General features: G+C 71.0%; 57 protein-coding genes and 2 tRNA genes (2 of these 59 only partly in view). 43 read left to right on the top strand and 16 right to left on the bottom strand.

The window, feature by feature from the left end; translation table 11 throughout:
• Nucleotides 1–1,125, bottom strand: the 5' portion of a protein-coding gene (locus tag BLT99_RS06450; RefSeq protein ID WP_229724825.1) for a sensor histidine kinase. Its footprint begins 102 nt before the window's first position; only the first 1,125 of its 1,227 coding nucleotides appear in the window; the start codon lies at nt 1,123–1,125; its stop codon lies beyond the left edge, outside the window.
• Between the two features lie 79 nt (nt 1,126–1,204).
• Here BLT99_RS06450 and lepA point away from each other — a divergent pair, with 79 nt between their 5' ends.
• From lepA to hemW, 3 genes are read left to right on the top strand one after another with little or no spacing between them, the layout of a single operon-like run.
• Nucleotides 1,205–3,061 carry a translation elongation factor 4 gene (gene lepA, locus BLT99_RS06445; RefSeq protein ID WP_092670284.1) on the top strand — a complete coding sequence of 619 codons (1,857 nt, stop codon included), beginning with the start codon at nt 1,205–1,207 and terminating at the stop codon, nt 3,059–3,061.
• Between the two features lie 40 nt (nt 3,062–3,101).
• The gene (locus BLT99_RS06440) at nt 3,102–3,749 is read left to right on the top strand and encodes a DUF1990 family protein (RefSeq protein WP_092670282.1); all 648 of its coding nucleotides are present in this window, start codon (nt 3,102–3,104) and stop codon (nt 3,747–3,749) included.
• Between the two features lie 2 nt (nt 3,750–3,751).
• Nucleotides 3,752–4,981 carry a radical SAM family heme chaperone HemW gene (hemW, locus tag BLT99_RS06435; protein WP_092670280.1) on the top strand — a complete coding sequence of 410 codons (1,230 nt, stop codon included), beginning with the start codon at nt 3,752–3,754 and terminating at the stop codon, nt 4,979–4,981.
• Here the strand turns inward: hemW and BLT99_RS17980 are convergent.
• Together BLT99_RS17980 and BLT99_RS06420 are read right to left on the bottom strand one after the other, a co-directional pair.
• The gene (locus BLT99_RS17980) at nt 4,974–5,477 is read right to left on the bottom strand and encodes a DUF4870 domain-containing protein (RefSeq protein WP_229724824.1); all 504 of its coding nucleotides are present in this window, start codon (nt 5,475–5,477) and stop codon (nt 4,974–4,976) included. The two genes, hemW and BLT99_RS17980, sit on opposite strands and share 8 nt — an antisense overlap.
• A 119-nt stretch (nt 5,478–5,596) precedes the next feature.
• The gene (locus BLT99_RS06420) at nt 5,597–6,022 is read right to left on the bottom strand and encodes a DUF4870 domain-containing protein (RefSeq protein WP_092670274.1); all 426 of its coding nucleotides are present in this window, start codon (nt 6,020–6,022) and stop codon (nt 5,597–5,599) included.
• Between the two features lie 206 nt (nt 6,023–6,228).
• On the opposite strand from BLT99_RS06420, the gene hrcA reads away from it, so the two are divergent.
• The 13 genes from hrcA to leuA all read left to right on the top strand — a co-directional run bounded on the left by hrcA (nt 6,229) and on the right by leuA (nt 19,553).
• Complete coding sequence (hrcA, locus tag BLT99_RS06415) at nt 6,229–7,248, top strand: heat-inducible transcriptional repressor HrcA (protein ID WP_092670272.1); 1,020 nt, start codon at nt 6,229–6,231, stop codon at nt 7,246–7,248.
• Between the two features lie 62 nt (nt 7,249–7,310).
• Nucleotides 7,311–8,411, top strand: a complete 1,101-nt coding sequence (dnaJ, locus tag BLT99_RS06410; RefSeq protein ID WP_092670270.1) for a molecular chaperone DnaJ — start codon at nt 7,311–7,313, stop codon at nt 8,409–8,411.
• A 25-nt stretch (nt 8,412–8,436) separates the two neighbouring features.
• Nucleotides 8,437–9,171, top strand: coding sequence for a 16S rRNA (uracil(1498)-N(3))-methyltransferase (locus BLT99_RS06405; RefSeq protein WP_092670269.1), 735 nt, complete (start codon nt 8,437–8,439; stop codon nt 9,169–9,171).
• Nucleotides 9,172–9,195: 24 nt separating this feature from the next.
• On the top strand, nt 9,196–9,552 hold the full coding sequence (locus BLT99_RS06400; protein ID WP_092670267.1) for a histidine triad nucleotide-binding protein: 357 nt from the start codon (nt 9,196–9,198) through the stop codon (nt 9,550–9,552).
• Between the two features lie 76 nt (nt 9,553–9,628).
• Nucleotides 9,629–10,663: a PhoH family protein gene (locus tag BLT99_RS06395; protein WP_092675734.1), complete on the top strand. Its 1,035-nt coding sequence runs from the start codon at nt 9,629–9,631 to the stop codon at nt 10,661–10,663.
• A gap of 11 nt (nt 10,664–10,674) precedes the next feature.
• Nucleotides 10,675–11,136 carry an rRNA maturation RNase YbeY gene (gene ybeY, locus BLT99_RS06390; protein WP_092670265.1) on the top strand — a complete coding sequence of 154 codons (462 nt, stop codon included), beginning with the start codon at nt 10,675–10,677 and terminating at the stop codon, nt 11,134–11,136.
• A gap of 2 nt (nt 11,137–11,138) precedes the next feature.
• On the top strand, nt 11,139–12,455 hold the full coding sequence (locus tag BLT99_RS06385) for a hemolysin family protein (RefSeq protein ID WP_092670263.1): 1,317 nt from the start codon (nt 11,139–11,141) through the stop codon (nt 12,453–12,455).
• On the top strand, nt 12,452–13,345 hold the full coding sequence (gene era, locus BLT99_RS06380; protein ID WP_092670261.1) for a GTPase Era: 894 nt from the start codon (nt 12,452–12,454) through the stop codon (nt 13,343–13,345). Before BLT99_RS06385 ends, era begins: the two co-directional genes overlap by 4 nt.
• Before the next feature lie 79 nt (nt 13,346–13,424).
• A complete protein-coding gene (locus BLT99_RS06375) occupies nt 13,425–14,615 on the top strand; it encodes a sensor histidine kinase (RefSeq protein ID WP_092670259.1) in 1,191 nt (396 codons plus the stop codon).
• On the top strand, nt 14,612–15,280 hold the full coding sequence (locus BLT99_RS06370; protein WP_092670257.1) for a response regulator: 669 nt from the start codon (nt 14,612–14,614) through the stop codon (nt 15,278–15,280). The genes BLT99_RS06375 and BLT99_RS06370 overlap by 4 nt, the downstream gene beginning before the upstream one ends.
• Before the next feature lie 91 nt (nt 15,281–15,371).
• Nucleotides 15,372–16,133 (top strand): ABC transporter ATP-binding protein, encoded by a 762-nt coding sequence (locus BLT99_RS06365; protein WP_092675728.1) that lies wholly within the window; start codon nt 15,372–15,374, stop codon nt 16,131–16,133.
• Nucleotides 16,130–17,530: an ABC transporter permease gene (locus BLT99_RS06360; RefSeq protein ID WP_229724823.1), complete on the top strand. Its 1,401-nt coding sequence runs from the start codon at nt 16,130–16,132 to the stop codon at nt 17,528–17,530. The genes BLT99_RS06365 and BLT99_RS06360 overlap by 4 nt, the downstream gene beginning before the upstream one ends.
• Nucleotides 17,531–17,777: 247 nt before the next feature.
• Nucleotides 17,778–19,553, top strand: coding sequence for a 2-isopropylmalate synthase (gene leuA, locus BLT99_RS06355; RefSeq protein ID WP_092670255.1), 1,776 nt, complete (start codon nt 17,778–17,780; stop codon nt 19,551–19,553).
• 57 nt (nt 19,554–19,610) lie between these two features.
• On the opposite strand, the gene BLT99_RS06350 is transcribed toward leuA, so the two are convergent.
• Entirely contained in the window at nt 19,611–20,279 is a 669-nt protein-coding gene (locus BLT99_RS06350; RefSeq protein ID WP_092670253.1) for a trimeric intracellular cation channel family protein, read from the bottom strand.
• Nucleotides 20,276–21,067 carry an SDR family oxidoreductase gene (locus BLT99_RS06345; protein ID WP_092670251.1) on the bottom strand — a complete coding sequence of 264 codons (792 nt, stop codon included), beginning with the start codon at nt 21,065–21,067 and terminating at the stop codon, nt 20,276–20,278. Before BLT99_RS06345 ends, BLT99_RS06350 begins: the two co-directional genes overlap by 4 nt.
• Nucleotides 21,068–21,147: 80 nt before the next feature.
• Here BLT99_RS06345 and recO point away from each other — a divergent pair, with 80 nt between their 5' ends.
• The 3 genes from recO (at nt 21,148) to BLT99_RS06330 (ending at nt 23,575) form a co-directional block, all read left to right on the top strand.
• Nucleotides 21,148–21,885: a DNA repair protein RecO gene (recO, locus tag BLT99_RS06340; RefSeq protein WP_092670249.1), complete on the top strand. Its 738-nt coding sequence runs from the start codon at nt 21,148–21,150 to the stop codon at nt 21,883–21,885.
• Complete coding sequence (locus BLT99_RS06335; RefSeq protein WP_092670247.1) at nt 21,882–22,685, top strand: isoprenyl transferase; 804 nt, start codon at nt 21,882–21,884, stop codon at nt 22,683–22,685. The genes recO and BLT99_RS06335 overlap by 4 nt, the downstream gene beginning before the upstream one ends.
• A 224-nt stretch (nt 22,686–22,909) precedes the next feature.
• The gene (locus BLT99_RS06330; protein WP_092670245.1) at nt 22,910–23,575 is read left to right on the top strand and encodes a DsbA family oxidoreductase; all 666 of its coding nucleotides are present in this window, start codon (nt 22,910–22,912) and stop codon (nt 23,573–23,575) included.
• 98 nt (nt 23,576–23,673) lie between these two features.
• Here BLT99_RS06330 and BLT99_RS06325 read toward each other — a convergent pair whose 3' ends face one another.
• A complete protein-coding gene (locus BLT99_RS06325; protein WP_092675725.1) occupies nt 23,674–24,159 on the bottom strand; it encodes an aminoacyl-tRNA deacylase in 486 nt (161 codons plus the stop codon).
• A 93-nt stretch (nt 24,160–24,252) separates the two neighbouring features.
• On the opposite strand from BLT99_RS06325, the gene dusB reads away from it, so the two are divergent.
• The 12 genes from dusB (at nt 24,253) to BLT99_RS06265 (ending at nt 37,581) form a co-directional block, all read left to right on the top strand.
• Nucleotides 24,253–25,407 (top strand): tRNA dihydrouridine synthase DusB, encoded by a 1,155-nt coding sequence (dusB, locus tag BLT99_RS17840; RefSeq protein ID WP_092670243.1) that lies wholly within the window; start codon nt 24,253–24,255, stop codon nt 25,405–25,407.
• Between the two features lie 4 nt (nt 25,408–25,411).
• A complete protein-coding gene (locus BLT99_RS06315) occupies nt 25,412–26,668 on the top strand; it encodes a deoxyguanosinetriphosphate triphosphohydrolase (RefSeq protein ID WP_188434435.1) in 1,257 nt (418 codons plus the stop codon).
• A 21-nt stretch (nt 26,669–26,689) separates the two neighbouring features.
• The gene (gene dnaG, locus BLT99_RS06310; protein WP_092670241.1) at nt 26,690–28,624 is read left to right on the top strand and encodes a DNA primase; all 1,935 of its coding nucleotides are present in this window, start codon (nt 26,690–26,692) and stop codon (nt 28,622–28,624) included.
• 188 nt (nt 28,625–28,812) lie between these two features.
• The gene (locus tag BLT99_RS06305) at nt 28,813–30,447 is read left to right on the top strand and encodes an ABC transporter substrate-binding protein (protein ID WP_092670239.1); all 1,635 of its coding nucleotides are present in this window, start codon (nt 28,813–28,815) and stop codon (nt 30,445–30,447) included.
• Nucleotides 30,448–30,532: 85 nt separating this feature from the next.
• Nucleotides 30,533–31,627: an ABC transporter permease gene (locus BLT99_RS06300; RefSeq protein WP_092670237.1), complete on the top strand. Its 1,095-nt coding sequence runs from the start codon at nt 30,533–30,535 to the stop codon at nt 31,625–31,627.
• Nucleotide 31,628: 1 nt separating this feature from the next.
• Nucleotides 31,629–32,702: an ABC transporter permease gene (locus tag BLT99_RS06295; RefSeq protein WP_092670235.1), complete on the top strand. Its 1,074-nt coding sequence runs from the start codon at nt 31,629–31,631 to the stop codon at nt 32,700–32,702.
• A complete protein-coding gene (locus BLT99_RS06290; RefSeq protein ID WP_092670233.1) occupies nt 32,699–34,390 on the top strand; it encodes an ABC transporter ATP-binding protein in 1,692 nt (563 codons plus the stop codon). The genes BLT99_RS06295 and BLT99_RS06290 overlap by 4 nt, the downstream gene beginning before the upstream one ends.
• Nucleotides 34,387–35,253: an ATP-binding cassette domain-containing protein gene (locus BLT99_RS06285; protein ID WP_092670231.1), complete on the top strand. Its 867-nt coding sequence runs from the start codon at nt 34,387–34,389 to the stop codon at nt 35,251–35,253. Before BLT99_RS06290 ends, BLT99_RS06285 begins: the two co-directional genes overlap by 4 nt.
• A complete protein-coding gene (locus BLT99_RS06280) occupies nt 35,250–36,287 on the top strand; it encodes a D-isomer specific 2-hydroxyacid dehydrogenase family protein (protein WP_229724822.1) in 1,038 nt (345 codons plus the stop codon). Before BLT99_RS06285 ends, BLT99_RS06280 begins: the two co-directional genes overlap by 4 nt.
• An 89-nt stretch (nt 36,288–36,376) precedes the next feature.
• Nucleotides 36,377–36,449: transfer RNA gene (locus tag BLT99_RS06275), tRNA-Asn, on the top strand.
• A 74-nt stretch (nt 36,450–36,523) separates the two neighbouring features.
• Nucleotides 36,524–37,279, top strand: coding sequence for an AzlC family ABC transporter permease (locus BLT99_RS06270; RefSeq protein WP_371874265.1), 756 nt, complete (start codon nt 36,524–36,526; stop codon nt 37,277–37,279).
• On the top strand, nt 37,276–37,581 hold the full coding sequence (locus tag BLT99_RS06265; RefSeq protein WP_092670227.1) for an AzlD domain-containing protein: 306 nt from the start codon (nt 37,276–37,278) through the stop codon (nt 37,579–37,581). The genes BLT99_RS06270 and BLT99_RS06265 overlap by 4 nt, the downstream gene beginning before the upstream one ends.
• Before the next feature lie 18 nt (nt 37,582–37,599).
• On the opposite strand, the gene def is transcribed toward BLT99_RS06265, so the two are convergent.
• A complete protein-coding gene (gene def / locus BLT99_RS06260; protein WP_092670225.1) occupies nt 37,600–38,166 on the bottom strand; it encodes a peptide deformylase in 567 nt (188 codons plus the stop codon).
• A 41-nt stretch (nt 38,167–38,207) separates the two neighbouring features.
• On the opposite strand from def, the gene BLT99_RS06255 reads away from it, so the two are divergent.
• The 7 genes from BLT99_RS06255 (at nt 38,208) to BLT99_RS06225 (ending at nt 44,864) form a co-directional block, all read left to right on the top strand.
• Nucleotides 38,208–39,125: a DMT family transporter gene (locus BLT99_RS06255; protein WP_092675718.1), complete on the top strand. Its 918-nt coding sequence runs from the start codon at nt 38,208–38,210 to the stop codon at nt 39,123–39,125.
• A 159-nt stretch (nt 39,126–39,284) separates the two neighbouring features.
• A complete protein-coding gene (locus BLT99_RS06250) occupies nt 39,285–40,520 on the top strand; it encodes a glycosyltransferase (RefSeq protein WP_229724821.1) in 1,236 nt (411 codons plus the stop codon).
• Nucleotides 40,521–40,530: 10 nt separating this feature from the next.
• Nucleotides 40,531–40,604, top strand: a tRNA-Ile gene (locus BLT99_RS06245).
• 132 nt (nt 40,605–40,736) lie between these two features.
• Entirely contained in the window at nt 40,737–41,597 is an 861-nt protein-coding gene (locus BLT99_RS06240; protein WP_092670223.1) for an NmrA/HSCARG family protein, read from the top strand.
• A gap of 246 nt (nt 41,598–41,843) precedes the next feature.
• Nucleotides 41,844–42,668, top strand: coding sequence for a hypothetical protein (locus BLT99_RS06235; RefSeq protein WP_092670221.1), 825 nt, complete (start codon nt 41,844–41,846; stop codon nt 42,666–42,668).
• Between the two features lie 51 nt (nt 42,669–42,719).
• The gene (locus BLT99_RS06230; protein WP_157674949.1) at nt 42,720–43,889 is read left to right on the top strand and encodes a hypothetical protein; all 1,170 of its coding nucleotides are present in this window, start codon (nt 42,720–42,722) and stop codon (nt 43,887–43,889) included.
• Between the two features lie 3 nt (nt 43,890–43,892).
• Nucleotides 43,893–44,864, top strand: coding sequence for a hypothetical protein (locus BLT99_RS06225; RefSeq protein WP_092670217.1), 972 nt, complete (start codon nt 43,893–43,895; stop codon nt 44,862–44,864).
• Between the two features lie 17 nt (nt 44,865–44,881).
• Here the strand turns inward: BLT99_RS06225 and BLT99_RS06220 are convergent, their stop codons facing one another.
• A complete protein-coding gene (locus BLT99_RS06220; protein ID WP_092670215.1) occupies nt 44,882–45,472 on the bottom strand; it encodes a DnaJ family domain-containing protein in 591 nt (196 codons plus the stop codon).
• Nucleotides 45,473–45,581: 109 nt separating this feature from the next.
• On the bottom strand, nt 45,582–46,187 hold the full coding sequence (locus tag BLT99_RS06215; RefSeq protein WP_092670213.1) for a dihydrofolate reductase family protein: 606 nt from the start codon (nt 46,185–46,187) through the stop codon (nt 45,582–45,584).
• On the opposite strand from BLT99_RS06215, the gene BLT99_RS17555 reads away from it, so the two are divergent.
• The 3 genes from BLT99_RS17555 (at nt 46,165) to BLT99_RS06205 (ending at nt 47,659) form a co-directional block, all read left to right on the top strand.
• Nucleotides 46,165–46,401 (top strand): hypothetical protein, encoded by a 237-nt coding sequence (locus tag BLT99_RS17555; protein ID WP_157674948.1) that lies wholly within the window; start codon nt 46,165–46,167, stop codon nt 46,399–46,401. The genes BLT99_RS06215 and BLT99_RS17555 overlap by 23 nt on opposite strands.
• Before the next feature lie 127 nt (nt 46,402–46,528).
• Nucleotides 46,529–47,335: an alpha/beta fold hydrolase gene (locus BLT99_RS06210; RefSeq protein ID WP_157674947.1), complete on the top strand. Its 807-nt coding sequence runs from the start codon at nt 46,529–46,531 to the stop codon at nt 47,333–47,335.
• A 54-nt stretch (nt 47,336–47,389) separates the two neighbouring features.
• Nucleotides 47,390–47,659: a hypothetical protein gene (locus tag BLT99_RS06205; protein ID WP_092670209.1), complete on the top strand. Its 270-nt coding sequence runs from the start codon at nt 47,390–47,392 to the stop codon at nt 47,657–47,659.
• 51 nt (nt 47,660–47,710) lie between these two features.
• On the opposite strand, the gene BLT99_RS06200 is transcribed toward BLT99_RS06205, so the two are convergent.
• From BLT99_RS06200 to BLT99_RS06190, 3 genes are all read right to left on the bottom strand, one after another.
• Entirely contained in the window at nt 47,711–49,183 is a 1,473-nt protein-coding gene (locus BLT99_RS06200; protein WP_092670207.1) for an SPFH domain-containing protein, read from the bottom strand.
• A gap of 40 nt (nt 49,184–49,223) precedes the next feature.
• The gene (locus tag BLT99_RS06195; RefSeq protein ID WP_092675714.1) at nt 49,224–49,700 is read right to left on the bottom strand and encodes a hypothetical protein; all 477 of its coding nucleotides are present in this window, start codon (nt 49,698–49,700) and stop codon (nt 49,224–49,226) included.
• 136 nt (nt 49,701–49,836) lie between these two features.
• The gene (locus BLT99_RS06190; RefSeq protein WP_092670205.1) at nt 49,837–50,601 is read right to left on the bottom strand and encodes a hypothetical protein; all 765 of its coding nucleotides are present in this window, start codon (nt 50,599–50,601) and stop codon (nt 49,837–49,839) included.
• 79 nt (nt 50,602–50,680) lie between these two features.
• On the opposite strand from BLT99_RS06190, the gene BLT99_RS06185 reads away from it, so the two are divergent.
• The gene (locus BLT99_RS06185) at nt 50,681–52,444 is read left to right on the top strand and encodes a bifunctional 3'-5' exonuclease/DNA polymerase (RefSeq protein WP_229724820.1); all 1,764 of its coding nucleotides are present in this window, start codon (nt 50,681–50,683) and stop codon (nt 52,442–52,444) included.
• Between the two features lie 3 nt (nt 52,445–52,447).
• Here the strand turns inward: BLT99_RS06185 and BLT99_RS06180 are convergent, their stop codons facing one another.
• Nucleotides 52,448–53,023 carry a PadR family transcriptional regulator gene (locus BLT99_RS06180; protein WP_157674946.1) on the bottom strand — a complete coding sequence of 192 codons (576 nt, stop codon included), beginning with the start codon at nt 53,021–53,023 and terminating at the stop codon, nt 52,448–52,450.
• Nucleotides 53,024–53,258: 235 nt separating this feature from the next.
• On the opposite strand from BLT99_RS06180, the gene BLT99_RS06175 reads away from it, so the two are divergent.
• Nucleotides 53,259–53,738, top strand: coding sequence for a DUF3145 domain-containing protein (locus BLT99_RS06175; RefSeq protein WP_092675712.1), 480 nt, complete (start codon nt 53,259–53,261; stop codon nt 53,736–53,738).
• Between the two features lie 160 nt (nt 53,739–53,898).
• On the opposite strand, the gene BLT99_RS06170 is transcribed toward BLT99_RS06175, so the two are convergent.
• From BLT99_RS06170 to BLT99_RS06160, 3 genes are all read right to left on the bottom strand, one after another.
• On the bottom strand, nt 53,899–55,134 hold the full coding sequence (locus BLT99_RS06170) for a beta-ketoacyl-[acyl-carrier-protein] synthase family protein (RefSeq protein ID WP_092670199.1): 1,236 nt from the start codon (nt 55,132–55,134) through the stop codon (nt 53,899–53,901).
• Nucleotides 55,135–55,199: 65 nt separating this feature from the next.
• Nucleotides 55,200–55,448: an acyl carrier protein gene (locus BLT99_RS06165; protein WP_092670197.1), complete on the bottom strand. Its 249-nt coding sequence runs from the start codon at nt 55,446–55,448 to the stop codon at nt 55,200–55,202.
• Between the two features lie 72 nt (nt 55,449–55,520).
• Nucleotides 55,521–55,761, bottom strand: the final stretch of a protein-coding gene (locus BLT99_RS06160; protein ID WP_092670195.1) for a beta-ketoacyl-ACP synthase III. Its footprint extends 764 nt past the window's final position; 241 of the gene's 1,005 nt are visible here — the last part of the coding sequence; its start codon lies off the right edge, out of view; the stop codon is at nt 55,521–55,523.

Genomic DNA, 55,761 nt, shown 5'->3' with positions numbered 1-55,761 from the left:
CGCCCGGAGGCCGAACGACGGCTCGCCCGCGCGCTCGCCCTCCAACAGGACGGGGTCGAAGCCCACGCCGTCGTCGACGACGTCGAGCGCGACCTCGTCGCCGAGGTAGCTGAGCGTCAGCTCGGCGCGCGCCGCATCGGCGTGCTTGACGACGTTCGAGAGCGAGCCCTGCGCGATCCGCAGCAGCGTCGCCTCGATCGACATGGGAAGGGCGACCGGCTCGCCGCTCATCGAGAACGACACGCGAGTACGCGAGCCCGCCTGCGCCGACTGCTCGTTCGTGGCGTCGGCGAGGCGACGGAGCGCGGCGGGCAGGGTGCGTTCGTCGAGCGCGGGCGGCGTGAGCTCCCGGATGAACCGGCGGGTCTCCTGGAGGTTGTCGGCCGCGGTCTCGCGGGCGAGTCTCAGCTTGTCCCGCGTGCCCTCGTCGGCGACGTCGCGTTCGGCCGCGTGCAGCAGCATCTGGATCGACGAGAGCCCCTGCGCGACGGTGTCGTGGATCTCGCGTGCGATGCGCTCGCGTTCGGCGAGCGTGCCCGCCTCGCGGCTCGCCGCGGCGAGCTCCTCGCGCGTGGCGAGCAGGTCGAGGATGAGCGCCTGGCGCTCGCGCGACTCCACGGCCATGGCCCGGTAGCCCAGGCCGATGATGACGGCCACACCGGCGGAGATCAGGGGGCCGACCACGCTGCCGACCTCGAATCCGAGGTGCGACGTCGAACCCCACACGCTCAGCACGAACGTCACCGCCACGAGCGGCACGCTCCAGCGCGCCGGGAGGACGTGCAGCTCGATGAAGAACAGCGGGAAGGCGAGGAACGCGGCATCGGGCGTCAGAGCCGCGAGCCCGAGCCAGAGGCCGAGCAGCATCACGAGCCATCCGGCGCGCATCCACGGCGTGATCACCTGGTGGGCGGTGACGATGCCGACCGCGTAGGTGCCGAGGAACGCGATCGACAGGATGACGATCGCGACGAGGTCCTCGCTGCCGACGACCGCCGCCCGGGCGGCCACGAAGATCGTGAGGCCGACGACGAGAACGTGGAGGCCGACGCGCAGCGAGGTGAACACGGGCCGCAGCGCCGATGGCTGCACCCGTCCGACGAGGGGGGCATCGAGCACGGTCATGGTGCGATTCAGCCTAGTGACCGCCCCCTTCCGCGGCATCCGTCGAAAGTGCGATCTGCCGCATGGGAGAATCGTCGGGATGTCTCCGAGAGCCGCTCACCCCCCGGTGCCCGCCGCCACCGATCCCGCGCTGATCCGCAACTTCTGCATCATCGCGCACATCGACCACGGCAAGTCGACGCTCGCCGACCGCATGCTCCAGATCACCGGCGTCGTGGCCGACCGCGACATGCGGGCGCAGTACCTCGATCGCATGGACATCGAGCGCGAGCGCGGCATCACGATCAAGAGCCAGGCCGTGCGCATGCCCTGGCAGCACGGCGAGACGTCGTACGCCCTGAACATGATCGACACGCCCGGCCACGTCGACTTCAGCTACGAGGTCTCGCGCTCGCTCGCGGCGTGCGAGGGCGCCATCCTGCTCGTCGACGCGGCGCAGGGCATCGAGGCGCAGACGCTCGCCAACCTCTACCTCGCGCTCGAGAACGACCTCGAGATCATCCCCGTGCTCAACAAGATCGACCTGCCGGCCGCCGAGCCCGAGAAGTACGCGAAGGAGCTCGCCGACCTGATCGGCGGGTCGCCCGACGACGTGCTGCGCGTCTCCGGCAAGACCGGCATGGGCGTCGAGGACCTGCTCGACCGCGTCGTCGAGCGCATCCCGGCGCCCGTCGGCAACGCCGATGCCCCGGCGCGCGCCATGATCTTCGACTCCGTCTACGACAGCTACCGCGGCGTCGTCACCTACGTGCGCATGGTCGACGGCCAGCTCAACCCGCGCGAGCGCATCCAGATGATGTCGACCAAGGCGACGCACGAGATCCTCGAGATCGGCGTGAGCGCACCCGAGCCCACGCCCACCAAGGGACTCGGCGTCGGCGAGGTCGGATACCTCATCACGGGCGTGAAGGACGTGCGCCAGTCGAAGGTCGGCGACACGGTGACCACGGCGGTCAAGTCCGCGAGCGAGCCGCTCGCCGGGTACACCGAGCCGCTGCCCATGGTGTTCTCGGGCCTGTACCCGATCGACGGCAGCGACTATCCCGAGCTGCGCGAGGCGCTCGACAAGCTCAAGCTGTCGGATGCCGCGCTCGTCTACGAGCCCGAGACCTCGGTCGCCCTCGGCTTCGGCTTCCGCGCCGGGTTCCTCGGCCTCCTGCACCTCGAGATCGTGACCGAGCGCCTGCGTCGCGAGTTCGGTCTCGACATCATCAACACGGCGCCGTCGGTGGTCTACGAGGTCACGACGGAGGACAAGAAGACCGTCACCGTGACGAACCCGAGCGAGTTCCCGACCGGCGGCAAGATCGCCGAGGTCCGCGAGCCCATGGTCAAGGCGGCCATCCTCGCGCCCAAGGACTACGTCGGCACCATCATGGAGCTCTGCCAGTCGCGCCGCGGCAACCTGCTCGGCATGGAGTACCTCGGCGAGGACCGGGTCGAGATCCGCTACAACATGCCCCTCGGCGAGATCGTGTTCGACTTCTTCGACCAGCTGAAGTCGAAGACGGCCGGCTACGCGAGCCTCGACTACGAGCCCTCGGGCGAGCAGGCCGCCGACCTCGTGAAGGTCGACATCCTGCTGCAGGGCGAGCAGGTCGACGCGTTCAGCGCCATCGTGCACCGCGACAAGGCCTACGCCTACGGCGTGCTCATGACCGGCCGCCTGCGCGAGCTCATCCCGCGGCAGCAGTTCGAGGTGCCGATCCAGGCCGCGATCGGCGCGCGCATCATCGCCCGCGAGTCCATCCGGGCGATGCGCAAGGACGTGCTGGCGAAGTGCTACGGCGGCGACATCACCCGCAAGCGCAAGCTCCTCGAGAAGCAGAAGGAGGGCAAGAAGCGCATGAAGATGGTCGGCCGCGTCGAGGTCCCCCAGGAGGCGTTCATCGCCGCGCTCTCGGGCGAGACCGAGAAGAAGGACGCCAAGAAGTAGGCGTTCCGACGCGGTCAGGGCCGTTCCGTAGAATCGACGGATGACTCGCCGGAGCACCTTCACCGACCAGTCCGTCACGTACGGCGCCATCGGCGCCACCCTCGACCCCGACCTGCTGCGCTATCCGCCCGCCGGGTTCCGGCCCGCGGAGGACTCCGTGAAGCTCGGATCGGGCAGGGACCGCTTCGATCGGGCTGCCGAGGAGCTGATGACGTGGGGTGTTCAAAAGGGCGCCGGGTTCGAGGTCGTCGACGTGGCGCCGGGCACGGGCGCGCAGTACACCGGCATCACGTACGGTCCCGACGGGGCGCCGCTCGCCGATCAGCCGTCCGCCCGCGTCGAGCAACGGTACGGGCCCGACGGCACGCCGTATGTCGGCGCCGGCATGACGGCGACGCTCAAGCCGCGCGGGCGGCGCCGCGCACGCGGCATCCCGATGCTCGTGGTCTACGTGATCGACGAGCCCGAGCGCGTCGGCTTCGCGTACGGCACGACCGGTGACGCACCCGAGAGCGGCGAGGAGTCGTTCATCCTCGAGCACCGCGACGACGACACGGTGTGGCTGACGATCCGGTCGGTGCTCGAGCCACGCGGCGGCATCCGGCGGATCTTCGCACCGGCGATCCGCCGTCGCCGGCGCGAGTTGACCACGCGCGAGCTGCGGGCGCTGCATCCCGCATACGCCTGACGATGGCGGGCGCACTTCCCCTCGCCGACCCGGCGCCCGCCGACGGCCTGCTTCCCGCCGTCGCGACGACCGCTGCCATGGGCCGCGCATTCGGCGTCTACGTGCACGTGCCGTTCTGCCGTGTCCGGTGCGGGTACTGCGACTTCAACACCTACACCGCGGGCGAGCTGCGCGGCACCTCGCAGGCGCGGTACGCCGACCAGGCGATCGCCGAGCTGCGCTTCGCGCGGGGCGTGCTCGCGGCATCCGGCGCCCCCGACCGCCAGGCCGACACGGTGTTCTTCGGCGGCGGCACGCCGACGCTGCTGCCGGCCGCCGACCTCGTCCGCATGCTCGATGCGATCCGCGACGAGTTCGGGATCGCGGATGGCGCCGAGGTGACCACCGAGGCCAACCCCGACTCGGTCGACGCCGACGACCTGAGACGGCTGGCCGACGGCGGGTTCACGCGCGTCTCCTTCGGCATGCAGTCGGCCGTGCCCCACGTGCTCGCGGCGCTCGACCGGACGCACGACCCCGCGCGCGTCCCCATGGTGGTGCGCTGGGCCCGCGAGGCCGGGCTCGACGTCAGCCTGGACCTCATCTACGGCACGCCGGGGGAGTCGCTCGACGACTGGCGCCGGAGCCTCGAGGCCGTCATCGCGGAGCGGCCCGACCACGTCAGCGCCTACGCGCTCATCGTCGAGGACGGCACGAAGCTCGCGCGGCAGATCCGGCGCGGCGAGCTCGCGGCGCCCGACGACGACCTCTCGGCCGACATGTACGAGCTGGCCGACGACCTGCTCGCCGCGGCGGGCTACGGATGGTACGAGGTGTCGAACTGGGCGACGGATGCCGCGCATCGCTCTCGCCACAACCTCGGCTACTGGCGCGGCGACGACTGGTGGGGCGTCGGCCCGGGTGCGCACAGCCATGTCGGCGGCGTGCGGTGGTGGAACGCGAAGCACCCGTCCGCATACGCGGACCGCCTGGCCGCGGGCGTGTCGCCGGCGGTCGGCCGCGAGACCCTCGACGGCGCCGCCCGGGAGACCGAGCGCGTGCTGCTCGCGACCCGCATCCGCGACGGCATCGAGGTCGGCTCGCTCCACGCGGGCGGCCGGCACGCCGTCGCCGGGCTCATCGCCGACGGCCTCGTGGACGCGCGAACCGCCCTCGCCGGTCGGCTGACGCTGACGCGACGAGGGCGGTTGCTCGCGGATGCCGTCGTGCGACGGCTGCTCGCTGCTAGCTGACGAACTTGATCGACAGCGGGTAGGTGTACGGCTGACCCTGGTTGGCCTTCACGGCCGCGATGATGCTGAACACGATCGTGACGACCCAGATCGCGATCGACAGGAAGATGCCGATGATGAGCACCCACAGGATGCCGGCGACGATGTTCGCGATGAGCATCGTGATCTGGAAGTTCAGCGCGGTCGCCGAGTGCTCGCGCACGAAGTTGCCGCGGTCCTTGAGGACCAGGTAGCCGACCAGCGCCGGGACGAACGAGAAGAAGATGCCGCCGACGTGGATGAGCGTCGCCCACAGACGCTGGTCCTGGGGGCTCATGGCGACGTTCTGCTGCCCGGGCTGCTGGTAGCCGGGCTGCGCCTGGTAGCCCGGGTCGCCCGCGGGCGGAGGGGGCGTCGGACCGCCCGGCGGCGGAGGCGTCGTGCCGCCGGGCGGCGGCGGAGGCGTGGTTCCCCCGGGCGGCGGGGTGGGAGGCGTGGGAGGTGGTGCGTCGGACATGATGCTGGCTCCTTGGAAGGTCGCGCCCGGATCGCGGGTCGTTGTGATCATGCTGGCACAGCGCGACGCGCCGGTCGAGGCATGCCCGACCGGCGCGTCGCGGGCCGCCAAGCGGCGGATTACTTGATGAGGCGGATGGCGAAGGGGTAGCGGTAGTGCTGGCCCTCCTTGGCCTTGAGGAAGCCGAGGACGGAGAAGACTACCACGGCCGCCCACAGCGCGAGGTAGAGCAGGCTCGCCACGAACCCGAAGAGGCCGAACGTCACGGCCGTGAGGATCGACGAGACGATGAACAGCGCGACCCAGCCGATCAGCGCGGTGATCTGGAAGTTCAGCGCCTCTTTCGACTCGGTCGCCGTGAAGCGGCCGCGGTCCTTGAAGACGAGCCAGATGATCAGCGACGGCAGGATGCCGAGGATGCCGCCGAGGTGCGCGAACGATCCCCACTGGACGTCCTGCTCCTGCGAGAGGGGGGCGCCAGCCTCGGCGGCGGCCGGCTGCGGAGCGGCGTTCGGGTCGTGCGGGGGGACGCTGGGGTCGGTCATGGTGACTGCCTTTCGGATCGGGAAGCGCGCGCCTGCCGCGGAAGGGGGATGCGGGCATGGTGCTGCGGGACGATGCACACGCTACTGCCGCGCCGATCGGGGCGGCAACGGTGCCGTCCCTGAATGTCGCGATATGATTAGCAGTCACGTGAGCCGAGTGCTAAAGCTCGGCGCGCCCCGTACGACGGTCGAGGGAAGCGAGGGCCATGGTCTCCGAACGCAGTCTCGCCGTGCTCCGCGCGATCGTGCAGGACTACGTCGCCTCCCGCGAGCCCGTCGGCTCGAAGACGATCGTCGAGCGGCACGCGTTCGGCGTGTCGGCCGCGACCATCCGCAACGACATGGCCGTCCTCGAAGAGGAGGAGCTGATCGCCGCTCCGCACACCTCGTCGGGCCGCATCCCGACCGACAAGGGCTACCGCGTGTTCGTCGACCAGCTCGCCGACGTCCGCCCGCTCACCAGTGCACAGCGGCAGGCGATCGAGACCTTCCTCGGCGAGTCGACCGATCTCGACGAGCTCCTCGCGCGCACCGTGCGGCTGGTCTCCCAGCTCACGAAGCAGCTCGCGGTCGTGCAGTACCCGAGCTTCCAGCGGGCTCGCGTACGCCACGTCGAGCTCGTCTCGCTCGCGCCCACGCGCGTGCTGTGCATCCTGATCTCCGACACCGGGCAGGTCGAGCAGCGCCTCGCCGAGCTCGACCACCCCGCCGACGACGAGACGCTCGGACGGCTGCGCAACCGCCTCAACGAGGTGGCCGCCGGCCTGACGATGACGGATGCCGCGACCGCGCTCTCGGCCGAGACCGCGAGCGCCGACCGGGCGCACGCCGAGGTCCTCCGCACGCTCGCGGCGACGCTCGCCGACCAGGCGGCGTTCACGCGGAGCGACCGGCTCGTCGTGGCCGGCGCCGCGAACCTCGTGCGGACCGAGCAGGACTTCTCGGGGAACATCCTCGGGGTCATCGAGGCGATCGAGGAGCAGGTCGTCATCCTCAAGCTGTTCGGCGAGCTGGCCTCGGAAGACGGCATCACCGTCCGGATCGGCCGCGAGAACGCCGCGTACGGTCTCGGCGACACGTCCGTCGTGTCGAGCTCGTTCGAGATCCCGGGCCGCGACGTGTCACGGCTCGGCATCGTCGGCCCCACCCGCATGGACTACTCGCAGAGCATGGCCGCGGTGCGCGCCGTCGCTCGCTACCTCTCCCGCACGCTCGGCGAGCGCTGAACCGCGCGGAGCCGCCTGACGCGGCATCCGCTACCGGCAAATTCGAAAGGAACCCGCCTGCAGTGGCCGACCACTACGAGGTCCTCGGCGTCTCTCGCGACGCCACCCCCGACGAGATCAAGAAGGCCTACCGCCGACTCGCGCGCGAACTGCACCCCGACGTGAACCCCGGCGCCGAGGCGTCCGAGCGGTTCAAGCAGGTCACGCACGCGTACGACGTGCTCTCCGATCCCAAGCAGCGCCAGCAGTACGACCTCGGCGGCGACCAGGGCGGGTTCTCGGGCGCCGGCTTCGGCGGGTTCGGCGACATCTTCGAGACGTTCTTCGGCGCCGGCCAGGCGAGTCGTGGCCCGCGGTCGCGCCGCGAGCGCGGCCAGGACGCGCTCATCCGGCTCGAGGTGAGCCTCGACGAGGTGATCTTCGGCACCCACCGCGACCTCGAGGTCGACACCGCGGTCACATGCGAGACCTGTCACGGCTCGTGCTGCCAGCCGGGCACCTCGCCCGTCACGTGCGACATCTGCGGCGGCAGCGGCCACATCCAGCGCTCGGTGCGGTCGCTGCTCGGCAACGTGATGACCTCGAGCCCGTGCGGTTCGTGCCGCGGATACGGCACGATCATCGCGACGCCGTGCGTGACGTGCCAGGGCCAGGGGCGCGTGCGTGCGCGCCGCACGGTGCCGGTCGACGTGCCCGCCGGCGTCGACACCGGAGTTCGGCTGCAGATGCCGGGCTCGGGCGAGGCGGGACCCGCCGGCGGCCCGAACGGCGACCTCTACCTCGAGGTCAAGGTGCGCAACCACGACGTCTTCAGCCGCAACGGCGACGACCTGCTCTGCACGCTCGAGGTGCAGATGACCGACGCCGTGCTCGGCACGACCGCGAAGGTCGAGGCGCTCGACGGCGACGTCGACCTCGAGCTCAAGGCGGGCGTCCAGAGCGGCGAGATCCTCACCGTCAAGGACCGCGGGATCACGCACCTCCGCGGCGGCGGCCGCGGCGACCTCAAGGTCGCGGTGCATGTCGTCACGCCCACCAAGCTCAGCCACAAGGAGCGCGAGCTCGTGCAGCAGCTCGCCAAGGTGCGCAAGGCGCAGCCGCCGCAGCTGGGGCACTTCCAGCAGGGGCTGTTCGCGCGGCTGCGCGACCGGTTCCTCGGCTGACGGCGGCGATCGGGCGGATGGCGCGATGAGCAGCCTCTACCTCGACGAGTCGCTCGACCTCGCCGCGGTCGGGCGCGGCGACGCGGTGACCCTCCTCGGCGACGAGGCGCGCCATGCGGTCACGGTCGCGCGCGTGCGCGCGGGCGAACGCGTCTCCGTCGGCGACGGACGCGGGCGCGTGGTGACCGGCGTCGTCGCGACCGCCGAGGGGCGTCGGCTCGAGCTGGCCGTCGACGAGGTCTGCGACGAGGCCGAGCCCTCCCCGCGGCTCACGCTCGTCCAGGCGCTCGCGAAGGGCGACCGCGACGAGCTGTCCGTGCAGGCCGCGACCGAGCTCGGCGTCGATCGCATCGTGCCCTGGTCGGCGGGCCGGTCGGTCTCGCGCTGGGACGGGCCGAAGGCCGAGAAGGGTCGCGCGCGCTGGTCGAGCATCGTGCGCGAGGCGGTCAAGCAGTCCATCCGTGCGTGGATCCCCCCGGTCGAGCCCGTCGCCTCCACGCGCGAACTTCCCGCGCGACTTGCCGGCGAGCGGATGCTGCTGCTCGTGCCCGGCGCGGCGACGCCGTTGTCCGCCATCCGCCCCGATGGCCGGGACCTCGCGCTCGTCGTCGGGCCCGAGGGCGGAATGGACCCCGCCGAGATCGAGCGCCTGCGCGAGGCCGGTGGCGAACCGGTTCGCCTCGGGGCGGGCGTGCTGCGCACCTCGACCGCAGGGCCCGCCGCGATCGCGGTGCTCTCCGTCGCGCTCGGGCGGTGGTGACCCATCGCTCGCTACGATGGGGGGATGAGCGGAACGGGTGAGCCCACGATCTTCGAGCGCATCGCCGCGGGCGAGATCCCGGCCCGGATGGTGCTCGAGACCGACCGCGTGATCGCGTTCCACGACATCTCGCCGCAGGCGCCCGTCCACGTCATCGTGACGCCCCGCGAGGGTCGTCACCGCGACGTGGTCGAACTCGCCGCGGCCGACCCCGAACTGCTCGCCGAACTGGTCGCGACCGCCAAGCGCATCGCCGACGAGCTGACCGACGGCGAGTTCCGGCTCATCTTCAACACCGGCCCCGCCGCGGGGCAGACCGTGTTCCACGTGCACGCGCACCTCCTCGGCGGAGGGCTCAAGGAGGGATCGCTTGCCGGCTGACGACCTGGGCGACACGCCGCTGCCCGCATCCGAGCTCCGAGCCGACGAGGAGCGGCTGCACATTGACGGCATCGCCATGGTGCGGCTCCTCGGCCCGCAGGATCGCCTGCTCACGAGCATCGAGCACGAGTACCCCGGCGTCGACGTGCACGTGCGCGGCAACGAGATCGCCATCCGCGGCGAGCCCGGCGACCGAGCCCGGGTGCGCCGCCTGATCGAGGAACTCCTCGAGCTCGTCCGCGGCGGCGAGGACCCGACGCCCATCGAAGTGAGGAGCTCAGCCCGCATGCTCGACGCCGATCCGTCATCCCGTCCGTCCGACACGCTCGGCCAGGTGATCGTCTCCAGCCGGGGCAAGTCGATCCGGCCGAAGACCGAGGGCCAGCGCGCCTACGTCGACGCGATCGACGAGTTCACCATCGTGTTCGGGATCGGGCCCGCGGGCACGGGCAAGACCTACCTGGCCATGGCGAAGGCCGTTCAGGCGCTGCAGCGCAAGGAGGTCAACCGCATCATCCTCACGCGGCCGGCCGTCGAGGCCGGGGAGCGGCTCGGGTTCCTGCCGGGCACGCTGACCGACAAGATCGACCCGTACCTGCGCCCGCTGTACGACGCGCTCAACGAGATGATGGACCCCGAGCTCGTGCCGAAGCTGCTCGCCTCGGGCACGGTCGAGGTGGCGCCGCTGGCGTACATGCGCGGCCGCACCCTCAACGACTCGTTCGTCGTGCTCGACGAAGCCCAGAACACCACGCCCGAGCAGATGAAGATGTTCCTCACCCGGCTGGGATTCGGGTCGAAGATGGTGGTCACCGGCGACATCACGCAGGTCGACCTCCCAGGCGGTGCGTCGGGCCTGCGGCTGGTCACCCGCATCCTCGACCACGTCGATGACATCCACTTCGCGCGGCTCACGAGCGACGACGTCGTGCGGCACTCGCTGGTCGGGCGCATCGTCGACGCCTACACCGAGTACGACCAACGCCAGCAGGCGGCCCGGTTCGAGCGCGAGCAGGCGCGCGAGTTCGCCAACCGCGCCGAGCGGCGCAGCGCCGACCGGCGCACGCCGCAGGGTCCGCGCGACCACCTGCCCCGCAAGAGACCGTCCTGAACAGGAGCCCCGTGAGCATCGAGATCAACAACGAGTCGGCCATCGAGGTCGACGAGGCGGCGCTGCAGCGGCTGGCGGTGTACGCACTCGATGCCATGCACGTGCATCCCGACGCCGAGCTCGCGATCGTGCTCGTCGACGAGGGGGCGATGGAGCAGCTCCACGTGCAGTGGATGGATGAGCCCGGTCCGACCGACGTGCTGAGCTTCCCGATGGACGAGCTGCGCCCGGGCACCGAGGACCAGCCCTCGCCCCCCGGACTGCTCGGCGACGTGGTGCTGTGCCCGCAGGTGGCGGAGTCCCAGGCCCGGACGGCCGGTCACGCGCTGCTCGACGAGCTGCTCCTGCTGACCACCCACGGCATCCTGCACCTGCTGGGCTTCGACCACGCCGAGCCCGATGAGGAGAAGGAGATGTTCGGGATCCAGCGCGACATCCTCGTCGGATTCTCGATGCAGGAGCGCCGTCGCTGACCATGCTGCCCTGGCTCTTCCTCGCGGCGGCGTTCGTGCTCGTCGCCTTCGGCGGCCTGATGGCCGCGGTCGACTCCGCGATCGGCGTGGTCTCGCGGGCCGACATCGTCGACCTCTCGATCGACGCGCGTGCCGGGCGCTCCCTGCGCGCGATCGCCGACGACCCCGGCGCACACGTGAACGCCGTCAACTTCATGCGCATCCTCGCCGAGACGACGGCGGCCGTACTCGTCACGCTCGCGTTCACCTTCTTCCTCGACGACGTGTGGCTCGTGCTGCTCGTGTCGGCGCTCGTCATGACCGCGGTCTCGTTCGTGCTCGTGGGCGCGAGCCCGCGCAGCGTGGGCCGGGCTCATCCCGACGCGGTGCTGCGCCTGTCGGCTCCGCTGGTCCGGTTCGTGCGCGTGCTGCTCGGCCCGCTGGCCAACGCGCTCGTCTCGCTCGGCAACCGCGTCACGCCCGGTCGCATCCGCTTCGCGGGCGTCTCGAGCGAGGAGCAGCTGCTGAGCATGGTCGACGAGGCGACCGAGCTCGAGGTCCTCGAGCAGGGAGACCGCGAGCTCATCCACTCGATCTTCGAGTTCAGCGACACGCTCGTGCGCGAGGTCATGGTGCCGCGCACCGACATGGTCACCATCGAGACCACCGCGCACCTTCCGCAGGCGATGGCCCTGTTCCTCAAGGAGGGCTACTCGCGCATCCCCGTCATCGACCGCGAGGTCGACGACGTGATCGGCATCCTGTACCTGCGCGACCTCGCGCGGCTCGGATTCGAGCGGCCGCTCGATGCCGAGACGCTGACGGTCGGCGACCTCGCGCGACCGGCGTCGTTCGTCCCCGAGTCGATGCGGGCCGATGCGCTGCTGCGTCAGATGCAACTCGAGTCCAACCACCTGGCGATGGTCGTCGACGAGTACGGCGGCATCGCCGGCCTCGTGACCCTGGAGGACCTCATCGAGGAGCTCGTCGGCGACATCTCCGACGAGTACGACCGCGAGGCCGCGCAGGTGGAAGAGCTGGGCGACGGGCGATACCGCGTGAACGCCCGGCTGCCCGTCGACGAGCTCGGCGAGCTCTTCGGGCTCGACCTCGAGGACGAGGACGTCGACTCCGCCGGCGGCCTGCTCGCCAAGGAGCTCGGCCACCTGCCGCAGCGCGGCGATCGGGCGTCCGTCAGCGGGCTGCTGCTCGAGGCCGAGCGCACCGAGGGGCGACGCAAGCGCATCGCGACGATCCTCGTCGAGGCCGACCAGGCGCTCATCGACGTGCGCACCGCGTTCGCGGGCGACGCCACCGCAGACCAGGGGGATCGACCATGACCGACTACCGCGCCGGATTCGTCTCGTTCGTCGGGCGCCCCAACGTCGGCAAGTCGACGCTCACCAACGCGCTCGTCGGCGAGAAGGTCGCGATCACGAGCTCGAAGCCGCAGACCACGCGTCGCGCCATCCGGGGCATCGTGCACCGCCCGTACGGCCAGCTCATCGTGGTCGACACGCCGGGTCTCCACCGGCCGCGCACGCTCCTCGGCGAGCGGCTCAACACGCTCGTGCAGACCACGCTCGGCGACGTCGACGTCATCGGGTTCTGCGTGCCGGCGAACGAGGCCATCGGCCCGGGCGACCGGTTCATCAACGAGCAGCTCGACCAGTACCCGCGCGCGAAGAAGGTCGCGATCGTGACCAAGACGGATGCCACGGGCAGGGCGAAGGTCGCCGAGCAGCTGCTCGCGGTGTCGCAGCTGCGCGAGTGGGACGCCATCATCCCGGTCTCGGCGCCCAAGGGCGAGCAGCTCGACGTGCTCGTGGACGAGCTGCTCGAGCTCATGCCGCAGTCGGAGCATCCGCTCTACCCGGCCGAGACGACCACCGACGAGGAGACGGCGGAGCGCATCGCGGAGTTCGTGCGCGAGGCGGCGCTCGAGGGCGTGTCCGACGAGCTCCCGCACTCGATCGCGGTCACGGTCGACGACATGGTCGAGCGCGACGACAAGGACCTGCTCGAGGTGTACGCCAACCTCTTCGTCGAGCGCGACAGCCAGAAGGGCATCATCATCGGCAAGGGCGGCGCACGGCTGCGCGAGGTGGGCGAGCGGGCGCGTCGCGAGATCGAGGCGCTCCTCGGCCGCAAGGTGTACCTCGCGCTGCACGTGAAGGTCGCGAAGGACTGGCAGCGCGATCCGAAGCAGCTCGGCCGGCTCGGATTCTGAGTCGGTGCGACATCCGCCCCGAGGATGATTCCCGGGCGGATCGGCCCGTGACCGGCGTGCAAGGACGTAGCGTGGATCGGTGAGCTCCTCGTCCCAACGCGCCGTCCTCGTCGTCGACGGGATCCTCGCGGCCCTGTTCTTCGGCGTGTGCTCGCTCTACGCCCTCGTGGGCGGCCCGCTCGACCTCATCGTCGTCGCGCTGTTCTCGGCCGCGCTCGTGCTGCGTCGCGCGGCGCCGGGTGCCGCGCTCGTGGTGGCGTGGGTGGCGGCGTGCGCGCAGATGCTCATGCTGCGCGACCTGCAGCCGGCGGATGCCGCGGTGTTCGTGATCGTCTACTCGACCTCGGCGCACGGCTCGCGCGTCGTCCGGTGGTGGGGGCTCGGGTCCGCGGGCGCGGGCGCACTGCTCGCCACGATCTACCTCGGCGTCGTCGTGCCGATCGTGGACGGCGTCGGGCCGTCGGTCCAGGGCGACCTTGCCGGGCGGATCATCTGGACCGCCATCCTCTTCGGCGCCGCGCTGGCGGGCCTGGTGCTCGCGTGGACGATCGGCCTGCTGACGCGCACCGTGCGCGATGCCCGCGAGCAGCGGCGTCGTGCCGAGTTCGACCGCCGCGAGCGCGAGCACGCCGAGTACCGGTACGTCGTCGAGCAGGAGCGGACCCGGATCGCGCGCGACATGCACGACGTGGTGGCGCACTCGCTGGCCGTCGTGATCGCGCAGGCCGACGGGGCACGGTTCGCGGCCCGCAGCCGGCCCGAGGCCGCGGTCGACGCGCTCGGCACGATCGCGGGGGTCGCCCGGGGCGCGCTCGGCGACGTGCGCCTGCTGCTCGGCGAGCTGCGCCACCGCGAGGGCGCGTCGCCGCAGCCCGAACTCGACGACCTGGACGACCTCGTGGAGCAGGTGCGCGGCGCCGGGCTCGACGTGCGACGCAGCGACCGCGGCGATCGCGTGCCGCTCGGGGCGGGTCACCAGATCGCGGTGTACCGCATCGTGCAGGAGGGCCTCACCAACGCGCTCCGCCACGGCGACACGTCGCAGCCGGTCGAGCTCGAGCTCGATTGGGACGCCGATGGCGTGGGCGTCCGGCTCGAGAACGCGGTGCCGCCGGATGCCGCGACGAACGAGGCGGGCTCGGGGCCGCGGCACGGCATCCCGGGCATGCGCGAGCGCGCCGAGCTCGCGGGTGGTGCGTTCGCGGCCGAGGCGACGGAGGACGGACGATTCCGCGTCACCGCGCGCATCCCGGCGCGGAGTGCCGCATGAGCGCCATCCGCGTCGCCCTCGTCGACGACCAGGCACTGTTCCGGGCGGGCATCCGCATGCTCGTCGAGTCGCAGGACGACCTCGTGTTCGCGGGCGATGCGGCGGACGGGCGGGCGGCCGTCGCCCTCGCCGAGCGCAGCCGACCCGACGTGATGCTCATGGACGTGCGGATGCCGCAGCTCGACGGGATCGGTGCGACCGAGCGGATCCTCGCCGATGCCGAACGCGATGGCCGCGAGCCGCCGCGCATCCTCGTGCTGACGACGTTCGACCTCGACGAGAATGCGGCTCGCGCCATCCGCGCCGGTGCCAGCGGCTTCGTGCTCAAGGATGCGGATCCCGAGTTCCTGCTCGCCGCGATCCGCACGGTGCACCGCGGCAACGCGGTGATCGCCGCGAATGCGACGCGCGAGCTCATCGCGAGCGGCGCGCGCGGAGGCGGGCGCCGCCCGGCGCCACCGGCGTGGAACGACCTCACCGCACGCGAACGGGACATCTTCGCGCTCGCGGCGAAGGGCCTCTCCAACGCCGAGATCGCGGCATCCGAGTACCTCAGCGAGGCCACCGTGAAGACGCACCTCAGCCGCGTGCTGGCCAAGCTCGGGCTGCGCGACCGCGTGCAGCTCGTGGTCTTCGCGTACGAGCACGACCTGACCGGAGGCTGAGGCCCAGGCGTCCGCGTCATCCGATCGGATGACGCGGAAGCCGACGCACGGCCGACGCGACGGCCACTCCGCCGTCCGTAGCGTCGAGGACATGCACATCCAACCCTCTGACCTCGGACTGGTCGCCCGCGTCGCCGGGCTCGGCAAGCAGTTCGGCACGGGCGCCGGCGGCGTCACCGCGCTCGCGGACGTCTCGCTCGGCCTTCGGCGTGGCGAGTTCACCGCCATCATGGGCCCGTCGGGCTCGGGCAAGTCCACGCTCATGCACATCATGGCCGGCCTGGACACGCCCACCTCGGGCCGAGTCTGGCTCGGCGACACCGACATCACCGAGCTGCCGGATGCCGCGCTCACGGTGCTCCGGCGCCGCCGCGTGGGCTTCGTCTTCCAGTCGTTCAACCTCGTGCCCACGCTCGACGTCGAGGGCAACGTGCTGCTGCCGTTCGAGCTCGACGGCCGGCGTCCGACGCGCGAGGAGCGCGTCCTGATCGACGCCCTCATCGAGCGCTTGGGTCTCGCCTCGCGCCTGCGACACCGCCCGCACGAGCTGTCGGGCGGCCAGCAGCAGCGCGTCGCGATCGCCCGCGCCCTCGCGACCCGGCCCGACCTCGTCTTCGCCGACGAGCCGACGGGCAACCTGGACTCGCGCACGGGTCGCGAGGTGCTCGCGATCCTCGCCGACGCGAGCCGCGAATCGGGCCAGTCGATCGCGATGGTCACGCACGATCCGATCGCCGCGAGCCACGCCGACCGCATCCTCTTCCTCGCGGACGGGCGGATCGTGCGCGACGCCGCCCGATCGAGCGCCGAGGAGATCGCGACCTACATGCTCGCCATGGAGCGTGCCGCGTGATCCGGCGCCTGCTGGCCGAGCACGGCCCGACGCTGCTCGTCGCGACGCTCGCCTCGGCGTTCGGCGTCGCGTTGCTGCAGGTGACCGGGTACCTGGGTTCGGCGATCCGCGCCGATGACGTCACCGGCGAGAGCGGTACCGCCGCGCTCATGGTGCAGATCGCGGCGTGGGTGTTCATCGTCATCGCGATCTACGTGAGTGCGGTCGTGACGTCGAACACGGTCGCGACCGTGGTCGCCGGTCGCACGCGGCTCATCGCCCTGCTGCGGCTCATCGGGTCGAGCGCGCGGGCGCAGCGCGCGGCCATCGCGCGCGAGGGTCTCGTCATCGGCGCGATCGGCGCCGTGCTGGGGCTCGTCGTGGGCACGGTCGCGGCGATGGCGCTGGCCGAGCTGGCGGTCGTCACGGACGTGCTGCCCCGCGTGGAGCACGCGTGGGTGGATGCCGCGGTGCTGCCGCCCGCCGTCGTGGCCGCGATCACGACCTGGCTGGCCGCGTGGGTGGGCTCGCGTCGCGTGCTCGCGGTTCGGCCGGCGCAGGCGCTGGGCAACGCGACCGAGTCGACCCGCGACGAGCTCGCCGCACGACGCGGCCGCACGGCGACGGCCGCCGTGCTCGCCGGCGTCGGACTCCTCCTGCTGCTCGGCGGCGTCGCGCTCGGCCTCGTGACGCCGCTCGGCGTGCTCGTGGGCCTGCTCGGCGGCATCCTCTCCTTCACCGGCATCGTGCTCGGCGCGCACGTCATCATGCCGCCGGTGCTGCGGCTGATCGGCCGTGCGCTCGGCACGTCGCCGTCGGCGCGCCTCGCCGCCGAGAACGCGGTGCGCCATCCGGAGCGCAGCTCGCGCATGACCATCGGGCTCGTCATCGGCGTGACGCTCGTGACGATGTTCGCCGTCGCGATGGAGTCGTACCGGACGCTGCTGCTCGCGGCGACCGAGGACCGCCCCGAGATGCGCGCCGCGATCGAGGAGATGGTCGCCGCGACGGTGACGGTGTTCAGCATCCTGGTCGGCTTCAGTGCGCTGATCGCCGCGATCGGCCTCGTGAACACGCTGTCGCTGAGCGTGCTGCAGCGCACGCGCGAGCTCGGGCTGCTGCGCGCGCTCGGGTTCGAGCGACGTCAGCTGCGGCTCATGGTCGTCGCGGAGGCGGCTGCCCTGACCGCCGCGGCGACCGCGACTGGGCTGGTGCTCGGCATCTTCTACGGGTGGGCCGGCGCGCAGTCCATGCTCGGCAGCGTGCAGGGGGAGCCTCTGGTGATCGCGCCGTCGGTTCCGTGGCTGCTCGTCGTCGCGCTCATCGGTGCCGCGGCGATCCTGACGGTGGTCGCCTCACTCGCGCCGGCCCGCCGGGCCACGCGCGTGTCGCCGGTCACGGCGCTCGCGATCGAATGACGTCGAGCGGATGACGCGTGGCGGGTGCCGGAGCCCGGGGGGCGGCACCCGCCACGGCCTGAAGCTGCGGCCGCGACATCCGCGGCCGTCGTCATCGTTGCGCGCGCACCGGATGCCGGTGTTAGCCTTGGTTCGTGCTTCGCGGCCTGCTCCTCCTTAGCTGCCGCAGCGAGTCCTAGTTCACAGGCCTCCCTCGCTGCGGAGTTCGTCGTCGGCTGAAACCCCCGAATAGCGAGAAGAGCACCCCATGAAGAACACCCAGAAGCCTTCCGCGATGCCGGTGCATCGCTACCGTCCGTTCCACGAGCAGATCCGCGTCGAGCTGCCCGACCGCACGTGGCCTTCCAAGCGCATCGAGAAGGCCCCGCGCTGGTGCGCGGTCGACCTGCGCGACGGCAACCAGGCGCTCATCGACCCGATGAGCCCCGAGCGCAAGCGCATCATGTTCGACCTCCTCGTGAAGATGGGCTACAAGGAGATCGAGGTCGGCTTCCCGTCGGCCAGCCAGACCGACTTCGACTTCGTCCGCAGCCTCATCGACGAGGGAGCGATCCCCGACGACGTCACCATCCAGGTGCTGACGCAGGCGCGCGACCACCTCATCGAGCGCACGTACGAGTCGATCCGCGGCGCCAAGCAGGCGATCGTGCACCTCTACAACTCGACGAGCGTGCTGCAGCGCGAGGTGGTCTTCCGCACCGACAAGCAGGGCATCATCGACATCGCCCTGCACGGCGCCCGCAAGTGCCGCGAGATGGAGGCGACCGTGCCCGGCACGACCGTCTACTACGAGTACTCGCCCGAGAGCTACACGGGCACCGAGCTCGAGTACGCCGTCGACGTGTGCAACCAGGTGATCGAGGTGTTCGAGCCGACGCCCGAGCGCAAGGTCATCATCAACCTGCCCGCGACCGTCGAGATGGCGACCCCCAACGTCTACGCCGATTCGATCGAGTGGATGTCGCGGCACCTCGCTCACCGCGAGAACGTCATCCTCTCGCTGCATCCCCACAACGACCGCGGCACCGCGGTGGCGGCCGCCGAGCTCGGCTACATGGCCGGTGCCGACCGCATCGAGGGGTGCCTGTTCGGCAACGGCGAGCGCACGGGCAACGTCGACCTCGTCGCGCTCGGCATCAACCTGTTCACGCAGGGCGTCGACCCGCAGATCGACTTCTCGAACCTCGACGAGGTCAAGCGCACCGCCGAGTACTGCAACCAGCTGCCGGTGCACGAGCGCAGCCCGTGGGCGGGCGACCTCGTCTACACGGCGTTCTCGGGTTCGCACCAGGACGCGATCAAGAAGGGCTTCGAGGCGATGGAGGCACGCGCCGACGAGCGCGGCGTCTCGGTCGACGACCTGCCGTGGGCCGTGCCGTACCTGCCGGTCGACCCGAAGGACCTCGGTCGCAGCTACGAGGCCGTCATCCGCGTCAACTCCCAGTCGGGCAAGGGCGGCGTCGCCTACCTGCTGAAGACCGACCACGCGCTCGACCTGCCGCGCCGGCTGCAGATCGAGTTCTCGGGCGTCGTGCAGGCCAAGACCGACGCCGAGGGCGGCGAGGTCACGAGCGAGCAGATCTGGTCGGTCTTCACCGATGAGTACCTGCCCGCGCCGCAAGACCGCCCCGACGAGAAGTGGGGCCGGTTCGAGCTGCTGTCGATGCGCACCGAGAGCGACCTCACGGGCGACGTGCGCGTGCGCGTCGGCCTGCGCGACGGCGACGAGCGCGTCGATGCCGACGGCTCGGGGAACGGCCCGATCGCGGCCTTCCTCTCCGTGCTCGCGGCCGAGGGCGTCGACGTCCGCGTGCTCGACTACAGCGAGCACGCGCTGTCCGCGGGCGGCGACGCGCTGGCTGCCGCATACGTGGAGTGCCAGGTCGAGGGGCGCACGCTGTGGGGCGTGGGCGTCGATGCCGACATCTCGACGGCGTCGCTCAAGGCCGTCGTGTCGGCCGTCAACCGTGCACTGCGGGCCGCACGCGCGCGCGAGGAGGCGACGGCTCCGGCGCTCGCCTGAGCTGCGATCCGGTCTGCACGGGCGGGCGCGACTCCGGTCGCCCCGCCCGTGGCCGTCTCAGGGACGGGCGGTGCGCCGCCAGACCCGCCAACTCGCGATCGCTCGCTGCTCGGGCAGGCTCCATCCGAAGCGCACCGATCCGAGCCGGATCAGCGTCGTCACGATCACGCACGTCGTGGCGGCCACCGTGATGTTCGCACCCAGGGCGACGAGCACCGTGATGAGCACGGTCCCGGCGCCCGCCGCGACGGCGTAGAGCGAGCCGACGTGCATGAGCGCGATGGGCAGGTTGAGCGACACGTCGCGCAGGATCGACCCGCCGACCGCCGACACGACGCCGACGAACACGGCGGGCACCTCGGGCACGCCGTAGGCGAGCGCCTTCGTCGTGCCGATCGCGGCGAACAACCCGATCGTGACGGCGTCGAGCGCGATGATCAGCGGGTTCAGCCGCGTGAAGAGCCGCAGCAGCGCCATCCCGAGCAGCGCGGCGAGCGTCGCGACGACCAGGTACCAGTTCGTCTTCATGGCGGCGGGTAGCTGGTTCAGCAGGATGTCACGCAGGAGGCCGCCGCCGAGCCCGACGAGGATGCCGATGAGCGCGACGCCGAGCAGGTCGAGGCGGCGTTCCTTGAGTCGCCCCGCGAACATCGCGCCCTGCAGGGCGCCGATCCCGACCGCGGCGAGGTCGGCCCAGAGCGGGATCTCGAACGGTGCGAGCGTCATGCGTCGGTCGCTCCACGCGGATCGCGCGGCGCGGCCGCCCGTGCCGCGCCGGTCGCGAGGTACTCCTCGAACGTGACTCGGCCGTAGGGCTCGCCGGGCACGAGGTTCGCGCCGGACGAGAACGCCCTGAAGCGCGTGCCGGGGAGCCGGAACGCGAGCGTGGGACGGCGGGATCTGCGGGCGGCGAGGTAGGCGCGAGCCAGGTCGCGGGCCGGGCGGACCTCGGGGCCCCCGACGTCGGGCGCCATGCCCGCGGCATCCGCATCGAGCAGCTCGACGAGCCGGCGGGCCACGTCGTCGACCGCGATGGGCTGGAACGAGAACGCCGGCGCGGCGAGGACGGGGGAGAAGCGCTGCACGTGGAACAGCGTCGCGATGAAGTCGTGGAACTGGGTGATGCGCTGCACGGTCCACCGCATGCGTGATTCGGCGATCAGCCGTTCGGAGGCGCGCTTGCCCGCGTAGTACGCGAGCGGGATGCGGTCGATGCCCACGATCGACGAGTACAGGATGCGCGGGCGGCCGGAACGGTCGGCCGCCGTGACCAGGTTCCGCGTGATCTCGGTGTCGTCGCGCAGCGTCGTCGCCAGGTGCAGGATGGCGCGGGTGCCCTCGATCGCGGCCTCGACGCCCTCGCCCGTCGCCAAATCGCCCTTCAGGGTGCCGGGCGCACCGCTGCGACTGAGCACGCGGACGTCCTCGCCGCGATCGGCGAGCAGGCGGACGACGGCCCGGCCGAGGGTGCCGGTGCCTCCCGTGACGAGGACGGGCGCGGACGACGTGGTCACCCGACCATTCTGCCGTCCGATCCGACGTCGCGTGCGCGGTCCTCGGCCGGGGTGCCGGCGGTCGGTGGGAGAATCGTCAGGTGCCCGTGTACCGAGATGACGCCGTCGTGCTGCGCACGCACAAGCTCGGCGAGGCCGACCGCATCGTCACGCTGCTCACGCGCCGCCACGGCAAGATCCGGGCGGTCGCGCGCGGCGTCCGACGCACCGCGTCGAAGTTCGGCTCGCGGCTCGAGCCGTTCATGGTGGCCGACCTGCAGCTCTACGAAGGGCGCACGCTCGACGTCATCACGCAGGCCGAGACGATCGGCGCCTACGGGGCCGAGATCAGCCAGGACTACGCGGCCTACACGGCCGCGAACGCGATGGTCGAGGCCGCCGACCGGCTGACCGAGGCCGAGGGATCGCTGCAGCAGTACCTCCTGCTCGTCGGCGCGCTCCGATCGCTCTCGCGGCGCGAGCACGGCCCGCCGCTCACGCTCGACTCGTACCTGCTGCGCGCGCTCGCGATCGCCGGCTGGGCGCCGACCTTCGCCGACTGCGCGCGCTGCGGGCGCGAGGGCCCGCACACGGCGGTCGTCGTCCAGCTCGGCGGAGTGGTGTGCGACGAGTGCGCCCCGCCGGGCACGCCGCGCATCGCGGCCTCGACGGTCGAGCTGCTCGGCGCGCTGCTCGCCGGAGACTGGGAGCACGCCGAGGCGGCTCCCGAGCGGGAGCGGGCCCAGGCGAGCGGTATCGTCGCCGCGTACGCCCAGTGGCACCTCGAGCGCGGACTCCGCTCGCTCTCCCACGTCTCCCGAGAAACGGCCCCCCAGTGACCCCCAAGCCCTACACCCACAAGGATGCCGTGCCCTACCGGCCGATCGACTGGACGGGCCTGTACCCGCCCGCGCTTCCGAAGGGCGCGGTGCCCGACCACGTCGCGATCGTCATGGACGGCAACGGCCGCTGGGCGAACCGGCGCGGGCTCACCCGCATCGAGGGGCACAAGGCTGGCGAGGCGGCGCTCCTCGACGTGGTCGCGGGCGCGGTGCAGGTCGGCGTGAAGCACCTCTCGGTGTACGCGTTCTCGACCGAGAACTGGAAGCGCTCGCCCGACGAGGTGCGATTCCTCATGGGCTACAACCGCGACGTGCTGCACCGGCGCCGCGACCAGCTCAATGAGTGGGGCGTGCGGATCAGGTGGGCGGGCCGCCGGCCGCGCCTGTGGCGCTCGGTCATCGACGAGCTGCAGTTCGCCGAGAAGCTCACGGCGGGCAACGACACCCTGACGCTCACGATGTGCGTGAACTACGGCGGGCGGAACGAGCTCGCCGACGCGGTGCGCTCGATCGCCGACGACGTGGCATCCGGCCGCCTGCGCCCCTCGGCCGTGAGCGAGAAGCTCATCCAGAAGCGCCTGTACGTGCCCGACCTGCCCGACGTCGACCTGTTCGTGCGCAGCTCGGGCGAGCAGCGCACGTCGAACTTCCTGCTCTGGCAGTCGGCCTACGCCGAGATGGTGTTCCTCGACACGCTCTGGCCCGATTTCTCGCGTGCCGACCTCTGGCACGCGATCGAGCTGTACGCGGGCCGCAACCGCCGCTTCGGCGCGGCCATCGACGCGCCGACGGCGTAGGGGCGCGGGCGAGCGAGCCCGTGGATGCCGCGGGGCCGTCATGCTGCCGGACCTTGCGTCGCACCCGCGCGGCTCCTGAATCGAAGGACGGTCCCGCGCCGTTCCGCGGTGCCCGTCGGCGTGTCGACGCCTCCGTCCTTCGATTCAGGAGTCGCGGCAGGGGTGAACGCCGACCAGTTGCATGCATGGGAATACGGATGCCGCGGCATCCGTTCGCATTGAGCGTGACGTCCCCCATCAAGATCGACATCTGGTCCGACATCGCGTGCCCGTGGTGCTACATCGGCAAGCGCCACCTCGAGGGCGGTATCGCCGCGCTCGGCGACGACGCGCCCGAGGTCGAGATCGAGTACCACTCGTTCGAGCTCGCGCCCGACACGCCCGTCGACTTCGAGGGGTCCGAGGTCGACTTCCTCGCCGGGCACAAGGGCCTGCCCGTCGCGCAGGTCGAGCAGATGCTCGAGCGCGTCAGGGGCATCGCGGCCGCCGCAGGCCTCGACTACGACTTCGACGCGCTGCAGCACACGAAGACGCTGAAGGCGCACGAGCTGCTCCACTTCGCCAAGGAGCAGGGCCGGCAGCTCGAGCTCTCCGAGCGACTGTTCCGGGCCTACTTCACCGAGGGCCGGCACGTGGGTCGCGTCGACGAGCTGGTCGAGCTCGCGGCCGAGGTCGGGCTCGACGCGGATGCCGCGCGCGCGGCGCTGGAGTCGGGTCGGTACGGCGCAGACGTGCAGGCCGACATCGCACAGGCCGGGGCGTACGGCATCCAGGGCGTCCCGTTCTTCGTCTTCGAGGGCAAGTACGGCGTCTCGGGCGCGCAGCCCGCCGAGGTGTTCGCACAGGTGCTGACGCAGGTCGCCGGCGAGCGCGACGGGGTCGCGGCGTGAGCGACGCGGTGACGCCGTTCACGATGCTCGGCAGCGCGGGAGCCGTCTGCGCGGGCGACGTCTGCGAGATCCCGCCGGCGGTCGAGTCGGGGGAGTGACTACTCGGGGTCGCTGATGTCGGCGACCGTCGCGTCGAGCGCACGCACGAGCGCGTCGGCGTCGACGAAGAGGCTGCGGCCGTGCTCGCCCGCTCCCATCGAGACGCGGCGTCCCGGAATCGTCGCGTCGACCACGACCGGCCAGGCGGTGGTCGAGCCGAGCGGGGTGATCGTGCCACGCTCGTAGCCTGTCGCGGCGAGGGCCAGCGAGGCATCCGGCAGCTGCAGCTTGTTGACCGACAGCAGCGCGCGCAGCTTCGGCCAGCTGATCTTGCGGCCGCCGGGAACGAGCGCGAAGACGTACGTGTCGTCGCTGCGCTTCACGACGAGCGATTTGACGATGTCGCCCGGCTCGATGCCCATGAGCTCGGCCGCCTCCTCGAGGCTGCGAGCGGCGGGACGCTCGATCACCTCGATGTCGAGGCCGCGAGCGGCGGCATCCGCCTGCACCCGCTCGACGCCGACGAGTCTCTCGAACGCGGTCATGCCGTCCTCCACAGCGCAGCCATGACCGCATCCTAGGCCGCGCCGCCGCCGCGCCGGGCCGCATGCGCCGCCGGTCTGGGAGAATCGAAGGCGATGCCAACGACCACGACCCCCGCCCGCCCGCTCACGATCGGCGGCCTCGACCTCGAGGTGCCGGTCGTGCTCGCACCCATGGCGGGTATCACCAACACGGCGTTCCGGCGGCTCTGCCGCGAGTTCGGCGCAGGCCTCTACGTCAGCGAGATGATCACGAGTCGCGCGCTCGTCGAGCGCACGCCCGAGTCGATGCGCCTCATCACGCACCACGAATCCGAGACGCCGCGTTCCATCCAGCTCTACGGAGTCGATCCCAAGACGGTCTCCGAAGCGGTCACCATGCTCGTCGCCGAAGACCGCGCCGACCACATCGACCTGAACTTCGGATGCCCCGTGCCCAAGGTCACCCGCAAGGGCGGGGGAGCCGCGCTGCCCTGGAAGAGCGGGCTCTTCCGCGACATCGTCGAGGGCGCAGTCAACGCCGCAGGCGATGTCCCGCTCACGATCAAGATGCGCAAGGGCATCGACTCCGACCACCTCACGTACCTCGAGGCCGGCCGCATCGCCGAGGGCGCGGGCGTCGCGTCGATCGCGTTGCACGCGCGCACCGCCGCCGAGTTCTACTCGGGCCAGGCCGACTGGTCGGCCATCGCGAGGCTCAAGCAGGCGGTCACGAGCGTGCCGGTGCTCGGCAACGGCGACATCTGGTCGGCCGACGACGCGCTGCGCATGGTCGACGAGACCGGATGCGACGGGGTGGTCGTGGGTCGTGGATGCCTCGGGCGGCCGTGGCTGTTCGGCGACCTCGCGGCGGCGTTCCGCGGCGAGCAGGCGAAGGCCGAGCCCTCGCTCGGCGATGTCGCGCGCACGTTCCGCCGGCACGCCGAACTGCTCGCCGACTTCTTCGACAGCGAGGAACGCGGGTGCCGCGACATCCGCAAGCACGTCGCCTGGTACTTCAAGGGATACCCGGTGGGCGGCGAATTGCGCGCCAAGCTCGCCACGGTCGAATCGCTCGCCCAGCTCGACGACCTGCTCGGAACCCTCGACTGGTCGATGCCGTATCCGGGCGAGGGCGCCGAGGGGCCGCGCGGGCGCGCCGGCACCCCGAAGAACCCGTCGCTGCCCGAGGGTTGGCTCGACTCGCAAGAGCTCGCCGGGCACGATCGCACCACGCTCGTCGACGCCGAACTCGACACGAGCGGCGGCTGAGCGCGTGCGCGACCGACTCTTCGGCGGCTACCACGAGGCCGACGCCGAGCGATTCCTGCCCGAACAGCACGACAACCGGCGCCGCAGCGACTTCGCGCGCGACCGGGCGCGACTGCTGCACTCGTCGGCGCTTCGCCGACTCGCCGCCAAGACGCAGGTGCTCAGCCCGACCTCTGGGCTCGACTTCGCGCGCAATCGGCTCACGCACTCGCTCGAGGTCGCGCAGGTCGGCCGCGAGCTCGCGGGCAGCCTCGGCCTCGACCCAGACGTGGTCGACACCGCGTGCCTCGCGCACGACCTCGGCCACCCGCCCTTCGGACACAACGGCGAGAAGGCCCTCAACACGTGGGCCGCCGACATCGGGGGCTTCGAGGGCAACGCGCAGACCCTGCGGATCCTCACCCGGCTCGAGCCGAAGGTGTTCACCCCCGAGGGCCGGCCGATCGGGCTCAACCTCACGCGGGCCAGCCTCGACGCGAGCTGCAAGTACCCGTGGCCCGAGACCGCCGGCGTCGGAGACCCGAGTGGTCGCACCAAGTTCGGCTTCTACGCCGACGACGTCGACATGTTCGAATGGATGCGACGCGGAGCCCCCGAGCGGAGGCTGTGCATCGAGGCGCAGGTCATGGACCTCTCCGACGACATCGCCTACTCGGTGCACGACCTCGAGGATGCGATCGTCGGGGGTTACGTCGACGTCGCCGCGCTCGGCCGACGCGTCGACCACGACGAGCTCGTGTCGTCGATGTACGAGTGGATCGGCGGCGCCATCGGCCACGACGAGCTCATCGCGGCGTTCGACCGGCTCGACTCGCTCGACGTCTGGATGTCGTCGTGGGAGGGCAGCCGACGCGACCAGGCCGCGCTGAAGAACCTCACGAGCCAGCTCATCGGCCGGTTCGCGCACGCCGCGACCGCGGCCACCCGGGCGCAGCACCCCGTCGCGAGCCTGATCCGGTTCGACGCCGATATGGTCGTGCCCCGCGACATCCAGGCCGAGATCGCCGTGCTCAAGGGCATCGTCGCCGCCTTCGTGATGTCGCGGAACACGCGCCAGCCCATCTACAGCCAGCAGCGGCAGGTGCTCACGGCCCTCGCCGACGTGCTCCACGAAACTGGCGACGCGAACCTCGACGCCGGCTTCGCCGAGGACTGGCGCGCGGCATCCGACGACGCCGGGCGCAAGCGCGTGGTCGTCGACCAGGTCGCGAGCCTCACCGACCAGTCGGCGCTCGCCTGGTACGAGCGGCTCTGCCAGTGAACCGCCAATAGGATGGTCGGCATGGCGGGCCGCATTCGACAGAGCGATGTCGAAGAGGTGAAGGCCCGCACCAACATCGCCGACATCGTCGGCGAGCACGTGGCGCTGAAGTCGGCCGGCGTGGGTTCGATGAAGGGCCTCTGCCCGTTCCACGACGAGCGCAGTCCGAGCTTCCACGTCCGACCGCAGCTCGGGTACTACCACTGCTTCGGCTGCGGCGAATCCGGCGATGTCTACACGTTCATCCAGCGGATGGATCACGTCTCGTTCACCGAGGCCGTCGAACGGCTCGCGGGGCGCATCGGCTTCGAGCTGCACTACGAGGACGGCGGATCGGCCACCGATCACGGCAACCGCGCACGCCTGCTCGCCGCGAACCAGGCCGCGGCCGAGTTCTTCGTCGAGCGCCTCACCTCGCCAGAGGCCGAGGTCGGCCGGCGGTTCCTCGGCGAGCGCGGCTTCGACGCCGATGCGGCGAAGCACTTCGGCGTCGGATTCGCACCCAAGAGCTGGGATGCGCTCACCGACCACCTGAAGGCGAAGGGCTTCACGACCGAGGAGCTCGCGGCATCCGGTCTCGTGTCCCAGGGCGATCGCGGCGTCTACGACCGCTTCCGAGGGCGCCTGATCTGGCCGATCCGCGACGTCACCGGCCAGACCGTCGGCTTCGGCGCGCGCAAGCTCCTCGACGACGATCCCGGCCCCAAGTACCTGAACACCCCCGAGACGGCGATCTACCACAAGGCGCAGGTGCTCTACGGGCTCGACCTCGCCAAACGCGACATCGCGAAGACGCACCGCGTCGTCGTCGTCGAGGGTTACACCGACGTCATGGCCTGCCATCTGGCCGGCGTGACGACCGCGATCGCGACGTGCGGCACCTCGTTCGGCGTCGACCACATCAAGGTGCTCCGCCGTGTCCTCGGCGACGACTCCGGGGTCGGCGAGGTGGTATTCACGTTCGACGGCGATGCCGCCGGGCAGAAGGCCGCCATGCGCGCGTTCGCCGAGGAGAAGCGGTTCGCGGCACAGACGTTCGTCGCGGTCGCACCCGACGGGCTCGATCCGTGCGACCTGCGGCTCGCACGCGGTGACGCGGCGGTCCGATCGCTCGTCGACGCGAAGACGCCCATGTTCGAGTTCGTGATCCGGCACACGCTGGCCCGCTTCGACCTCGAGACCGTCGAGGGGCGAGTCGCCGCGCTGCGCGCGACCGCCCCGATCGTCGCCGACCTGCGCGACCCCGCACTGCGGCCCGGGTACACACGCGAACTCGCACGCATGCTCGGGATGGAGCTCGGCGAGGTGACCCGAGCCGTTCGTGCAGCGGGGGGTCGCGAGCGTCCCGAGAGCGACCGCGGCCGTGGCGATGGCGCCGAGCCGGGCGGCGTGCGAGGAGGCGGGGGAGCGAACGCGCCCGACGGCCTCGCCACCCCCGGCGTCGCGATATCCGATCGGCCGTACTCGATCGCCCAGCTGCCGAACGACCCCGCCACCCGGCTCGAGCGCGATGCGCTCCAGGCGATGCTGCAGTACCCCGACGTCGTCGGCGTCGACCTGCTCCGGCAGGGTGTCGACTGCCGATTCGGCAACGCCACGCTGGCCGTCGTCCGCGACGGAATCGCCTCCGCGCTGTCATCGGGACCGGCCGGTTCCGGCGGCACGGCGACCACGACGCTCTCGGTGGAGCGGGTGGTCGGTGAGGTGCCCGCGCCCTTCGCGTCGATCGTGCAGCAGCTCGCGGTGCTCCCCGTCCCGCAGCGCAACGATGCCGAGCTCGCCGCGTACGTCCGCGGCGTCGTCGGCGGTCTCGTCGACCGCGAGCTGCTGCGGCAGAAGCAGGAGCTGCTCGGACGCCTCCAGCGCACCGATCGCGCCGACCAGGCGACGTTCGCGGCCATTCAGCGCGCGCTCGTCGACCTCGAGCACGAGCGGCGCTCACTGCGCGGCGACTGAGGTCCCCTCGTCATCGGGTCACGGGCACCCGCGCAGACGAGCACAACATTGCAGATCGGTCACATTCGTGCTCGCGAGGGGGCCCTGCCGAGTTCGCTTCCGAGCCCGTGTGCTAGGTCTGGAAGATACGAGATCTGCGAGGCGGCGACCCCGTCCGCGATCATCCTGACAGGAAGAGGTAGACGGATATGGCATCCGCATCCATGCACCGCCGGCGCGGCATCGCCCTCGCCGCGGGCTTCTCCGCCGCAGCACTCGTGCTCGCGGGCTGCGCCGCCGGTGGCGGCGACGAGGACTCGTCCGGCGGCGGCACGCTCACCATCGGCACCACCGACAAGGTCACGACGCTCGACCCGGCCGGGTCGTACGACAACGGCTCCTTCGCGGTGATGAACCAGGTGTTCCCGTTCCTGATGAACTCGCCCTACGGCACGTCCGAGGTCGAGCCCGACATCGCCGAGTCGGCGGAGTACACGGCCCCGAACGAGTACACGGTCACGCTCAAGGAGGGCCTGAAGTTCGCCAACGGCAACGACCTGACCGCTTCCGACGTCAAGTTCTCGTTCGACCGCCAGGTCGCGATCGCCGATGAGAACGGGCCGTCCGCCCTGCTCTACAACCTCGACTCCGTCGAGGTGGTCGACGACACCACGGTGGTCTTCAAGCTCAAGAGCGACAACGACCAGATCTTCCCGCAGATCCTCTCGAGCCCGGCTGGTCCGATCGTCGACGAGGACGTCTTCGCGGCCGACGCGCTGACGCCCGACGACGAGATCGTCGACGGCAACGCATTCGCGGGTCAGTACGTCATCACCAGCTACAAGTTCAACGACCTGGTGGGCTACAAGTCCAACCCCGACTACCAGGGCGTGCTCGGTGCTCCCAAGACCGAGACGGTCAATGTCAAGTACTACGCCGATGCGTCGAACATGAAGCTCGACGTGCAGGAGGGCAACATCGACGTCGCGTTCCGGAGCCTATCCGCGACCGACATCGACGACCTCCGCGGCAACGACAAGGTCAAGGTCGTCGAGGGCCCCGGCGGTGAGATCCGCTACATCGTGTTCAACTTCAACACGCAGCCGTACGGTGCCGAGACGCCCGAGGCCGACCCGGCCAAGGCCCTCGCGGTGCGCCAGGCCGTCGCCGACCTCATCGACCGCGAGGAGATCGCCTCGCAGGTCTACAAGGACACGTACACCCCGCTGTACTCCTTCGTGCCGGACGGCCTCACGGGTGCCATCCAGCCGCTCAAGGAGCTCTACGGCGACGGTGAGGGCGGCGCCGATGTCGACAAGGCGACCAAGACCCTCGAGGACGCCGGTGTCGAGGTCCCCGTCGAGCTGAACCTGCAGTACTCGAACGACCACTACGGTCCGTCCTCGGGCGACGAGTACGCCCTCATCAAGGACCAGCTCGAGGCGTCCGGTCTCTTCACGGTGAACCTGCAGACCACCGAGTGGGTGCAGTACTCGAAGGACCGCACCGCCGACGTGTACCCCGCGTACCAGCTCGGCTGGTTCCCGGACTACTCCGACGCCGACAACTACCTGAGCCCGTTCTTCCTCACGGAGAACTTCCTCGGCAACCACTACTCGAACCAGGAGGTCAACGACCTCATCCTCGAGCAGTCGGTGGAGGCGGACGCGGACGCCCGCACCGCGCTCATCGAGGAGATCCAGGAGAAGGTGGCCGCCGACCTGTCGACGGTGCCGTACCTCCAGGGTGCGCAGGTCGCGGTCGTCGGTTCCGACGTCGAGGGCACCGAGGACACGCTCGACGCGTCGTTCAAGTTCCGCTACGGAGCGATCTCGAAGGGCTGAGCGCGACTAGAGTCGTTGAAGCTCGACGACGGGGGCGATCTGCTACCGCGGGTCGCCCCCGTTCCCCTGCACCCCTGAGGAATCAATGAGCACTCTTGACACCGTGTCCCTCGCCGAGGGCGCACCGCAATCCGGACGGCCGAAACCCAAGGCCCAGGGCGGCGGACTCGGCCGCTACCTGTTGGTCCGATTCCTGCTGATCTTCCCGACCGTCTTCATCCTGGTGACCGTCGTGTTCATCGCGGTGCGCGCCACGGGCGACCCGATCACCGCCGCGCTCGGCGACCGGCTCACCGCCGCCCAGCTCCAGGAACGCATCGCGGCCGCGGGATACGACCGCCCGATCATCGTGCAGTACCTCGAGTACCTCGGACAGGTCTTCACGGGCGACTTCGGCACGACGATCAGCGACAACCGGCCGGTGCTCGAGGTGCTCCTCACCTACGGCAGCGCCACGCTCGAACTGGCGTTCTACTCGCTGCTCGTCGCCTTCGTCGTCGGAATCCCGTTCGGCCTCATCGCCGCCTACTTCCGCGACCGCGGCCAGGACGCCGTCCTGCGCGTGTTCGCGATCCTCTGCTACGCGACGCCGGTGTTCTTCGCGGGCATGCTGCTGAAGCTCGTGTTCTCCGTCTGGCTCGGATGGCTCCCGGTCGCCGGTCGCGCGTCGACGAGCGCCGAGCTGCAGATGCAGCTCCTGCCGAACCCGACGAACCTCTACACGATCGACGCCATCCGCACGGGCAATCCCGAGGTGCTCGCCGACGTGCTCGCGCACGCGGTGCTGCCGTCCATCGCGCTCGGCCTGCTCACCGCGGGCGTCTTCCTGCGCCTGGTGCGCACCAACGTGATCGGCACGCTCGCCACCGACTACGTCGATGCCGCCCGCTCGCGCGGCGTCAGCGAGTACCGACTGCTTCGCAAGCACGCATACCGCCCGGCGCTCATCCCGATCATCACGGTCATCGGCCTCCAGATCGCGCTGCTCCTGGCCGGCGCCGTGCTGACCGAGACCACGTTCGAGTGGAAGGGCCTCGGCTTCCAGCTCGCCGAGTACCTGCAGGCCCGCGACTTCGTGGCGGTCCAAGGCATCGTCGCGCTGCTGGCCGTGATCGTCGCCCTGACGAACTTCGTCGTCGACGTGATCGCGGCGCTCATCGACCCGAGGGTGAGGTACTGACATGACCGCGGCCACCACCGCCGCCGTGCCCCAGCGGCGCCTCCGCGACCGGCTCCCGGTCGTGCACCAGCTCCGCCAGAGCGTCGGCCTCCAGCGCGGCATGCTCGTCGCCGGACTCGTGATCACCGGCATCTTCGTCCTGACGGCGATCTTCGCGCCGCTCCTCGCGCCCTACCGCTTCAACCAGCTCCGGTCGGCCGACGGTCCGTTCGGCGCGCAGCAGCCGCCGTCGGCCGAGCACCTGCTCGGCACGACCGTCGGCGGCTACGACGTGCTGTCCCGCGTGATCTGGGGCGCCCAGACCGCGCTGCTGGTGATCCTCGTCGCGGTCACGCTGTCGCTCTTCCTCGGCGTGTTCCTGGGACTGGTGTCCGGCTACCTGGGCGGATGGCTCGACCGCGTGCTCGTCGTCATCAGCGACGCGATCTACGCCTTCCCCTCCCTGCTGCTGGCGATCCTCGTCGCGATCGTCATCTCCGGCGGACAGTCGAGCATGTGGGGCGGCATCTTCGCCGCGGCCATCTCGATCACCGTCGTGTTCATTCCGCAGTACCTCCGCGTGATCCGGGCCGAGACCGTGCGCATCAAGGCCGAGGCCTACGTCGAGTCCGCCAAGGTGCTCGGTGCGTCCAACAGCCGGATCATCTTCCGGCACGTCCTGCGCAACGCCACGCGCACCCTTCCGCTCATCTTCACGCTGAACTCGTCCGAGGCGATCCTGACGCTCGCTGGCCTCGGCTTCCTGGGCTTCGGCATCGAGCCCACGTCGGCGGCCGAATGGGGTTACGACCTGAACAAGGCGCTCTCCGATGTCACGAGCGGCATCTGGTGGACCGCGCTGTTCCCCGGCCTCGCCATCGTGTTCACCGTGCTCGGCATCACGCTCGTCGGCGAGAGCCTGAACGACCTCGCCGATCCGCGCCTGCGCGGCCGGCGCCGCGTCGCCCAGGCGGCCGGCGTGGTGGCCGAGACCTCGGTGGTGCCGGGTGGCACGCTGATCGCCGGACCGGGCGGCCTGAAGGGGCTGGAGGACGGCGAGACGTTCGACGAGCATGGGATCGAGGTGAACCGATGAGCACGGTGGTCAGCATCGATGGGCTCGGCGTGTCGTTCGCGACCGACGCGGGTGCCGTCAAGGCCGTCGAGGATGTGAGCCTGTCGGTCGAACGCGGCGAGGTCGTCGCCATCGTCGGCGAGTCCGGCAGCGGCAAGACGGTCACCGCCAAGACGATTCTCGGACTGCTTCCCGAGACGGCGACGACGAGCGGCGCCGTGGTGCTGTCCAACCGGGCCGGCACCGCCGAGCAGGACGTGGTCTCGCTCTCGCGCGACCGGCTCCGCGCCATCCGCGGCAGCGACGTCGCGATGGTGTTCCAGGAGCCCTCGACGGCGCTCAACCCGGTCTACACGGTCGGCTGGCAGATCATGGAGGGCCTGCTGGCCCACGGCCGGCTGTCGAAGAAGCAGGCGCGCGCCAAGGCGATCGAGATCCTCGGCAAGGTCGGCATCCCAGATCCCGAGCACCGCGTCGACCACTACCCGCACCAGTTCTCGGGCGGGCAGAAGCAGCGCATCGTCATCGCGATGGCCCTCGTGCTCGAGCCGGGGCTCATCGTCGCCGACGAGCCGACCACCGCGCTCGACGTGACCGTCCAGGCCGAGATCCTCGACCTGCTCCGCCGGGTCCGCGACGAGTTCGGGACGGCGATCGTGCTGATCACGCACAACATGGGCGTGGTCGCCGACCTGGCCGACCGCGTCGTGGTCATGTACCAGGGCCGCGTGGTCGAGGAGGCGACGGCGCGCGAACTGTTCGCCGCGCCGAAGGACGACTACACCAAGGCGCTGCTCGCAGCGGTGCCGTACGTGGGGCACGGCACCGCCCGCGCGGTCGAGCGCGCCGCCGCCCGGCCGTCGGACTGGGCCGAGCAGACCCCGGTCGTCGAAGCCCGCGGGCTCGAGATCGAGTACCCCGGCCGGTTCGGTCGGTCCGGCTTCCGTGCGGTCGACGGGGTCGATCTCGTCATTCGACCGGGCGAGGTGCTCGGGCTCGTCGGCGAGAGCGGGTCGGGCAAGACCACGATCGGGCGTGCCATCGCCGGGCTCACGCGAGTCACCGGCGGCTCGCTGAAGGTGCTCGGGCACGAGATGCTCGGCATCCGCGAGCGCGACTTCCGACCGGTGCGCGATCGGCTCGGATTCGTGTTCCAGGATCCCGCGTCGAGCTTCAACCCGCTGCTGACGATCGCCGAGGCCGTCGCCGAGCCGCTCGTGATCCACGAGCGTGCGGTCGACGCGCGCGACGCGCGTCCGCGCGTGAACGAGCTCCTCGAGGCCGTGCAGCTTCCCGCCGCGTACGGCGACCGCTATCCGCACGAGCTCTCGGGCGGGCAGCGGCAGCGCGCGAGCCTGGCGCGAGGCATCGCGCTCGAGCCCGAGCTGCTGATCGCCGACGAGCCCACCTCGGCCCTGGATGTCTCGGTGCAGGCGCGCGTGCTCGACCTGTTCGCCGAGCTGCAGCGCGAGTTCGGCTTCGCGTGCCTCTTCATCAGCCACGACCTGGCCGTCGTCGACCTGCTTGCCGACCGGATCGCGGTGCTCTACCGCGGCCGCCTGGTCGAGGAGGGCACCGGCGCCGAGGTGCTCGGGGCGCCGAAGGACCCGTACACGCAGCGGCTGCTCGCGTCGCTTCCCGTGCCCGATCCCGTGGCGCAGGCCGAGCGGCGTGAGGAGCTCCGGCGCATCCGGGAGGCCGGCCGATGACCCGTGGCGCGACCCACGGCTATCCGATCGTCATCAGCGACCTTTCGGTCGAGTACCCCGCGCACGGTGCGAGTGCGGCGCACGTGGCCGTCCACGGCGTGAGCCTCCGGGTCGCGCCGGGCGAGGTGCTCGGGCTGCTCGGCTCCGCCGGCAGCGGCAAGACCACGCTCGCGCGCGTGCTGTCGGGCGTCGGACTCGAACCAGGAGGCCCGGGCAGCGATGTCCGGCCCGTGATCACCGGCGGCGAGGCCATCGTGCTCGGCACGCCGCTGCGGGGGATCACGCGGCGTCGGCTCAACGAGCTGCGGTTCCACGTCGGGTACCTCGCACAGGATGCCGCCGAGCACCTGCCACCCGACCGAACCGTCTCCGAGATCATCGGCGAGCCGATCCTCGAGCGCGACCACCGGTACAACCGCAAGGCGCTCGCCACTCGCGTCGCGACCATGGTCGACGCGGTGCGCCTGCCGCTCGGCCTGCTCGAGAAGTACCCGTACGAGCTGAGCGGCGGGCAGCGGCAGCGGGTCGCGCTCGCGCAGGCGCTCGTGCTCGGGCCGAACCTGCTGATCGCCGACCAGCCGACGGCCGGCATCGACCTGACGGTCCGCGACGCGGTGGCCCAGCTCATCAGCGAGTTGCGCGACGGCCACACGTTCTCGGCCGTCATCATCACGCACGACCTCCCGGTGCTCCGCCGCGTCGCCGATCGCGTCGCGGTGCTCGACCGGGGCGAGGTCGTGGCCCTCGGCACGATCGACGAGGTGTTCGACGACCCGTCCCACCCGTACGTGCAGGCACTCGCGGGCGCCCTCGACGCGGGGCATGCGGTGATCGACGACCTCCAGCCCGAGCCGCCGGCGTGACCGAGCGCGACGCCGCGGGGCGGCCGCCGCGCCACCAAGCGGTGACCGGTGCGATCGTTCGGTCGGCGTCGGATGACGCAACCGCGCGCGCGGTCCAGGTCGGCGCCGCCGCCGGACCGATCGCCATCGTGCCCGACGCCGAGCCGCGCTTCGCCGAGGCGGTGACGCGGGCGGGCGGCGCGCTCGCCCAGCTCTCCGCCGACACCCGCGGACTCGTCTGGACCAGTTCCGAGGGCGAGGACGAGCTCGAGGCGCTGCTCGCCGCGCATCCGCAGATCTCATGGGTACAGCTGCCGTGGGCCGGCGTCGACGCGTTCGCCGGCCTGCTGCGGCGGCACCGCGACGACGGCCGCGTCTGGACGAGCGCCAAGGGCGCCTACGCGCAGCCCGTCGCCGAGCACGCGCTGATGCTCGCCCTGGCCGCGCTCCGCGAGCTCCCGGCGCGGGTGCGAGCGGGGGAGTGGGTGGCCGACGAACGCGGGCGCAGCCTCTACGGCGCCGACATCGTGCTGGTCGGCGCAGGCGGCATCGCGGTCGAGCTCCTCCGGCTGCTCGAGCCGTTCGGCGTGCGCGCGACGGTGGTGCGGCGATCGGATGTCGCGGTGCCCGGCGCCGCCCGCACCGTCACGACCGACCGCCTCACCGAGGCGCTCTCGACGGCCGAGGTCGTGTTCGTCGTCGCCGCCCTGACCGACGGCACGCGCGGACTCATCGGCCGCGACGAGCTCGCGGCGCTGCCCGACGACGCCATCCTCGTCAACGTGGCGCGCGGCGGACTCGTCGACACCGCCGCGCTGGTCGACGCGCTCGAGTCGGGACGGCTCGGCGGCGCCGGCCTCGACGTCACCGACCCGGAACCGCTGCCGGCGGGCCATCCGCTCTGGAACGCACCGAACTGCATCGTCACGCCGCACGTCGCCGACACCGAGGCGATGACGGTGCCGTTGTTCGCCGAACGCGTCCGCGCGAACACCGCGGCGTTCCTCGGGAAGAGCCGCTTCGAGGGCCTGATCGACCTCGACGCGGGGTACTGAGCGGCGACCCCGCGGGGACCGGACGCGAGGCGGCCTCGGATTGGGAGTCCGGCGCTCGCTTTGCTAGAGTGTCTCTGCGCGATACGCGATCCTCCATAGCTCAATTGGCAGAGCAATCGGCTGTTAACCGATAGGTTCTTGGTTCGAGTCCAAGTGGGGGAGCTTCGAACCCCGGTCCTCCTTGAGGCCGGGGTTCTTCCATTCGCATGCGCGAGCGACGACCGAGGAGGCGGCCCGTGGCCGAGGACGCCGTCGAGCACGACGCCGTCTCCGCCGAACCGATCGCCGACGACGCCGAGGCGGAGCGCGCGGCCGTCCGCACCGCCCGACGCGACGGGATCGCCGTCGGACTGGCGACCGCCGCGTACGGCATCTCGTTCGGTGCGCTCTCCGTCGCATCGGGCCTCGACGTGTGGCAGACCTGCTTCCTCAGCCTCGTGATGTTCACCGGCGGATCGCAGTTCGCCCTGGTCGGCGTGGTCGGTGCCGGTGGCCTGGCCGCCGGCGGGTCCGCCATCGCCGCGGCGGCGCTGCTCGGCGTGCGCAACGTCGTCTACGGCATGCGCATGCGTCCGGTCGTCGGCGACCACGGGCTCGCGCACCGCATCGCGGCGGCCTGGGTCACGATCGACGAGTCCACCGCGGTGGCCCTCGCCCAGTCGCGCGAGCGCGCGGCGCGCATCGGCTTCTGGATCACGGGCATCGCGATCTTCGTGGGCTGGAACCTGACCACCCTCGCCGGAGCCCTCATCGGCGACGCGCTCGGCGATACTCGCGCATATGGGCTCGATGCGGCGGCCGCCGCCGCGTTCCTCGGCCTGCTCTGGCCTCGGCTGAAGAAGCTGCAGGCCGGCGCGACCGCCGTCCTCGCCGCCGTCGTCGCGACGATCGCCACGCCGGTGCTGACGCCGGGCCTGCCGGTGCTCGTCGCGGCCGTCGTCGCGGTCGTGATCGGATGGTTCGACCTCTTCCGCCGCCGGGAGGGCCGATGACCCTCTGGCACGTCATCCTGCTGGCGACCGCGGCGACCCTCGCGCTCAAGCTGGCCGGCCACCTGGTGCCGGCGGGCTTCCTCGAGCGCGAGCGCCCGGCGCGCATCGCCGACCTGCTCACGGTCGCGCTGCTCGCGGCCCTGATCGCGGTGCAGACGCTGGGCGCAGGCCAATCGCTCGTCGTCGACGCCCGTGTCCCGGCGGTCATCGTGGCCGCCGCCCTGTACGCCGTCAGGACGCCGTTCATCGTCGTCGTCGCGGTCGCGGCGCTCGTCGCCGCGGGCATACGACTCATCGCCTGACCGAGCGGATGCCACGGGTCAGCCCTCGAGGTGATCGACTCCCGGCGTCCAGCTCACGCCCGGTCTGCCCCATCCGCGCTTCTTCGTGATCTTCTGCACGATGCGCTGGTCGTGGTCGTCGAGGCGGTCGACGTACAGCACGCCGTCGAGGTGGTCGTACTCGTGCTGGAAGATGCGCGCGAGCCATCCGTCGGCGACGATCTCGTAGGGCTCGCCCTCGAGATCGGTCGCGCGCAGGATGGTGCGCTCGGCGCGGCGCAACGCGAACCGCTCGCCAGGGAACGACAGGCATCCCTCGGACTCGTCGTCCTCATCGGGCATGCCCGGCACCAGGGATGAGATCCACAGCTCGGGGTTGACGGCGACGCCCCGCCATTCGCGCTCGTCCTCGTCGGTCCATCCGTAGGTGAACAACCGCAGCGGGACGCCGACCTGCGGGGCGGCGAGTCCGACGCCGGGGGCGGCATCCATCGTCTCGAACATGTCGCGCACCAGCGCACGGATCTCGTCGTCGATTCGGTCGACCGACGAGGCCGGCGCGTGCAGCACGGGGTCACCCGTGATTCGGATGGGGAGGACGGCCATTCGCCAAGGATATCGACGGGCGAACGGGTAGGGTCGTGGTCGTGGATCCCGACCTCAGTGAACTGACCGAGCTCATTCCGCTCGATCCCACGCAGTTCATCGGGATCCCGCTGGCGCTGATCGGCGCGGTCTTCCTCTCGCTCGGCGCGCAGTTCCAGCACCGTGGCGTCGTGAAGGTCGAGGCCCAGACCGTCGACACGCTCGGCAAGGGACTGAACGGGCGACAGCTCGCGCTCCTGCTCGCCAGGCCGTCCTGGGTGCTCGGCACCCTCATGCTCGGGCTCGCGATCGTGTTCCAGCTCGCGAGCCTCTACTTCGCACCGATCATCGTGGTGCAGCCGCTCGGCGCGCTCGCGCTCGTGATCACGTCGATCCTGAACTCGCGGATCAATCACGTCCAGCTGAACTCCAAGTCGATCACGGCGATCGTCATGTGCGTCGGCGGAGTGTTCCTCTTCGTCGGCGTCGCCGCATTCACGGCCGTCGACCGCCCGGTGACTGCGCGCCAGCTCATCATCATCCTCGTCGTGCTCGCGGTGGTGCTCGCGGTCGCCGCGGTGACGTTCGCGCTGTACCGCCGCCGCATCCGCGCCGTCTTCTACGTCATCATGGCGGGCGTGCTCTACGGATTCGTCGCGACCCTCGCGAAGGTCGTGCTCGGCCGGATCGAGCAGGGCGACTTCGAATGGCTCACCCTGACCTGCGTGCTCGCGCTCCTGCTCGCGACCGCGCTGGGCGCGTACTTCGTGCAGAACGCCTACGCGAGCGGACCGCCCGACCTCGTGATCGCCGGCCTCACGGTCGTCGACCCGATGGTGGCCGTGCTCATCGGCATCATCGTGCTCGGCGAGGCATCGCAGGCGCCGCTCTGGGCGAACATCGTCTTCGCCGTGTCGGGCGCCATCGCCGTCTGGGGCGTGTTCCTCCTGGCGAAGAACCACCCGCAGACGCGGCTCTGATGCGCCCCGACATGCGCATACGAGCATGGCGCCGCCTCATCCTCAGGTCCTGCGGATGACGCTCTCGTAGACTATGTTCGGAGAATCCCGCCCCGAAGGCCTCGCCGCATCCAGCGAGCGCCTGCCACCCGTTCCACGAACAGCGAGGTACCGCACGACGTGTCCGACTCATCGCGAGTGACCGATGACGCCGAGCGTCCGCTCCGCATCCTGATCGGCGCCGACACCTTCGCACCCGACGTCAACGGAGCGGCCCGGTTCGCCGAGCGACTCGCCGCCGGGCTCGCCGAGCGCGGACACGACGTGCATGTCATGGCGCCCGCCGCGAGCCGCAAGCACGGCTCGTGGAAGGAGGTGCACGAGGGTCAGGAGATCACGGCGCACCGCGTGTACAGCTGGCGCTGGTATCCGCACGACTGGCTGCGCTTCGCGCTGCCGTGGCGGATCAAGCAGAACGCGGCCCGCATCCTCGACAAGGTCAAGCCCGACGTGGTGCACTTCCAGTCGCACATCGTCGTGGGACGCGGCCTCTCGGTCGAGGCCGAGAAGCGCGGCATCCGCATCATCGGCACGAACCACTTCATGCCCGAGAACATGCTCGAGTTCTCGCTCATCCCGAAGGCCTGGCAGGACTGGTCGGTCGGTTTGGCCTGGAAGGCGGCTCGCCGCACGTTCGGCCGCGCCGAGGCGGTCACGACGCCGACGCGACGCGCCGCCGACTTCCTTGAGCGCTACACGGGGCTCCGTGGCGTCCACGCCATCTCGTGCGGCATCGACGCGCACAAGTACTTCCCGAACTGGGAGCCCCGCACCGAGAACCGCATCATCTTCGTCGGTCGCGTGACCGGCGAGAAGCAGATCGACGTGCTCCTGCGGGCGGTCACCCTGCTGCCCGCTGAGCTGGACGCCCGGGTCGAGATCGTCGGCGGCGGCGACCAGAAGCGCAACCTCGAGCACCTCGCGGCCGAGCTCGGCATCGCCGACCGGGTGACCTTCACGGGCTACGTCACCGACGAGGAACTGCGCGAGGCCTACCACCGCGCGTCGGTCCTCGCGATGCCGTCGATCGCCGAGCTGCAGAGCATCGTGACGATGGAGTCGATGGCGTCGGCCCTTCCGGTGGTCGCCGCCAACGCGATGGCACTGCCGCACCTCGTGCACGACGGCGAGAACGGCTATCTCTTCGAGCCGGGCAGCGCGGAGGACCTCGCGGCCAAGCTCCGCAAGGTGCTCGAGGCCTCGCCCGAGGACTACCACGCGCTGAAGGAGGGCTCCGTGCGCCTGATCGCGGCGCACGACATCCAGCGCACCATCTCCACGTTCGAGAATCTGTATCGTGGGAAGCCGGTGACCGACCCGGTCACCGACGTCGCGCCGGTCGCCGTTCCCGAGTGACCCGACGCGCGGGGCGGTAGCTCAGCCGGTCAGAGCAGTGGACTCATAATCCATCGGTCACGGGTTCAAGTCCCGTCCGCCCCACCTCGAAATCTCGTCATCGATGGGCCCTCGAGGGTGGGCACGATCGTATGCGCCGCCTTCGCGCCCCAGTCCGGGCCGGTCGTACAATCGGCCCAAGGGCGGTGCTGATCCGGATCCAGGTGGTGATGGCCGATGATGTCCACGGCGGGACCAACGATCGCAGTGGTCGGCGCGACCGGCCGTCAGGGCGGTCAGGTCGTCAGGCACCTGCTTGCAGAAGGATGGCGCGTCCGCGCTCTCAGCCGCAAGCCGGCCGGCAAGAAGAGCTCCGAGCTCAGGGGACTGGGCGCCGATGTCGTGTACGCCGACCTGAAGGATGCGGCATCCCTCGACGCGGCGTTCGCCGACGTCGCCGGCGTCTTCGCGATGCAGCCTCCAGGTGCTGGCTCGGCCGAGATGGAGATCCGCCAGGGCCTCAACGCCGCCAGGGCGGCGGCCCGGACGGGAGTCGCCCACGTCGTGTACGGATCGGCAGGGCCGGGGAACGCCGAGACCGGCATCCAGCAGTGGGACGCCAAGCTCCACGTGGCTCGCGGCATGAATGACCTCGGCGTGCCGCTGACGGTCCTGCGCCCCATGGCGTTCATGGAGCTCATGGTCGATCCGAGCTTCTACCCGCAGAGTTCCACGTGGTACACCATGCCGAAGCTTGCGGGCGTCGACTGCCGGATCCCGTGGCTCAGCGTGCAGGATCTCGGTGCCATCGCAGCGAGGGCATTCGCCGAGCCGGGGAAGTTCATCGGGAAGGATCTTCGGCTTGCCGCAGATGCGAGGTCCCTGCAGGAGTGCCGGCAGACATTCCGCGAGGTCATGGGCAAGAACCCGCCGCGATTCCCCATGCCGCTGTTCCTGTTCCGGAGATTCGTTGGCGACGACATCCTCAACATGTGGCGGTGGCTGCGGGACAATCCCGTTGATCTCGACACCGGGCCAACCTACGAGGTACTGCCCACGGCGATGGACGTGCGCGCCTTCCTTCAGGCCGCGAGCTGAATCGCAAGAATTCGAGCACGGCGTCGTCCAGCTCGGGTCCGACGGATTGCTCGCGCATCAATCGACCTCCATGCGTCCATCAAGACCGGCACGTTCAGGGGGAACCCGGAACCGGGTCAGTATGCGCACGGATGCCGCGCACCGTCGCCGCGCGCATGGTGATCGTGCCGGTCGGTCGCGCTGACTGATCGCACCGCGGAGGTGGTGACCGTGTTCAGCCGGGGCCCGCGAAGAGGGTCCATACTCATGGTGGTGGCGGGCGTGGCGATCGCCCTGGTCCTGACCACGACGGCGTGCGGGCCCTCGTCACCGGGCGCGCCGGCAGGGGGTGGCTCGTCGAGCAGCGGCGGATCGTCCGACGCCGACGCGGGCGGCGGCGGCACGGCCGGCGGCGGCACGGACGGCGGCACAGACGGCGATGGCTCCGGCGGCGGCACCGAGAACGGCGACGCCGGTGGTGGCGCGAATCCGGTGTCCTATAGGTGGGCTCTTCCCACGACGAACACCGGAGTGAGCGGCAACGACGGGCCCGCATACGGCGCGCTGCAGAGAAGCTGCGACGAAGGGCAGGCGTTTCTCGACGACCGCGCGTCGGAGGGCTACGGCTTCCGGAGCCCTCGGAACGTGGTGATGTTCGTCGCCGCCATCGCGGTGTGCCGGGGAGACCTGGACACGGCGAGGATCTATGCCACGCACGCAGTCGCCGAGTACGGACTCGGGGGCCTCTACAACCCGGAGATCCTCCCGCCCTGCGATCCGGCGTTCTGCGACCCCGACAGTGCACCCGAGTGCGAGGTGTACCGATCGGTCATGAGCGTCCTCGACCAGGCGCCGCGAGAGAACTACGACTGCCCGGGTGGAAGCCCACCGGAGGATCGCATCAGTACCGACGCCAACGGCGTCGTATGGATCGACGACCCGGTGACGCTCGACATCGATGAGAGCGACCACGCGGATGTCCCGCCGTCGAGCAGCCCGCCGACGGCCGACCCCCCGGAGGACGGTGAGGGCGGCGCAACCGACGCTCCCGACGCCACCTCGGATGCGCCTCCCGGCGCAGGGGCCGAGTGAAGAAGGGAGTGGACGATGTCCAGAATCGCTCATCCAGGTCGACTCGTCGCCGTGATCGGCGGTCTCACCGGGGCAGCGGTCCTGGTCGCCGCCGTGGTCACCGCCAATCCCGATTGGTGGTCGCAACCCACGCCGACGCACGGATTTGCGGCGCCGGAAGCGGGTACGCCCGAATACCGGTGGACCGTGCCGCCAGCGGTGAACACGGGTGGTGCACCGCCCACGGAGGACGTGGACACCCCGGACCCGGCGGCGCCGTCCCCGATACCCGACGTGCTCGACGACTTCTCGGGGGATGCGTTCGACTCGGCTCCGCCCGTCGTGATCGTGGCGGTCCCCGGCGCGCCCGGAACCGATCGCCCGGATCGGACCACCGAGCCTCCGTCCGAGCGCGAATACCGCTGGGTGCTCGTGTCGGAGAACCCGAACGTCGCCTCCGGGTTCACCACCACGTTCGGCATCCTGCTCGAGTGCGAGGGTGACGGTGGATCGGTGCGGTCCATCATCGAGCGCGACCTCGACGATCACTTCACGATCACGCTCTATTACAGCCCTCGTGAGGTGGTCTACCTTGCGGCCGGCTCGTACCTCTGCGGAACTCCCACCGATGTCGAGCTCGCTCGATCCCTCGCCGACCGGGCGGATGCCGCGTGGGGCACCTCGGGGCTGACGGCGACCCATCCGGGAGTGTGCGCCCTGTACCGCGCTGTGCGGAGCGTGGTCGATCGGCAGGATCAGGCGACCTATACGTGCCCGGACGGACCGCCACCGCCCTTCCCCGACGAGGGCACCTACACTGCTGACTTGGAGAGCCTCTTCACTGCTTCCGAGGCGGCGGCTCCCGCACTCAGCGATTCGGCACTGGAAGCGGATGCCGAGGGAGTCCCAGCGGGAGATCGGACGACGACCGGTGACCCTGTGATCGTCCCCGAGGCGACCGTGGACGAGACCGAACTCTCTGCGGATGCGCCGGCAGCGGAATCCCGGGCGCCTGCGGTTGTGGAGCCACTCGAGACCGAGGCCGACGTCGAGGCTTCGTCAACGGCTGAACCACCCCCGCCTCAGGACGTCACGCAGGACGATCCGGCTGATCCAGCATCGACGGAGGACGCAGGAATCGAGCCCGTCGTCGCTGAGCCGGATGCCGCGGCGGAGGCCCCGGCACCGACGGAGACTCCAACGGAGCCAGCCGTCGAGCCCGCGCGCGAACCCGAGGCATGAGCGATGTCCATCTCCAGCCATTCAACGGCACCGGCGCCCGCATCCGAGTCGGCCGAGGAAGCCGCCGAGACCCGAAGCGGCCTCGTGCGGACGCTCACGACGATCCTCCTCAACGTCAGCGTCCTCACGGCGCTGCTGGTCTACTTCGGGTGGGTGCGCAGCGATCGGATGGCCGCGGAGCTCGGAATCGACGAGTCGATCCTGCAGATGTCCGTCGAGGACTACCTGCTGCGGAGCGTCCGGTCCGTCTTCGTGCCGGTCCTCTTCGTGGGCCTCGCGGCCCTCGCGTGGGTCGGGTTCGACCGCTGGTGGACGGGTCGGCGCGCACGCGACGTCCATGACCCGATCGCGACGTGGTTCGCTCGTTGGATGTGGGCGATCGCGCTCGGCGTGATCGTCGGAGGGCTCCTGCTCGGGTACATCGGACTCGCGTGGACCTTCATCGCCGGACCGCTCATCGCCGCCGGCGGCCTGCTGCTCATCGCGTACGGCTTCCGGCTTCGCGCGTCGTTGCCCGGCGCGGTCGCAGTGTCGTCGACGACGGAGGCGGTGTTCCGCGGCGCGACTGCGCTGCTCGTCGCTGTCGGGGTGTTCTACTCAGCGCACAACTACGCGATCGTCGAGGGGACCAGCCTCGCGGCAGATTACGAACGCGTTGTCGCCACACTCCCGGGCGTCGAAGTGGACAGCGCGCACCCGCTCGACCTCACCGCTCCCGGAGTGGTGGCCCTCTGCAGGTCCGAGGGGGAGGACACGCGCTACCGCTACACGGGCCTCCGGCTGCTGGACCGCACCGGCGGGAACTACTGGCTGGTGTCGGACGGATGGACCCGTGAGTACGGCGCGGTCATGGCACTGCCGACGAACGGCGACGGGACACGATTCACGTTCGTCCGCGACATGGATGGGCAGCGGGACTCGGGTACGTTCGCACCCTGCGACAGCGGGACCCCGGCGACCGGGTCGGTCGAGTAGCGCGGTGGAGACGGCCCTCAGGCGCGACGCCTCCACCACCGCGTGCGTGACGTCCGCTGCTCGAGCGGTTCGCGCTCCTCGACCGCCCGACGCTGTCGGGCTTCGCGCCGCTCGTGCCACGCACGGATCTCATCGGCGACATCCCGAGTAGGGGTCACGACCGGCGGCCCGCCGAGCAGCTGTCGACGCGCATCGATCACCCGCCGGTTGAAGTCCTCGACGGCCTCGCGCACGTCGGCTTCGCGGTGCATCCGATCGAGATGCCCCTCGAGCTCGGCGCTCTCGGCGCGCAGGGTGAGCGCGGGCGGACCCAGGCCGCTGAGCTGCTCGCGCTCGATCTTGCGACGGATCCACCAGTCGGGGTCGTGCCGTCCGGTCAACCCGGCAAGGGGCTTCCCCGCGCCGGGGAGGTTGTCGAACTCGCCGCGACGGATGGCCTGCTGGATCGCGTTCTCGACGTAGGCCGACCGCTCAGCCTGCGTGGACGGTCGAGTCGGCTCGGAGTCCATGTCGGGGACGTCGGGCTCTTCGCCGCGCGCGATCGCCTCGTCGCGGGCCACGCGATCGAGCCGGTACTGCCACGCGGCGCGGCGGGAATCCTCGCTCATCCTCGACCCCCTCGCGGCGTCAGATCTCCCGATTCCACGATACGGCCCCGCACACGGCCGGGCTCGGGTCTTCCTCAGGCGCGAACTCGGCCGTGGATGCCGCGGATCCTCAGCTCACCCGTCGGTAGCGGATGTGCGTCGCGAGCGAGGAATGCATCACCTCGACGGGCTCGAATCCGAAGGATTCGACGCCGTCGAAGATCCGCTCGCCGGAGCCCAGCAGGACGGGCGCGATGTCGAGCGTGAGCTCGTCGACCACGCCGGCGACGAGCGCCTGCCGAACGGTGGAGGCGCCGCCGGCGATGTCGACGCCGCGGTCGCCGGCTGCATCCCGTGCCCTCGCGTACGCGGCGTCGAAGCCATCGGTGACGAAGTGGAAGGTGGTCCCGCCCTCCATCTCGATCGGCTCGCGGGGGTGGTGGGTGAGCACGAACACCGGCGCATGGTACGGCGGCTCGGGACCCCACCACCCGCGCCAGTCGTCGTCCCACTCGCCCCGGACGGGCCCGAACATGTTGCGGCCCATGACGTAGGCGCCGCGCGGACGCATGAGCCATCCAGCAGCGATCCCGTCGGCCTCGTTGGCGCGCTCATCGCCGAGGTGCCAGGTGTGGAGTTCCATGCCGCGCTTTCCGAGCGGGTCGTCGCGACTCTGGTCGGGCCCGGCGACGAACCCGTCGAGCGAGATCGACATGTGGCAGGTGGTGTCGGGCATCCGCGACCTCTCCCGGCTCGGCATCGATGGCGTATCGATCCGCAATCTACACTCGTCCAGTCCCGTAGCGAAGGAGCTCGACGGCGGCGCGATCGGCTTCGATCTTCGAAAAGGAGCCCATCATCCGTCGGCATGCGGGATCATGGGGCTGATGAGTGGCGGGGGCCGCTCGAAGGTCGACCGCGTTGGGGAGTGCCATGGTCGCGAGAACTGAACCGACGAGCCGACGGGCCGCGTGGTTCGTCGGCGCACTTGCGCTCCTCGCTGCGATCGGTGCGGTGGCAGCGGTCAGGCGTCGGAGTGATCGCTCGCGGGTCGACGTGTCGACACCTCGGATCGGAGTGGCCGCGAACGGGATGACGTACGCGGCGATGGGTGAGGGGTCGCAATCGATCCTCTTCATCCCCGGCGGACCCGGCAGTGAGATCCCCGTCGGCGCACTTGCCCGCAAGGGCGTCCTGGCGCAGCTCGAGCCGTACGCGAAGGCGGGATACACCGCGTGGCATGTCTGCCGGCGTCGCGACATGCCCGTCGGTCACTCGGTCGCCGACATGGCCGACGACTACGCGCGGTTCATCAGGGAGGAACTCGGCGGTCACGTCGACGTCGTCGTCGGCGAGTCGTACGGCGGGATGATCGCGATCCACCTCGCCGCCGACCATGCCGCCATGATGGACCGCGTGGTCCTCGCCCTCGCGGCCGCGACCATCACGGATGAGGGACGGGACCTCGACCGGCGGTGGGCGCACGCGCGGGCAGACGGACGGTTCGCCGACGCGGGTGCCATCTCACTCGAGTACGTCCTGCACGGCGAGGAGAGGGCGGGACTTCGACGACAGCTCGGTCCGCTCGTCGGCCGGATGTTCGCGAGTTCCTCCATCCCGCCCGGGGACCTGCGCGTGGAGGCGGAGGCGGAGGCAGCCTTCGACGCTCGCGCGGTGCTCGGACGCATCACGGTGCCCGTGCTGCTCGTCTGCGGCGACCGCGATCAGTTCTTCTCTCCCGACATCGTCAGGGAGACTGCGGCCGGTATCGCAGACTGCACCGTGGTCTGGTACGAGGGCATGGGGCACATGCGCGCGGCGATGAGCGGTCGGATCCCTCGCGACGTCCTCGCCTGGCTCCAGCGGGCGCCGGCGTTACAGTGATCGCGTGACCGCCGAGACCGAACGCCCCGTCCGTCGGATGACTCGGGGTGGACGGTGGCGTACGTTGACCTCGACCTCGACGTGGTGGAACGCGAGGGTGAGGCTCCGTTCATCGACGACGAGGACGAGTTCGACGAGAACAGCGCACGGTTCGGCTACCCGCCCGCGCTCGTGGCCCGTGTGCGTGCGGACGCGACCGCCGTGCTCGGGGCGGTGACCCGACGGGAGCCCCCATTCGACGGGACGACGTCGGCCGGATGGCTCGCGAGGATGCGAGGGCTCGCGGGCGGCGGGGACACGGGCGGCGACGGCTCCACGCGGTAGCCGGCGCGGAGTGACCGGGCGTCGGCACCGGCCACTCCGCGTCGACCTCGGTCAGTCGGCCTTCGCCGTGACCTGCGCCGCGTCGTGCGCGGCGACGATACGTCCGCCGGCCAGGCCCGCCAGGATCGAGCCGACATCGAGCCCGGTCAGCGACTTGACGACCTCGGTGCCCTCGCCGAGCACCTGCCCGACGGTCTTCGTCATGGCGCTCGCGCCGTCGGTCGAGACGACCGTCAGCGTGTCGATGTTGGCGATCGGCTCGGCGGCCGCGCGCACGATCTCGGGCAGGCGCGAGATGATCTCCTGCGCGAGGGCGGCCTCGCCGTACTTCTTCAGCGCCTCGGCCTTGGCGTCGGTCGCGGCGGCCTCGGCGATGCCCTCGGCCTGGACGGCGGCCGCACGGGCCTCGCCCTCGGCGCGGATGCCCGCCGCGAGGGCGACCTGGCGGTCGCGCTCGGCCTCGCCCGCGAAGCGCACGCTCGTCGCGGCGGCCTCCGCGTCCTGGACCGCGGCGACCTTGTTCGCCTCGGCGATCTTGGTGCGCTTGTAGGCGTCGGCCTCGGTCGCGGCGTTCGCGGCATCGCGCTGTGCGGTGGCCTTCTGGACCTCGGCGTACGCCTGGGCCTCGGCCGGCTTGCGGATCTCGATGTCGAGCCGCTCCTGGGTGACCAGCGCCTGCTCGGAGAGCGCGTCGCGCTCCTGCACGGCGACGAGCTTGTCCTGCTCGGCCTTCGCGAGCAGGCCAGCGGCCTCGGCCTCGGCGTTCGCGCGATCGGTCTCGGCCTTGATCCCGGCCTGCTTGAGGCTCAACGCCTTCTGGCGCTCGGCGACCTGCTCAGCCGCCTCGATTCGCGCGAACTCGCTGACCCGGGCCGCCTCGGCTTCGCTGACCTCGGCGACCTGGCGGGCACGCGCGGCCTCGGCCCGGCCCAGGTTGGCGAGGTAGTCGCTTCCGGGCGTGGAGATGTCGCTGATGTTCAGCAGGTCGACCTGCAATCCCTGCTCGGCGAGGTCGGTCTTCGTCTCGGCGACGACGCGGTCGGAGAGCGACTTGCGGTCGGAGATGATCTGCTCGATCGTCATGTCGCCCACGATGGAGCGCAGCGATCCCTCGAGCGACTCCTTGATGATCTCGGTCAGGAGGTCCTGCTGCGAGAGGAAGCGCTGCGCGGCGCGACGGACACCCTCCTCGGTGCCGCTGACCTTGAAGTTGATCGACGCCTTGATCGCGATCTTGATGCGGTGCTTGTCGACGCCCTCGACCGTGATGCCGATCTGACGCTGCTCCAGCGAGATCGAGAAGCCCTGCTGCAGGACCGGCCACACGAACGTGCGACCGCCGATGACGACGCGCTGGCCGGTCCCGATCTCGGCCGGCGCGCGTCCGGCGCCCCGGCCGACGATGACGAGCGCCTCGTTGGGCGGCACGCGGCGGATTCGGCCGGCGATGAAGCCGAGCACTCCGAGGAATGCGATGGCGATCGCGACGATCGCACCGATCTGGATGAGGGCGGGGTCGAGCATGGGTTCCTTCCGGTTCGAGGAGAGATGGGATGGCTGGGGGTCAGGCGTGCTCGGCGATGACCTTCACGCGCGAGCACGAGTGCTCGATCACGCGCACGCGGGATCCCTCGGCGATCGCGGTGTCGGCGTACGCGAGTCGTCGTTCGAGCTCGCCGGGACCGTCGAGGCTCACCTCGCCCCCCGACGCGGTGATCGTGGCGGTCGCCACCCCGGACAGACCCACCGCCGAGGCCGGCACCCCGTCGGAGCTGCGCGCCAGCGAGCGGACGAAGACGACCGAGGCGACGTACCCCGCAACGGCGAGGAGCGCAGCGAGCACGTACGCCCAAGCGAGTTCGAGCCCCGCGCTGACGGTGAGCGCACCGGCGGCGCCGAACACGGTCAGCCCGACGCCGAGGGCCGTTCCGGAGATGAGGCCGTCGCCGAGCTCGAAGTGGTCGAGCACGTCGCCGATGACGAGCGAGACGACGAGCAGCACAAGGCCGAGGCCTCCGACGACGAGGAAGGGGATGAGCACGGAGCGGCCTCTCTGCACGACGATGTCCCCGCCTCGGGTGACGGGGACCTCGCTCACCATACCGGCGCGACGATCCGCGGCACCAGAGGAACGAGGCCCATCCGGAGGGATTCCTGCGCGAAATGGATGCGACCGATCAGGGGATCGCGGGGGAATGGACCCGCAGGCGGTCGACCGCGTCAGCTCCGCGGATCTCGGTCATGAGCCGGACGATCTCGTCGACGACGTCGGCGGTGAGCGCTCGGCACACGATGCTGTACGGGCCGAGCGCCCCGAGGCCGCCCGCGCGGACGCGGATCACCTCCCACCCGACCTCGCGCAGCGCCTCGTCCTTCTCGACGTCCGAGCCCTCCTTCAATCCTCGGTGGGCGCGCCTCGACCGCCCCGGATCGTCGTACTCGACCGCGATGCGCAGCTCGGCGACCAGGATGTCGGGCCACACCTCCTGACGACCGTAGAAGGTGCGCGCAAGGCGCACGGCATTGGCGCGGTGATGCAGCCGCACGCGCTCGCCGAGCATGACTCGGAGCCGTTGCTCCGTCATCGAGGTGCCGACCCGAAGTCCCGGCTTCATGAACGGCATGCCGGCTTCGCGCGCCGCGGCACCCGGCGCCGAGGCGTTCGCGCGGCACTTGGCGCACCCCGGGCCGGTGAGCACCTCGATGACGGTCGCCCGGAAGCGGTCGTGACCGCGCCGGCACTGCCAGTCGTACTCGGCTCCCACCCTGGTCTCGACGGCCAGGGCGCGGCGCCCGGCGGGAACGACCCGGCCGAGCAGGTCGCCCCGCGTGCGCTGCGTCTCGTCGAGCAGCATGCAGAGCGGGCACCGGCGGCGGATGGCGACCGCCATCGGATCATCGGCGGCGGCTCCGTGGCCGCAGCCGAACTTCACCGCGACCATGTCGACCTCGTGCGCATGGCGACATCGTGCACGATGCCGCCGACATCGCCATGTCGTCGGCCCGGGGGAGAATCGAAGCGTGCGGATCGCGGTCGCGGCCACGCGCGATGGGCGCGCCCTGCTCGTCGACCCCGCCGGCGGCCTCTCGCTCGACGTCGAACGCGAGCGCCTCCCCGACGAGATCGCGCGCCTCGAGGCCGAGCTCCGGCCGCGCTGGGTGTGGCGCGAGACGCGCGAGTGGGCGCCCGAGCTCCTCGACGCCGGCGTGCGCGTGGCGCGGTGCCACGACCTTCGGCTGTGCGGAGCGATCCTGGCCTCGTCGGCGTTCGTCGACGACGCCGGCCGATCGGCCGCGGCACGGCCGGCGTGGTTGCCGCCCGGGCCTGCCGAAGCGCCCGACCTCGCGACGGCCGTCAACCCCGCGCAATCCGGCCATCGCAGCCCGGCGCTCTTCGACCTCGACGTCGACGTCGACCCCGGGGGAGGGCCGAGCAGGGCCGTGGGGTTGCCGACCGCCCGCGAACTGATCGACGAGCACGATCGCCAGCTCGCGCTCGTCGACGGCTCGGATCGGCGCGGGGCGCTGCGACTGCTCATGGCCGCGGAATCCGCCGGTGCCCTCATCGCCGCCGAGTTGCACGCGGCCGGCCTCCCGTGGAATCGGGCAGTCCACGAACGCGTGCTCGAGGAGGCGCTCGGTCCGCGACCCGCACCGGGCCGGAAGCCGGCGCGGATGGAGCAGCTCGCCGATGCGGTCCGGGCCGCGCTCGAGGCCCCGACGTTGAACCTCGACTCCCAGGCCGACCTGCTCCGCGCGCTGCGAGGTGCCGGGATCGGCGCGGAGTCGACCGCGCGATGGGAACTTCGCGAGCACGACCACCCGGCGATCGAGCCGCTCATCGCCTACAAGCGGCTCGCACGCCTGCTCTCCGCGAACGGATGGAGCTGGCTCGACGAGTGGGTCGTCGCGGGCCGATTCCGGGCCGACTGGGTCGCCGGCGGCACCGCGACCGGACGCTGGGCGACGGCCGGGGGCGGAGCGCTGCAGCTGCCCAAGGCGATCCGCCGAGCCGTCTCCGCCGACGACGGCTGGACCCTCGTGGTCGCCGACGCCTCGCAGCTCGAACCGCGTGTGCTCGCGGCGCTCGCGCGTGATCCCGCGATGGCGGCCGCGGGCCGCGGCCGCGACATGTACCGCGCGATCGTCGAGGCCGGGGTCGTGGCGACGCGCGACGAGGCGAAGGTCGCGCTGCTCGGCGCGATGTACGGTGCCACGACCGGCGACAGCGGTCGCCTCGTTCCTCGCCTCGCGCGTGCGTACCCTCGAGCGATGGCCCTCGTCGACCGGGCGGCACGCGACGGTGAGGCGGGGCGCTCGGTCACCACGCTCCTCGGCCGCTCCTCGCCGCTGCCGCCGCCCCGTTGGCACGAACTGCAGGCGCGTGCGACGCAACCCGACGCGACGCAGGTCGACGAGCGACGCGCGCGCGCCGCCGCTCGCGAGTGGGGGCGGTTCACGCGCAACTTCGTCGTGCAGGGCACGGCCGCCGAATGGGCCCTCTGCTGGCTCGCCGGCGTGCGCAACCGGCTCGTCGAACTGGGGGAGCAGCCCGAGCGCGCGACGGCTGCGGACGCCTCGGGATCGGCGTTCGCGCGCATCCCGCACCTCGTCTACTTCCTGCACGACGAGCTGATCGTGCACACGCCGCTGGAGTTCGCGTCGGCGGTGGCCGACGCGGTCGGCGATGCGGCGGCCGAGGCCGGACGGCTGCTCTTCGGCGAGGCGCCGGTCGAGTTCCCGCTCAACCTCGTCACCACGCCGAACTACGGCTCGGCCACCTGAGCCTCACGCCGGTGCGCGCGCCGGGCGCCGGCCCCGCCGGGGTCGCTCGGCGCTGGGAGCGAACGCGAGCGACGCGGCATCCGCTCGGCTCACCTGCTCGAGCCAGGCGAGCGCTGCCGCCGCTCGGGCGGCATCGGCCTCCGCGGCGAGGTCGACGAGTGCGGCTGGGCCGCCGGCGCCCGACGCGACGGCCGGCGTCGCGGCATCGCGGCGCGCGGTCCAACGTGCGAGCTCGCCGGCGAGGACCGGTGTCTCGTCGATCGTGGGCAACGACAGCGCGAGCAGCACGCGGTCGACCGTCTCGTGCCACGGATCGGCGCCCGCGGCATCCGTCCCGTCCAGCCAGCCCGCCGCGGCCTTGCGGCCCGTCGGTGTGAGGCGGTGCAGGGGGAGTCCGTCGTCGGTCGTCCCGGCGGATTCGACGAGGCCCTGGGCGCCGAGGCGATCGAGCGTGGCGTAGGTCTGGCCGACGTTGATCACACGCCGCCCTCCGGTCCGTGCAGCCAGCCCGCCGTGCAGCTGGAACCCGTACGCGGGTCCGTCGAGCAGCAGCACCAGCAGCGCATCGCGTACGGCCACCAGGTCTCCTTCGCCCCCGGGCAAACATTCACCCGGTGAGCAGTTTAGCCACAGGCCTTGTCAGGTGCGGGGATGGGCGGGCATACTCGTCCTGACGACTCGTCGTCGCCAATCGAACATTCGCGCTCACGCCGAGCCCGCAGTTTCCGAGGTCGTAGGGGAAGACGCACCTCACGAGGAAACGGAGCAGGAGATGGCGGAGCAGGTCACGCGGGCCGCACGCGCCGCGCGAGGGATGCTGTTCGTGCATTCATCGCAGCGGGCGCTCTGCCCGCATGTCGAATGGGCGGCCGGTCGTGCGATCGGCACCGCCGTGAACTTCGAGTGGGTCGAGCAGCCCGTGCTGCCGGGCACCATGCGCGCCGAGTTCTCGTGGACGGGCGAGCCGGGCACGGGCGCGCGGATCGCCTCGGCGTTGCGCGGATGGGAGCAGCTCCGCTTCGAGGTGAGCGAGGACCCGGGCCTCGGCTCCGACGGAGCGCGGTGGATGCACACCCCCGAGCTCGGCGTCTTCTACGCGCAGACCGACGCGGCGGGCAACCTCGTCGTGCCCGAGGATCGCATCCGCTACGCGATGGAGATCGCCGCGTTCGATGCCGGAGAGCTGCATCGCGAACTGCGCCTCGCCCTCGGCCAGGCATGGGATGACGAACTCGAACCGTTCCGCCACGCGAGCGACTTCGCCCCCGTCGTCTGGTTGCACCGCGTGGGATGAGACCCGCCGCCCGGTGGCGCGACGCGTTCGTCGGTCGACTCAGGTCCCGGCAGCGCACGACCGTAACCCGTGGCGGCGATGCATCGGGCCCCGGCGCCGTGAGGCGGCCGGGGCCCGATGCCCGTCGGCGAGGCGGATGCCGCGGCATCCGCCGTTCGCGTCAGGCGGAGCGGAACGCGGCGACGGCGTTGTGCCCGCCGAAGCCGAACGAGTTGCTGATCGCGACGAGGTCGCCCTCGCCGAGCACCCGCGGCGACGTCACGACGTCGAGCGGGATCTCGGGGTCCTGCTCGGTGAGGTTGATCGTCGGGGGAGCCGTGCGCTCGTGGAGCGCCAGCACGGTGAAGATCGCCTCGATCGCGCCGGCCCCGCCCAGGAGGTGCCCGGTCGACGCCTTCGTCGCGGTGATCGCGATCCGGTCGAGGTCTTCGCCGAAGACGCGTCGCAGCGCGTTGTACTCGGCGATGTCGCCGACCGGCGTGCTCGTGGCGTGCGCGTTGACGTGCACCACGTCGGACAGGCTCGCACCGGCGCCCTCGATGGCCGCCTTCATCGCGCGAGCCGCAGCGGACCCCTCGGGGTCGGGTGCCGTGATGTGGTACGCGTCGCTGGTGATCGCGCCGCCCAACAGCTCGGCGTAGATGCGCGCACCGCGGGCCTTCGCGTGCTCCTCGGTCTCGAGGACGAGCGCGGCGCCGCCCTCGCCCATGACGAAGCCGTCGCGGCCCACGTCGTAGGGTCGGGACGCGACCGCCGGGTCGTCGTTGCGCTTGGACAGCGCCTGCATCGAGTTGAACGAGGCGATGGTGATGGGGTGGATGGCCGACTCCGAGCCGCCCGCGATGACGACGTCGGCGACGCCGTCCTGCAGGTGCTCCCACGCGTTGACGAGCGACTCGGTGCTCGAGGCGCACGCGGACACCACCGTGCGGATGCCCGCGCGAGCGTGGAGGTCCATGCCGACCGCGGCGCCCGGGCCGTTCGGCATGAGCATCGGCACTGTCATGGGCAGCACTCGGCGCGGACCCCGGTCGCGGAGCGTGTCCCACGCGTCGAGCAGCGTCCACACGCCACCGATGCCCGTCGCCCAGTCGATGGCGAGTCGCTCGGGGGCGACCTCGGGGGCGCCGGCATCGGCCCAGGCCTCGCGGCCGGCGATGAGCGCGAACTGGCTCGACGGGTCGAGGCGCTTCACCTCGTGGCGCTCGAGCACCTCGGCGGCGGGAACCTTCGCCGTGGCGGCGAAGGTCACCGGCAGCTCGTACTTCTGCACCCACTCGTGCTCGAGTGTGCGCGCGCCGGACTCGCCGGCGAGCAGGGCCTTCCAACTGTCACGAGCGGTGCCGCCGATGGGCGTGGTGGCGCCGATGCCCGTGATCACGATCTTCTTGGTCATACGAAATCACTCCGTGGGGGCGGAACGACGGACGGGTCGGCTCGCGCCGACCCGTCCGTTCGTACCTAGGCCTGGGCGTTGACGATGAAGTCGACGGCGTCGCCGACGGTCTTGAGGTTCTTGACCTCCTCGTCGGGGATCTTGACGTCGAACTTCTCCTCGGCGTTGACGACGATCGTCATCATCGAGATGGAGTCGATGTCGAGGTCATCGGTGAACGACTTGTCCGCCTCGACCGTGTCGGTCGCGATGCCGGTCTCGTCGTTGATCAGCTCAGCCAGGCCGGCAAGCACTTCGTCGCGGGACAATGCCATGGTTCTTCTCCTTGCAGGGGGTGTTCTCGTCGTATGACCGAGACACAGTCTAGATGGACGGGGAACGGCGGCTCAGGGCAGAACCACCACTTGAGCGCCGAACACGAGTCCGGCGCCGAAGCCGATCTGGAGGGCGAGCCCTCCGGAGAGCTCGGGGTGCTCCTCCAGCAGTCGGTGCATCGCGAGCGGGATGGAGGCCGCCGAGGTGTTGCCGGTCGTCGCGATGTCGCGACCGATGACGACCGAGTCGGGCAGCTTCAGCTGCTTGGCGAACTCGTCGATGATGCGCATGTTCGCCTGGTGCGGGATGAAC

This window comes from Agromyces flavus, assembly GCF_900104685.1.
In the GTDB taxonomy this organism is placed as follows: Bacteria; Actinomycetota; Actinomycetes; order Actinomycetales; family Microbacteriaceae; genus Agromyces; species Agromyces flavus.
This window is presented reverse-complemented; position numbering and strand designations above follow the sequence as displayed.

Bases quoted from the DNA above. Each gene is read 5' to 3' on its own strand.
- lepA (WP_092670284.1), top strand. From the start codon at position 1,205: ATGTCTCCGAGAGCCGCTCACCCCCCGGTGCCCGCCGCCACCGATCCC.
- BLT99_RS06440 (WP_092670282.1), top strand. From the start codon at position 3,102: ATGACTCGCCGGAGCACCTTCACCGACCAGTCCGTCACGTACGGCGCC.
- hemW (WP_092670280.1), top strand. From the start codon at position 3,752: ATGGCGGGCGCACTTCCCCTCGCCGACCCGGCGCCCGCCGACGGCCTG.
- BLT99_RS17980 (WP_229724824.1), bottom strand. From the start codon at position 5,477: ATGTCCGACGCACCACCTCCCACGCCTCCCACCCCGCCGCCCGGGGGA.
- BLT99_RS06420 (WP_092670274.1), bottom strand. From the start codon at position 6,022: ATGACCGACCCCAGCGTCCCCCCGCACGACCCGAACGCCGCTCCGCAG.
- hrcA (WP_092670272.1), top strand. From the start codon at position 6,229: ATGGTCTCCGAACGCAGTCTCGCCGTGCTCCGCGCGATCGTGCAGGAC.
- BLT99_RS06405 (WP_092670269.1), top strand. From the start codon at position 8,437: ATGAGCAGCCTCTACCTCGACGAGTCGCTCGACCTCGCCGCGGTCGGG.
- BLT99_RS06400 (WP_092670267.1), top strand. From the start codon at position 9,196: ATGAGCGGAACGGGTGAGCCCACGATCTTCGAGCGCATCGCCGCGGGC.
- BLT99_RS06395 (WP_092675734.1), top strand. From the start codon at position 9,629: ATGGTGCGGCTCCTCGGCCCGCAGGATCGCCTGCTCACGAGCATCGAG.
- BLT99_RS06385 (WP_092670263.1), top strand. From the start codon at position 11,139: ATGCTGCCCTGGCTCTTCCTCGCGGCGGCGTTCGTGCTCGTCGCCTTC.
- era (WP_092670261.1), top strand. From the start codon at position 12,452: ATGACCGACTACCGCGCCGGATTCGTCTCGTTCGTCGGGCGCCCCAAC.
- BLT99_RS06370 (WP_092670257.1), top strand. From the start codon at position 14,612: ATGAGCGCCATCCGCGTCGCCCTCGTCGACGACCAGGCACTGTTCCGG.
- BLT99_RS06365 (WP_092675728.1), top strand. From the start codon at position 15,372: ATGCACATCCAACCCTCTGACCTCGGACTGGTCGCCCGCGTCGCCGGG.
- leuA (WP_092670255.1), top strand. From the start codon at position 17,778: ATGAAGAACACCCAGAAGCCTTCCGCGATGCCGGTGCATCGCTACCGT.
- BLT99_RS06350 (WP_092670253.1), bottom strand. From the start codon at position 20,279: ATGACGCTCGCACCGTTCGAGATCCCGCTCTGGGCCGACCTCGCCGCG.
- BLT99_RS06325 (WP_092675725.1), bottom strand. From the start codon at position 24,159: ATGACCGCGTTCGAGAGACTCGTCGGCGTCGAGCGGGTGCAGGCGGAT.
- dusB (WP_092670243.1), top strand. From the start codon at position 24,253: ATGCCAACGACCACGACCCCCGCCCGCCCGCTCACGATCGGCGGCCTC.
- dnaG (WP_092670241.1), top strand. From the start codon at position 26,690: ATGGCGGGCCGCATTCGACAGAGCGATGTCGAAGAGGTGAAGGCCCGC.
- BLT99_RS06305 (WP_092670239.1), top strand. From the start codon at position 28,813: ATGGCATCCGCATCCATGCACCGCCGGCGCGGCATCGCCCTCGCCGCG.
- BLT99_RS06300 (WP_092670237.1), top strand. From the start codon at position 30,533: ATGAGCACTCTTGACACCGTGTCCCTCGCCGAGGGCGCACCGCAATCC.
- BLT99_RS06295 (WP_092670235.1), top strand. From the start codon at position 31,629: ATGACCGCGGCCACCACCGCCGCCGTGCCCCAGCGGCGCCTCCGCGAC.
- BLT99_RS06290 (WP_092670233.1), top strand. From the start codon at position 32,699: ATGAGCACGGTGGTCAGCATCGATGGGCTCGGCGTGTCGTTCGCGACC.
- BLT99_RS06285 (WP_092670231.1), top strand. From the start codon at position 34,387: ATGACCCGTGGCGCGACCCACGGCTATCCGATCGTCATCAGCGACCTT.
- BLT99_RS06265 (WP_092670227.1), top strand. From the start codon at position 37,276: ATGACCCTCTGGCACGTCATCCTGCTGGCGACCGCGGCGACCCTCGCG.
- def (WP_092670225.1), bottom strand. From the start codon at position 38,166: ATGGCCGTCCTCCCCATCCGAATCACGGGTGACCCCGTGCTGCACGCG.
- BLT99_RS06240 (WP_092670223.1), top strand. From the start codon at position 40,737: ATGATGTCCACGGCGGGACCAACGATCGCAGTGGTCGGCGCGACCGGC.
- BLT99_RS06235 (WP_092670221.1), top strand. From the start codon at position 41,844: ATGGTGGTGGCGGGCGTGGCGATCGCCCTGGTCCTGACCACGACGGCG.
- BLT99_RS06225 (WP_092670217.1), top strand. From the start codon at position 43,893: ATGTCCATCTCCAGCCATTCAACGGCACCGGCGCCCGCATCCGAGTCG.
- BLT99_RS06220 (WP_092670215.1), bottom strand. From the start codon at position 45,472: ATGAGCGAGGATTCCCGCCGCGCCGCGTGGCAGTACCGGCTCGATCGC.
- BLT99_RS17555 (WP_157674948.1), top strand. From the start codon at position 46,165: ATGTGGCAGGTGGTGTCGGGCATCCGCGACCTCTCCCGGCTCGGCATC.
- BLT99_RS06215 (WP_092670213.1), bottom strand. From the start codon at position 46,187: ATGCCCGACACCACCTGCCACATGTCGATCTCGCTCGACGGGTTCGTC.
- BLT99_RS06200 (WP_092670207.1), bottom strand. From the start codon at position 49,183: ATGCTCGACCCCGCCCTCATCCAGATCGGTGCGATCGTCGCGATCGCC.
- BLT99_RS06190 (WP_092670205.1), bottom strand. From the start codon at position 50,601: ATGGTCGCGGTGAAGTTCGGCTGCGGCCACGGAGCCGCCGCCGATGAT.
- BLT99_RS06175 (WP_092675712.1), top strand. From the start codon at position 53,259: ATGCTGTTCGTGCATTCATCGCAGCGGGCGCTCTGCCCGCATGTCGAA.
- BLT99_RS06170 (WP_092670199.1), bottom strand. From the start codon at position 55,134: ATGACCAAGAAGATCGTGATCACGGGCATCGGCGCCACCACGCCCATC.
- BLT99_RS06165 (WP_092670197.1), bottom strand. From the start codon at position 55,448: ATGGCATTGTCCCGCGACGAAGTGCTTGCCGGCCTGGCTGAGCTGATC.